This is a genomic window from Corynebacterium sp. LaCa_70, from assembly GCF_058182015.1.
The window spans coordinates 1,324,171-1,381,841 of sequence record NZ_CP190914.1 but is presented as its reverse complement, the minus strand read 5'-3'; the positions used below and the strand labels follow the sequence as shown (position 1 = coordinate 1,381,841).

At 54.1% G+C, this 57,671-nt stretch carries 53 protein-coding genes and 6 tRNA genes (2 of these 59 only partly in view); 35 read left to right on the top strand and 24 right to left on the bottom strand.

Annotated features, from left to right (window positions below; genetic code table 11):
• Nucleotides 1-545: the start of a DUF349 domain-containing protein gene (locus tag ACP8MI_RS06290; protein ID WP_026167732.1), read on the bottom strand. It extends 820 nt beyond the left edge of the window; only the first 545 of its 1,365 coding nucleotides appear in the window; the start codon lies at nt 543-545; the stop codon falls past the left edge of the window.
• A 334-nt stretch (nt 546-879) separates the two neighbouring features.
• Between ACP8MI_RS06290 and ACP8MI_RS06285 the strand changes: the two genes are divergently transcribed.
• The 3 genes from ACP8MI_RS06285 to dapF are packed head-to-tail and all read left to right on the top strand — an operon-like array spanning nt 880 to nt 3,665.
• A complete protein-coding gene (locus tag ACP8MI_RS06285; protein WP_201810693.1) occupies nt 880-1,716 on the top strand; it encodes a hypothetical protein in 837 nt (278 codons plus the stop codon).
• A gap of 44 nt (nt 1,717-1,760) precedes the next feature.
• On the top strand, nt 1,761-2,714 hold the full coding sequence (gene miaA / locus ACP8MI_RS06280) for a tRNA (adenosine(37)-N6)-dimethylallyltransferase MiaA (RefSeq protein WP_144736270.1): 954 nt from the start codon (nt 1,761-1,763) through the stop codon (nt 2,712-2,714).
• A gap of 45 nt (nt 2,715-2,759) precedes the next feature.
• Nucleotides 2,760-3,665 (top strand): diaminopimelate epimerase, encoded by a 906-nt coding sequence (dapF, locus tag ACP8MI_RS06275; RefSeq protein ID WP_249606545.1) that lies wholly within the window; start codon nt 2,760-2,762, stop codon nt 3,663-3,665.
• Nucleotides 3,666-3,774: 109 nt separating this feature from the next.
• On the opposite strand, the gene ACP8MI_RS06270 is transcribed toward dapF, so the two are convergent.
• A complete protein-coding gene (locus ACP8MI_RS06270) occupies nt 3,775-4,314 on the bottom strand; it encodes a hypothetical protein (RefSeq protein WP_236588459.1) in 540 nt (179 codons plus the stop codon).
• 64 nt (nt 4,315-4,378) lie between these two features.
• Nucleotides 4,379-5,203, bottom strand: a complete 825-nt coding sequence (locus tag ACP8MI_RS06265) for a hypothetical protein (RefSeq protein ID WP_018119709.1) — start codon at nt 5,201-5,203, stop codon at nt 4,379-4,381.
• A gap of 79 nt (nt 5,204-5,282) precedes the next feature.
• Here ACP8MI_RS06265 and hflX point away from each other — a divergent pair, with 79 nt between their 5' ends.
• Complete coding sequence (hflX, locus tag ACP8MI_RS06260) at nt 5,283-6,935, top strand: GTPase HflX (RefSeq protein ID WP_284589484.1); 1,653 nt, start codon at nt 5,283-5,285, stop codon at nt 6,933-6,935.
• Complete coding sequence (locus ACP8MI_RS06255; RefSeq protein WP_018119707.1) at nt 6,932-8,218, top strand: uracil-xanthine permease family protein; 1,287 nt, start codon at nt 6,932-6,934, stop codon at nt 8,216-8,218. Before hflX ends, ACP8MI_RS06255 begins: the two co-directional genes overlap by 4 nt.
• Before the next feature lie 73 nt (nt 8,219-8,291).
• Here the strand turns inward: ACP8MI_RS06255 and ACP8MI_RS06250 are convergent, their stop codons facing one another.
• Both ACP8MI_RS06250 and lexA read right to left on the bottom strand, forming a co-directional pair.
• Nucleotides 8,292-9,071 (bottom strand): DeoR/GlpR family DNA-binding transcription regulator, encoded by a 780-nt coding sequence (locus tag ACP8MI_RS06250; protein ID WP_144736277.1) that lies wholly within the window; start codon nt 9,069-9,071, stop codon nt 8,292-8,294.
• 92 nt (nt 9,072-9,163) lie between these two features.
• On the bottom strand, nt 9,164-9,871 hold the full coding sequence (gene lexA, locus ACP8MI_RS06245) for a transcriptional repressor LexA (RefSeq protein WP_018119705.1): 708 nt from the start codon (nt 9,869-9,871) through the stop codon (nt 9,164-9,166).
• A gap of 237 nt (nt 9,872-10,108) precedes the next feature.
• Here lexA and ACP8MI_RS06240 point away from each other — a divergent pair, with 237 nt between their 5' ends.
• Nucleotides 10,109-10,552, top strand: a complete 444-nt coding sequence (locus tag ACP8MI_RS06240; protein ID WP_144736279.1) for a hypothetical protein — start codon at nt 10,109-10,111, stop codon at nt 10,550-10,552.
• 146 nt (nt 10,553-10,698) lie between these two features.
• Nucleotides 10,699-11,154 carry a transcriptional regulator NrdR gene (nrdR, locus tag ACP8MI_RS06235; RefSeq protein ID WP_026167729.1) on the top strand — a complete coding sequence of 152 codons (456 nt, stop codon included), beginning with the start codon at nt 10,699-10,701 and terminating at the stop codon, nt 11,152-11,154.
• 44 nt (nt 11,155-11,198) lie between these two features.
• Here the strand turns inward: nrdR and hrpA are convergent, their stop codons facing one another.
• Nucleotides 11,199-15,263, bottom strand: a complete 4,065-nt coding sequence (gene hrpA, locus ACP8MI_RS06230) for an ATP-dependent RNA helicase HrpA (RefSeq protein ID WP_420703133.1) — start codon at nt 15,261-15,263, stop codon at nt 11,199-11,201.
• Nucleotides 15,264-15,430: 167 nt separating this feature from the next.
• Here hrpA and ACP8MI_RS06225 point away from each other — a divergent pair, with 167 nt between their 5' ends.
• Entirely contained in the window at nt 15,431-16,423 is a 993-nt protein-coding gene (locus ACP8MI_RS06225; protein WP_249605869.1) for a hypothetical protein, read from the top strand.
• Between the two features lie 51 nt (nt 16,424-16,474).
• Here ACP8MI_RS06225 and ACP8MI_RS06220 read toward each other — a convergent pair whose 3' ends face one another.
• Nucleotides 16,475-17,458, bottom strand: coding sequence for a hydrogen peroxide-inducible genes activator (locus tag ACP8MI_RS06220; protein WP_284589485.1), 984 nt, complete (start codon nt 17,456-17,458; stop codon nt 16,475-16,477).
• Nucleotides 17,459-17,559: 101 nt separating this feature from the next.
• On the opposite strand from ACP8MI_RS06220, the gene ACP8MI_RS06215 reads away from it, so the two are divergent.
• Nucleotides 17,560-18,795, top strand: coding sequence for an NAD(P)/FAD-dependent oxidoreductase (locus ACP8MI_RS06215; RefSeq protein WP_239210817.1), 1,236 nt, complete (start codon nt 17,560-17,562; stop codon nt 18,793-18,795).
• Between the two features lie 84 nt (nt 18,796-18,879).
• Here the strand turns inward: ACP8MI_RS06215 and ACP8MI_RS06210 are convergent, their stop codons facing one another.
• Complete coding sequence (locus tag ACP8MI_RS06210; RefSeq protein ID WP_239210819.1) at nt 18,880-21,429, bottom strand: DEAD/DEAH box helicase; 2,550 nt, start codon at nt 21,427-21,429, stop codon at nt 18,880-18,882.
• 31 nt (nt 21,430-21,460) lie between these two features.
• On the bottom strand, nt 21,461-22,411 hold the full coding sequence (locus ACP8MI_RS06205; RefSeq protein WP_049148906.1) for a PAC2 family protein: 951 nt from the start codon (nt 22,409-22,411) through the stop codon (nt 21,461-21,463).
• A gap of 208 nt (nt 22,412-22,619) precedes the next feature.
• Here ACP8MI_RS06205 and ACP8MI_RS06200 point away from each other — a divergent pair, with 208 nt between their 5' ends.
• Nucleotides 22,620-23,786 carry a DUF4192 domain-containing protein gene (locus ACP8MI_RS06200; protein WP_144736286.1) on the top strand — a complete coding sequence of 389 codons (1,167 nt, stop codon included), beginning with the start codon at nt 22,620-22,622 and terminating at the stop codon, nt 23,784-23,786.
• Here the strand turns inward: ACP8MI_RS06200 and galE are convergent.
• The 6 genes from galE to ACP8MI_RS06170 form a co-directional block, all read right to left on the bottom strand.
• Entirely contained in the window at nt 23,774-24,766 is a 993-nt protein-coding gene (gene galE, locus ACP8MI_RS06195; RefSeq protein ID WP_239210821.1) for a UDP-glucose 4-epimerase GalE, read from the bottom strand. The two genes, ACP8MI_RS06200 and galE, sit on opposite strands and share 13 nt — an antisense overlap.
• Nucleotides 24,767-24,852: 86 nt before the next feature.
• Nucleotides 24,853-25,533, bottom strand: a complete 681-nt coding sequence (locus ACP8MI_RS06190; protein WP_018119694.1) for a metal-dependent transcriptional regulator — start codon at nt 25,531-25,533, stop codon at nt 24,853-24,855.
• A gap of 120 nt (nt 25,534-25,653) precedes the next feature.
• Nucleotides 25,654-26,643, bottom strand: coding sequence for a sigma-70 family RNA polymerase sigma factor (locus tag ACP8MI_RS06185; protein WP_275042155.1), 990 nt, complete (start codon nt 26,641-26,643; stop codon nt 25,654-25,656).
• 183 nt (nt 26,644-26,826) lie between these two features.
• Nucleotides 26,827-27,297, bottom strand: coding sequence for a D-aminoacyl-tRNA deacylase (gene dtd / locus ACP8MI_RS06180; protein ID WP_049148918.1), 471 nt, complete (start codon nt 27,295-27,297; stop codon nt 26,827-26,829).
• A gap of 135 nt (nt 27,298-27,432) precedes the next feature.
• On the bottom strand, nt 27,433-29,025 hold the full coding sequence (locus tag ACP8MI_RS06175) for a DUF7782 domain-containing protein (RefSeq protein WP_239210823.1): 1,593 nt from the start codon (nt 29,023-29,025) through the stop codon (nt 27,433-27,435).
• 18 nt (nt 29,026-29,043) lie between these two features.
• The gene (locus ACP8MI_RS06170; protein WP_239210825.1) at nt 29,044-29,565 is read right to left on the bottom strand and encodes a DUF3099 domain-containing protein; all 522 of its coding nucleotides are present in this window, start codon (nt 29,563-29,565) and stop codon (nt 29,044-29,046) included.
• Between the two features lie 59 nt (nt 29,566-29,624).
• On the opposite strand from ACP8MI_RS06170, the gene ACP8MI_RS06165 reads away from it, so the two are divergent.
• From ACP8MI_RS06165 to ACP8MI_RS06155, 3 genes are all read left to right on the top strand, one after another.
• Nucleotides 29,625-29,867 (top strand): DUF3039 domain-containing protein, encoded by a 243-nt coding sequence (locus tag ACP8MI_RS06165; protein ID WP_018119689.1) that lies wholly within the window; start codon nt 29,625-29,627, stop codon nt 29,865-29,867.
• Between the two features lie 109 nt (nt 29,868-29,976).
• Nucleotides 29,977-31,785, top strand: a complete 1,809-nt coding sequence (locus ACP8MI_RS06160; RefSeq protein WP_049148922.1) for a DEAD/DEAH box helicase — start codon at nt 29,977-29,979, stop codon at nt 31,783-31,785.
• 82 nt (nt 31,786-31,867) lie between these two features.
• Nucleotides 31,868-32,431 (top strand): DUF4190 domain-containing protein, encoded by a 564-nt coding sequence (locus ACP8MI_RS06155; protein ID WP_249605865.1) that lies wholly within the window; start codon nt 31,868-31,870, stop codon nt 32,429-32,431.
• 128 nt (nt 32,432-32,559) lie between these two features.
• On the opposite strand, the gene ACP8MI_RS06150 is transcribed toward ACP8MI_RS06155, so the two are convergent.
• Together ACP8MI_RS06150 and ppgK are read right to left on the bottom strand one after the other, a co-directional pair.
• Complete coding sequence (locus ACP8MI_RS06150) at nt 32,560-33,948, bottom strand: RNA polymerase sigma factor (protein ID WP_425654148.1); 1,389 nt, start codon at nt 33,946-33,948, stop codon at nt 32,560-32,562.
• 225 nt (nt 33,949-34,173) lie between these two features.
• Nucleotides 34,174-34,938, bottom strand: a complete 765-nt coding sequence (ppgK, locus tag ACP8MI_RS06145) for a polyphosphate--glucose phosphotransferase (protein WP_455975370.1) — start codon at nt 34,936-34,938, stop codon at nt 34,174-34,176.
• A gap of 44 nt (nt 34,939-34,982) precedes the next feature.
• Between ppgK and ACP8MI_RS06140 the strand changes: the two genes are divergently transcribed.
• Nucleotides 34,983-35,906, top strand: coding sequence for an inositol monophosphatase family protein (locus ACP8MI_RS06140; protein WP_239210835.1), 924 nt, complete (start codon nt 34,983-34,985; stop codon nt 35,904-35,906).
• A gap of 192 nt (nt 35,907-36,098) precedes the next feature.
• On the top strand, nt 36,099-36,389 hold the full coding sequence (locus tag ACP8MI_RS06135; RefSeq protein WP_249605864.1) for a DUF4193 domain-containing protein: 291 nt from the start codon (nt 36,099-36,101) through the stop codon (nt 36,387-36,389).
• A gap of 66 nt (nt 36,390-36,455) precedes the next feature.
• Here the strand turns inward: ACP8MI_RS06135 and ACP8MI_RS06130 are convergent, their stop codons facing one another.
• On the bottom strand, nt 36,456-37,022 hold the full coding sequence (locus ACP8MI_RS06130; RefSeq protein WP_239210836.1) for a DUF3093 domain-containing protein: 567 nt from the start codon (nt 37,020-37,022) through the stop codon (nt 36,456-36,458).
• A 127-nt stretch (nt 37,023-37,149) separates the two neighbouring features.
• Here ACP8MI_RS06130 and dut point away from each other — a divergent pair, with 127 nt between their 5' ends.
• From dut to dxs, 4 genes are all read left to right on the top strand, one after another.
• Nucleotides 37,150-37,602: a dUTP diphosphatase gene (dut, locus tag ACP8MI_RS06125; protein WP_039733498.1), complete on the top strand. Its 453-nt coding sequence runs from the start codon at nt 37,150-37,152 to the stop codon at nt 37,600-37,602.
• Between the two features lie 287 nt (nt 37,603-37,889).
• Nucleotides 37,890-38,810: a DUF3710 domain-containing protein gene (locus tag ACP8MI_RS06120; RefSeq protein ID WP_049167715.1), complete on the top strand. Its 921-nt coding sequence runs from the start codon at nt 37,890-37,892 to the stop codon at nt 38,808-38,810.
• A gap of 2 nt (nt 38,811-38,812) precedes the next feature.
• On the top strand, nt 38,813-40,054 hold the full coding sequence (locus tag ACP8MI_RS06115; RefSeq protein WP_239210838.1) for a class I SAM-dependent RNA methyltransferase: 1,242 nt from the start codon (nt 38,813-38,815) through the stop codon (nt 40,052-40,054).
• Between the two features lie 93 nt (nt 40,055-40,147).
• Nucleotides 40,148-42,037: a 1-deoxy-D-xylulose-5-phosphate synthase gene (dxs, locus tag ACP8MI_RS06110; protein WP_239210844.1), complete on the top strand. Its 1,890-nt coding sequence runs from the start codon at nt 40,148-40,150 to the stop codon at nt 42,035-42,037.
• Nucleotides 42,038-42,116: 79 nt separating this feature from the next.
• Here the strand turns inward: dxs and ACP8MI_RS06105 are convergent, their stop codons facing one another.
• On the bottom strand, nt 42,117-43,343 hold the full coding sequence (locus ACP8MI_RS06105) for an HRDC domain-containing protein (RefSeq protein WP_284589489.1): 1,227 nt from the start codon (nt 43,341-43,343) through the stop codon (nt 42,117-42,119).
• Between the two features lie 18 nt (nt 43,344-43,361).
• Nucleotides 43,362-43,994 (bottom strand): DUF3000 domain-containing protein, encoded by a 633-nt coding sequence (locus ACP8MI_RS06100; protein WP_186310203.1) that lies wholly within the window; start codon nt 43,992-43,994, stop codon nt 43,362-43,364.
• 196 nt (nt 43,995-44,190) lie between these two features.
• Here ACP8MI_RS06100 and hemQ point away from each other — a divergent pair, with 196 nt between their 5' ends.
• On the top strand, nt 44,191-44,925 hold the full coding sequence (hemQ, locus tag ACP8MI_RS06095) for a hydrogen peroxide-dependent heme synthase (RefSeq protein WP_049167711.1): 735 nt from the start codon (nt 44,191-44,193) through the stop codon (nt 44,923-44,925).
• A 118-nt stretch (nt 44,926-45,043) separates the two neighbouring features.
• On the opposite strand, the gene msrB is transcribed toward hemQ, so the two are convergent.
• The 3 genes from msrB to ACP8MI_RS06080 form a co-directional block, all read right to left on the bottom strand.
• On the bottom strand, nt 45,044-45,445 hold the full coding sequence (gene msrB / locus ACP8MI_RS06090) for a peptide-methionine (R)-S-oxide reductase MsrB (RefSeq protein ID WP_018119673.1): 402 nt from the start codon (nt 45,443-45,445) through the stop codon (nt 45,044-45,046).
• Between the two features lie 78 nt (nt 45,446-45,523).
• Nucleotides 45,524-46,771: a glycosyltransferase family 87 protein gene (locus ACP8MI_RS06085; protein ID WP_249605863.1), complete on the bottom strand. Its 1,248-nt coding sequence runs from the start codon at nt 46,769-46,771 to the stop codon at nt 45,524-45,526.
• 10 nt (nt 46,772-46,781) lie between these two features.
• The gene (locus ACP8MI_RS06080; protein ID WP_249605862.1) at nt 46,782-47,489 is read right to left on the bottom strand and encodes a dihydrofolate reductase family protein; all 708 of its coding nucleotides are present in this window, start codon (nt 47,487-47,489) and stop codon (nt 46,782-46,784) included.
• Nucleotides 47,490-47,623: 134 nt separating this feature from the next.
• On the opposite strand from ACP8MI_RS06080, the gene ACP8MI_RS06075 reads away from it, so the two are divergent.
• The 15 genes from ACP8MI_RS06075 to ACP8MI_RS06005 all read left to right on the top strand — a co-directional run bounded on the left by ACP8MI_RS06075 (nt 47,624) and on the right by ACP8MI_RS06005 (nt 57,275).
• Nucleotides 47,624-47,696, top strand: a tRNA-Gly gene (locus ACP8MI_RS06075).
• A gap of 79 nt (nt 47,697-47,775) precedes the next feature.
• Nucleotides 47,776-47,848, top strand: a tRNA-Val gene (locus ACP8MI_RS06070).
• Nucleotides 47,849-47,878: 30 nt separating this feature from the next.
• Nucleotides 47,879-47,951: transfer RNA gene (locus ACP8MI_RS06065), tRNA-Gly, on the top strand.
• A 44-nt stretch (nt 47,952-47,995) separates the two neighbouring features.
• Nucleotides 47,996-48,066: transfer RNA gene (locus ACP8MI_RS06060), tRNA-Cys, on the top strand.
• 31 nt (nt 48,067-48,097) lie between these two features.
• Nucleotides 48,098-48,170 (top strand) — tRNA-Val (locus ACP8MI_RS06055).
• Between the two features lie 62 nt (nt 48,171-48,232).
• Nucleotides 48,233-48,308, top strand: a tRNA-Gly gene (locus tag ACP8MI_RS06050).
• Between the two features lie 300 nt (nt 48,309-48,608).
• Nucleotides 48,609-49,217 carry a copper resistance CopC family protein gene (locus ACP8MI_RS06045; RefSeq protein WP_018119670.1) on the top strand — a complete coding sequence of 203 codons (609 nt, stop codon included), beginning with the start codon at nt 48,609-48,611 and terminating at the stop codon, nt 49,215-49,217.
• 29 nt (nt 49,218-49,246) lie between these two features.
• Nucleotides 49,247-49,876 carry a copper chaperone PCu(A)C gene (locus tag ACP8MI_RS06040; protein WP_018119669.1) on the top strand — a complete coding sequence of 210 codons (630 nt, stop codon included), beginning with the start codon at nt 49,247-49,249 and terminating at the stop codon, nt 49,874-49,876.
• Between the two features lie 107 nt (nt 49,877-49,983).
• Nucleotides 49,984-51,255: a Dyp-type peroxidase gene (locus tag ACP8MI_RS06035; RefSeq protein WP_049167693.1), complete on the top strand. Its 1,272-nt coding sequence runs from the start codon at nt 49,984-49,986 to the stop codon at nt 51,253-51,255.
• Between the two features lie 168 nt (nt 51,256-51,423).
• Nucleotides 51,424-53,481 (top strand): threonine--tRNA ligase, encoded by a 2,058-nt coding sequence (gene thrS / locus ACP8MI_RS06030; protein WP_284606947.1) that lies wholly within the window; start codon nt 51,424-51,426, stop codon nt 53,479-53,481.
• Nucleotides 53,471-54,052 carry an HIT family protein gene (locus ACP8MI_RS06025; protein ID WP_049148345.1) on the top strand — a complete coding sequence of 194 codons (582 nt, stop codon included), beginning with the start codon at nt 53,471-53,473 and terminating at the stop codon, nt 54,050-54,052. The genes thrS and ACP8MI_RS06025 overlap by 11 nt, the downstream gene beginning before the upstream one ends.
• Nucleotides 54,045-54,668: a phosphatidylinositol phosphate synthase gene (pgsA, locus tag ACP8MI_RS06020; RefSeq protein ID WP_049148343.1), complete on the top strand. Its 624-nt coding sequence runs from the start codon at nt 54,045-54,047 to the stop codon at nt 54,666-54,668. Before ACP8MI_RS06025 ends, pgsA begins: the two co-directional genes overlap by 8 nt.
• Entirely contained in the window at nt 54,665-55,642 is a 978-nt protein-coding gene (locus ACP8MI_RS06015) for a phosphatidylinositol mannoside acyltransferase (protein ID WP_144736306.1), read from the top strand. The genes pgsA and ACP8MI_RS06015 overlap by 4 nt, the downstream gene beginning before the upstream one ends.
• Before the next feature lie 11 nt (nt 55,643-55,653).
• Entirely contained in the window at nt 55,654-56,754 is a 1,101-nt protein-coding gene (locus ACP8MI_RS06010) for a glycosyltransferase family 4 protein (RefSeq protein ID WP_249605860.1), read from the top strand.
• Nucleotides 56,751-57,275: a hypothetical protein gene (locus ACP8MI_RS06005; RefSeq protein WP_144736308.1), complete on the top strand. Its 525-nt coding sequence runs from the start codon at nt 56,751-56,753 to the stop codon at nt 57,273-57,275. The genes ACP8MI_RS06010 and ACP8MI_RS06005 overlap by 4 nt, the downstream gene beginning before the upstream one ends.
• 18 nt (nt 57,276-57,293) lie before the next feature.
• On the opposite strand, the gene ACP8MI_RS06000 is transcribed toward ACP8MI_RS06005, so the two are convergent.
• Nucleotides 57,294-57,671, bottom strand: the 3' portion of a protein-coding gene (locus tag ACP8MI_RS06000) for a DUF3817 domain-containing protein (protein ID WP_144736310.1). It continues 99 nt past the right edge of the window; 378 of the gene's 477 nt are visible here — the last part of the coding sequence; its start codon lies off the right edge, out of view — the gene reads right to left on this strand; its stop codon occupies nt 57,294-57,296.

Here is a 57,671-nt window from a genome sequence, read left to right as displayed (position 1 = left end):
ATTGCTTCGGCTTCTTCAGCCAGCGTGGTCTTTGCGGCTTCAGCAGCGGCAGCACGTTGTTGTTGGTCCCGTTGTGCTTGCTGGGCGGCGTCGTCGCAACGGTGGATAATTTCGGCAAGCCGCTGGTCGAGGGCAGGTAGGTCACCGACCACAGCTGCCTCCGCTAGGTTTTCACGTTGTGTCTGTGCTGAGCGTGCGATGTCGGCAGCATCGTGCGGATGAGCCCGCAGTCGAGTTTCGAGTACTTCCGCCTGGGTCGCTAATTCCTCGAACTTGGCGCCAAAATGCGCCAGGCCATCTGCACTGCTGCCAGCCTGCCAGGACCCCACTATGCGTTCGCTGCCGCTGAGCACGCTGGTGAGGTAGACCGTGCCGTCGTCGGTGATGTAGCCGTGCTCACTGGGTTTCGAGGAGATCGGCGCAGAAACAGGCACAGGAGTGGGCGTAGACGCGGACATGCCTGCCGTGCGGATGCCTCCATGTGAGCGTGGACCCGGCTTCGGCATGGATGCTGGGGATGGGCTGGGCGTGTGCTGCTGTGTCATGTCTGAGGGTCCTCGAATTTTCGTGAACTAATACTGTAAAACTCGTTGGGCAGTTGTGGACAGTTGATGGACAGTTTCTGCTCACTCCGCATATGACGAGTGAGCATCACTTGTGTTTTCAAACTTACCTGTCTCGATTTGATGATGTCACCAGAGCCTCCAGCTGTCTATGTGGTTAGGCGACTCATGGCGGAGGTCGTTATTCGCATTATGTGAAAAGCAGCGACGCTCGGTTAGGCTATTGCTTGTGATCTCGCAGCAGCCAAATCCGTCAAAATCGCCAGGGCCTGGCTCAGCGTCAGCCGCCTCGATAGGTCAGATAAACGCGCATGGTATGGAGTATTTCTGTCAGCTGTGCGTGGTGCCAACGAGCCCAGCGCTTGTTGCGGAATTGGCTCCAGCCGATCCTGCAAGTGCTGAGATCCGTGAACACATCCGGGGCCTACTCACTGATCTCATCGAGAAGGACACGGCTGGTGAAAACACGGCTGGTGAAAATGCAGTCAGCGAGATCGTACTTGTTGGATCGCAGGATCCGCAGTGGCGGACAGCGCATCGCGGGAGTTTTCGGGCGTGGGGTGCTCCACAGGTTCAGCTTGCCGACGGCTACTTTCTCGCGGAACTCGTGCTGCGCTATCTGTGCGTGGAATGGGAGCATCTCATCAGTGCAAGCTATCCCAGCCTGGTGGAGCTGCTGACTTCGCATCGTTTAACTCCAGAAACGGTCGTGTTGTTGGGTATTGATGGGAGCGCGGGGTTGGGGCCACGTGCACCTTTGGCCGAGCTGCCAGCCGCACCAGCAGCCGATCGTTGGGCACGGGCCTTGTTGGACAGCGGCAGTGCTAAAACGAGCGCTAGCGCTAGTGTTGTGGATCATGACGCCGACGCATATTACGCACGAGATGGGGAAGCGGAACCTGCCGGGCGGTTGTCGGAAAAGTTTCTTGCGTTTACTGAGCCACCGAGCAGCCAGCAGCTGCAGGGCGCCGGTATCCGGGAACCGGCCTTGTGGCTCGAGTTAGCTTCGCTACATGCTGCTGGAGCATTGACACAGATGAAATTGCGTCATGCGGATATCAGCCATGGGGTAGCTCGCTATATTGCGACTGGGCAGATTATTGGGCGCACCGGTAAGAAAGGGGATGAGGTGTGCACGGACAGCCTGGAGTAGGTAGGGCCAGCAACGGAGGGAACAACGCTGACAAGGACAACCCCATGACATTAGATTCACCGGTGCAGGAGCCGATAAAAAGCAGTAGCTCTGGTCTGTGCCCGATTGCGGTCGTGGGGCCTACTGGTGCTGGAAAATCCGAATTGGGGTTGGCGCTTGCGCGCGAATTTGACGGTGAGGTGGTCAATGTTGATTCCATGCAGCTCTATCAAGGGATGGATATTGGAACTGCAAAACTCGCCCCGGAAGAACGCGGTGGTATTCCGCATCACCAGTTAGATGTTCTTACGGTCAGAGATACTGCCTCAGTGGCGGAGTATCAGCGTGCCGCCGTGGCGGATGTCGACGACATCTTGGCAAGAGGGAAAACCCCGATTATGGTCGGCGGTTCCATGATGTATGCCCAGGCGCTCCTTGATCAATGGGAATTTCCGCCAACGAAGCCATCCGTGCGCGATAAATATTATGAGCGACAACACAGGCTGGGAACGAAAGCGTTGCATGCTGAGCTAGCCGAGATTGATCCCGCTGCCGCACAAATCATTGAGGAAAATGACCCCAGGCGGATCGTGCGCGCATTAGAAGTCATCGAACTCACGGGTAAACCATTTCGCGCTAGTCAACCCGATAAAACTGCTGCTTACCGCTGGAATACTACTGTTTTTGGCTTGCGCGCTGATCCTGCGTGGTATGCCGAGCGTATTACATTACGCACTGCAACCATGTTTGCCTCCGGGCTTGTCGACGAGGTCCGCAATCTCATCGACGAGGGACTTGTGGCGGATTCCACCGCTGGACGTGCAATCGGTTATTCGCAGGTACTCGCGCTGCTTGCTGGCGAGCTGACAGAAGAGGAAGCTGAAGAACAAACGCTAATCGCGACGAGACAATATGCGCGACGGCAACGGTCCTGGTTTCGCCGTGATAAGCGCATCACGTGGTTGGATGCGGCGGCGGACCCTTATACCCAAGCCTTGCGCCAGCTAGACAAACGCTAGCCATTGCTTTAATCATGCGTAAACTGGGTGGTTGTGAACTTCCACATTGATTTTGCTAAGGGCCATGGCACCCACAACGACTTTGTCATCATCGATGATCCGAACAATCAACGGGATTTAACGGAAGACCAGGTGCGGGCGCTTTGTGATCGCACCGGTGGAATCGGTGCTGACGGAGTCTTGCGAGTGGTGCGTACACAGCATCTGATCCCACACGTGCCTGCGGCAGCGGATTCTGCTGCCACGTGGTTTATGGATTACCGCAATGCAGATGGTTCCATCGCCGAAATGTGTGGCAACGGTACCCGCGTATTTGCGCATTGGTTGTACCGCCAAGGCTACGAAACTACCAACCATTTTCTCATCGGTACGCGAGCCGGTGATAAGGCAGTCACCGTTGCCGAGGCAGACGAGCATGGGCGAGGCCCTGATAACCAGCAAGCAGTTGTCAGTGTCGAAATGGGGCACGCTGAGGTTACTGGCTTGTCGACGGCGCAGGTTGGGAAAGAAAAATTCGCTGGCCTCGCTGTAGATGTTGGCAACCCACACTTGGCCGTGGTAGTTCCCGGCTGGGAAGCCAAGGATATTGCGAACCTGGCACTTGAAGCGCCGCGTCTGGATGACGATTTTTTCCCATCCGGGGCAAACCTAGAGATAGCAACTCCGCTCGTCGATGGCACCACACACATGCGGGTGTTTGAACGTGGCGTTGGTGAAACGAAGTCGTGTGGCACCGGTACTGTTGCCACGGCGTGTGCTGCGCTCGCAGAAACAGGAAAGGCAGAAGGGACGGTGCGTGTCGTCGTACCTGGTGGTGAAGTGGAAGTAGAAATCCGTGCCGATGGTGCCACATTGACTGGGCCGTCGCGCATCGTGGCTCGCGGAACATTCACAATCGAACTCAATGCATACAACTCAATGCAGAATCAGTGCAATGAGACAGAGGATTAAAGCTATAGAGAATGAGATAGCCGGGGGATAAGACGGTACTGCTGGGCGAAGTAGTAGTGCCGACCCACGACGAGTTCGGTCATTCGGTCAATATGGCTGATTTAGGTTTTTATGAAGTCCCTGGTTTTCCGGGGCCTTGCCGGTGGGCAGCGCGACGGGCAGCTAGCCAATATTCGCGAAGCTTAGCGACGCGTTCATCAGAGATTCTCAATAAGCGCTCAAGCTGCCCGACACCTAAGTGGTGATTCGCTAGATGCGCATGCATTCGTTTGCGGTAGCGCTGCGCGGTGGAATATTCGTAATGAAAACGCTCGATATCGGGATCTGCACTATCAGTGTTTAACAGTTCTGGGCGATGGATGGTGCGATCTGCCAGATTATCTGGGTCGTGTGAATATGCGAATTCGTCGTATTCGGCGAGCACATCGTCGAGCTCATCGAGCGATAATTTTATTGAGGTGCGCAGCGCCTGCACTTCATTCGACGACGGGCGGGAAGCGAGATAAAACCAGGCGAGAACCGCAATGACTAGCACCAAAATAACGCCAGCGGATTTCAACCACCACCATGTCAGCAGGCTTGCTAACACGGCGGCGCAGATAATGCCGAGGCGCCGACGGGAAAAGCCGCCCGGAGTATTCGCTGCCATCGTCTCGTCCTGATCCTCGCGTTTAAGCGCTGTTATTCTTGGTTAACCATGCTGTACTAGAGAACTAGTGGCCGCCGCAACCACAACCGGAGCCACACCCGCCGGAATTGGCCGCAGAGCTTCCGTGGTCATGGCCGCCGCAGCCACAACCGCCGGAACCGCATCCACAGCCACCAGTCGGCGCCAAAATACTGGCTGTGAGGGTGCCTGCGCCGTGCAGGATTTCTCCCTTTTCCGGCAATTTATCCAAGCTTTCTGCTGGGATGCAGACATCCAAGGGGAACTCGGAATCGAGTACTACGTGATGAAATTCCTGGCCCGTAAGTTGATTGCGCAAGGTGGTTGATTGCATAACGCGACCCGAAAAAGTTGCAGACGCATCTGGGGCTTGGGCACCACTACCGGAGGAGATCACGGCAACGCCATGTGATTCCACAGCACCGAGTGGCGTCTCGGGGTGCTGGTGCTGCCAGTCCTCGGCGTCGACAGAAGTAGATGCTTCGTCGGCAAGGGCGGCTACGGTGAGTTGCTGCCATGGTTGGGCTGGCTCGTCGGCAAGCAACGGGCCTTGTGCCAAGTGAGCGGTGACTGTTTTCAGTGGCGCGCCCGACGGATCAACAATCTCGCACAAGGCGAGCACATCGTTGATCATCTCGACGTGGGCATACGTTTGGCTGAGGGAATTGAACCCGACGAAAGTAGAAAACGGCTCCACGGCCAAAATGTTGAGCTGTGCGCCGGAGGTGTCGTTGAATTGCACCAGTTGGCCGCCGCGGACCTCGCCGGTGACCATGAGCTGGTTGGTAGCAATCGCCGCCTCGACAGCATCCTGCCAATTGTCAAAGTGCATGCCGATTGCGGAAAGATTAGTCTGTTTCGTCGCGGTCATAATGGACTATTTTAGCGAATTAGCTTGTTCTGGGGAAACCTCGAATTATCGGGTATCGGCTGGCATAATGGGATACAAGATGACAAGAAAATCCTGGAATAATACTTCTGCAGGCCGCGAGAGCTCCCAACCTCATGAGGAGCTTCTGCAAGCGGCATTCAAAGATAATGAACCGCAGGATTCGCTGCCTATCAGCGATGCGGATTCTGCCTTCAGCTCAGCGCACGATTCAACTCACGATTCGCCTGATGCTGGAATCGACCAAACCAACTTCCACACGAGCGACAGCAACGTTCCAACTACCGGTGACATGGAATTGGCGGAGCGTAATGCGTTTCGTCGTGTCACGCGTGAGACCACCATCCGGACCGAGGACACTACCGATGGCTATGAGGTGGAATACCGAAAGCTTCGCCTGGAGCAAGTGATCTTGGTTGGGGTCTGGACCGAGGGCACTGTCGCAGAATTGGAAGCGACGCTGGAAGAACTGGCGGCGTTGGCAGAAACTGCAGGCGCCGATGTACTGGAGATCTTGTACCAAAAGCGGGACTCGCCGGATTCAGGCACATTCATCGGCTCGGGTAAGGTTCAGCAGTTGAAATCTCTGGTGCAGGAATACGGCGCCGATACTGTGATTTGTGATGGTGAGCTTAACCCCGGCCAGCTCACGGCTTTGGAACGCGAGCTTGATACCAAGGTCATTGATCGCACGATGCTGATTTTGGATATCTTCGCCCAACACGCAAAATCTAAAGAAGGTAAAGCGCAGGTTTCGCTTGCACAGCTGGAATACCTTTATACGCATACGCGTGGTTGGGGCGGTAGCTTGTCCCGTCAGGCCGGTGGTCGCGCTGGGTCCAATGGTGGTGTGGGTTTGCGTGGCCCGGGTGAAACCAAGATTGAGACTGACCGTCGCCGCATCCGCGCGGAGATGGCACGGCTGCGCAAATCGCTGGCGGGAATGAAAACCGCACGAGAGATAAAGCGGGCGCGTCGGCAAGATTCCTTGGTGCCGCAGATCGCGATCGCTGGTTATACCAACGCCGGCAAGTCGTCGTTGATTAATGCGATGACCGACGCCGGAGTGTTGGTGGAAGACGCGCTATTTGCCACGTTGGACCCGACCACCCGGAAGGCCCAGCTTGGCGACGGTCGCAGCGTCGTTTTCACCGATACTGTCGGATTCGTGCGACACTTGCCGACGCAGCTGGTGGAGGCATTCAAATCGACATTGGAAGAAGTCCTGGCGGCTGATCTCATGTTGCATGTTGTGGATGCGGCAGATCCATTCCCGTTGAAGCAGATCACGGCCGTGAATAAGGTGATTCACGATATCGTGGAAGAAACTGGCACACCCGCTCCGCCGGAGATCATTGTGTTGAACAAAATTGATGCGGCGGACCCGTTGGTGCTGGCTGAAGTTCGCCACGTACTCGATAACGACAATGTGGTTTATGTTTCCGCGAAAACTGGCGAAGGCATCGCCGAGTTAAGCGGCAGGGTAGAGCTATTTTTGAATTCTCTGGATACCCGCGTGGTGCTAGAGATTCCGTTTACGCGTGGTGATCTCGTCTCCCGGGTACATGAGTACGGTACCGTGCACAGTGAAGAATACACCGCAGACGGCACTGTACTTGATGTGCGTTTACCTGCAGTGATGGCCCAAGAACTTGCTGAGTTCGCATCCGATTACCAAGAGACTCAGGCTGCCAGCAATAATGTCTCAATGTGAGTACTTCGATTGGCTGGTCGCTACACGGTGACGGCAAGACAATAAACAAAGGCGCGGTGGTCGCGCCTGATGAGCGGCTTTCATGGCCCCGGACTATTGGCATCGGCATTCAACATGTCTTTGCGATGTTCGGGGCTACTTTATTGGTGCCGACTCTCACCGGGTTTCCGGTTAACACCACGCTGCTATTCTCCGGCGTGGGAACGATGCTGTTTTTGCTCATTACGCGCAACAAATTGCCGTCGTACCTCGGCTCGTCATTTGCTTTTATCGCGCCACTGATCGCTTCGCAGCAGCATGGCATTGCCGCCCAGCTGGGCGGGATTTTTGTTACCGGTATTGTACTGATGTTGGTGGGGTTGCTGGTCAAAATAGCTGGCCGGGGAGTTATCGATGCTGTGTTACCACCCGCAGTCACGGGCGCAATCGTCGCTTTGATCGGGCTTAATTTGGCTCCGACCGCCACCGAGAGTTTCCAAACCCAACCACTGGTGGCTGCGATCACCCTGGGCGTCATTGTTCTGGCTACGGTAGCTGGCCGCGGCATGATCAGCCGGTTGAGCATATTGATTGGGGTAGTCGTCGGATGGATTTTTGCGGCGGTAACCGGAAACGTCGATGCAGAAGCCGCGCAAGCAATCGAAGATGCACCGTGGGTGGGAATCCCGGAATTCCACACCCCGGAGTTTCAGCTTTCAGTGGTGCTGACGACGCTTCCGGTGTTGGTGGTGCTGATTGCCGAAAACGTGGGGCACGTGAAAGCAGTCTCCGCGATGACCGGACGCAACGTCGATCATCTGGCCGGTGATGCGTTGCTTGCCGACGGTTTAGCGACCACGTTGGCCGGTGGAGCTGGTGGCTCTGGTACCACGACGTATGCCGAAAATATTGGTGTTATGGCCGCCACTAAGGTATATTCCACCGCCGCGTATTGGGTTGCTGCAATCGCTGCGGTGGCGTTGGCATTCATTCCGAAGTTTGGTGCGTTGATTTTCAGTATTCCGGTCGGTGTTTTGGGCGGTGCAACATTGTTGCTTTATGGCTTGATCGGCATGTTGGGTGTGCGAATTTGGATGGATAATAAGGTTAATTTCAATAACCCTGTGAACCTGACGGCTGCTGCGATCGCGTTAGTAGCAGGTATCGGGAACCTCACCCTTCCGATTGGTCCAGTGGAGCTCGAAGGCATTGCTTGGGGTTCTGTGGGCATTATGGTGTTCTACCCAATTATGCGGTGGCTCTACGAGCGTGTTGGCGAAGGCCAAGGAACCCAGCACACGTAGCAGTAAGACGCAGAATCCACGCGCAGTAGTCGCGAATTTTCTGCAACGGCTAAACCGCTGGGTAAAACAATAGTTAGCGCTCTACGACGACTACTTCTACGCCGTGTTGTCGTACTGCGGTGACAAGTGAATCTGGTGCGGCAGAATCGGTGATTAAGACGTCGATATCTCGGATGGTGCCGAAGCTGACGAGGTAATCGCGCCCGAGTTTGCTGGAGTCGCACAGCACCACCACTTTATGAGCATTCGTCATGAATGCGGTTTTAATTGCGGCTTCTTGTGTATCTGCAGTCGATAACCCGTGTTCGACGGTAAGCGCGTCGGTGCCGATGAACGCTACATCGGCGCGTTTGAGCGCCAAGGAGCGTAGTGCTGTTGGACCGACGATCGATTGGGTCATGCTCCGGACCGTTCCGCCGAGCAAGTGCATGTTGTCTAAGCCGTAAGCAGCAAGGTTCAATGCGCCAGGCAGACTATTGATCACAATCTCTAGATTGGCTGCGCGCTCGGTTTGACCAAGAAAATCTGCTAAAGAATTATTTGTGGTGCCAGCGCCAATGAATACAGTGCCTTGCGTGGGCACAAATTGGAGTGCGGCGGTTGCGATGGCAAGTTTGGCCTCTGCGGCCGATCGGTTGCGGTCCGCCAGAGGAACTTCGGAGGTCTGGTAGTTATGCGCGGCACGTGCTCCGCCGCGGACCCGGTGCACAGCGCCGATTTCGTCTAGTGCCGCAAGATCTCTACGTATGGTTTCGGAGGTCACGGAGAACCGTTCGGCTAGTTCTCCGACCTTAACCCACCCGTCTACCGCGGCGAGCGAGGCGATATGGCGGCGCCGTTCTTCGGCGTACATTCTGCGTGCAGGGTCCTTTCTGCCGGTTGGGGTAACGTGAAGAGCGGATTAAATGCGCAGCTGCTGGAGCCGTTAGCGCCAGTTAAAGCTAGTTAAAGCTTACGCATAACGGAGACAACTTTGCCCATAATCTCGGCTTCATCGCCTGGAATCGGACTAAAAGCGTCATTGTGCGGCAGCAACCAGACGCCTGATGAATCCCGGTGAAATTCTTTTACTGTGGCTTCTTCGCCATCGAGTAAAGCGGCGACGAATTCCCCGACTTCAGCGACCTTTTGCGAACGCACCACGACCCAGTCGCCATCTAAAATGCCGGCATCTTTCATGGATTCCCCAACGACCCGCAGCATGAATAGATCACCGCCGCCAACAATCTCTTCTGGCATTGGGTAATAAGAATCGATGTTTTCTTCTGCGGTAATAGGTGTACCAGCAGCGATTCGGCCCAATGCCGGGACATAACAATAACCTGAGGCGTCGGTTGGTGCCTCTGGGTTTTCGGAAGTTTTGTTGGTGCTAGGGCGCTTGCCTGGCTTTTTGGTTTCGGGCATGTTGCGCACGATCATCGCACGTGGCTTATTGGGGTCGCGTTGGAGGAAGCCTTTTTCTTCCAGCTGTTTTAATTGGTACGCCACCGATGAGGTGGATTGCAGCCCCGCGGTATCTCCGATTTCGCGAATGCTTGGTGGATATCCGCGTAGCATCACCGCGTCGCGGATGACTTCCAGAATTCGCCGCTGCCGGTGGGAAAGTTGTTCAAAGGTGGGCTTCGGTGCTGAGGACGTGCGTGGACGCGGCATACATAGCTCCTAAGTCGAGTTGTTAGCAATTTTGTGACACATGATCACACTATGGTGCAATTCACATGCTTGGTACCGAACATACGTGAGAAATTACCTCTGCGTGGTAATGACGAGTGTAATGCAAGGATTAATCGAACACAATTACTAGTACTGCTCGTGGGTGTGACAGTCACCGCTTAGAGTGCTTTCAGATCGAGTACATAACTCATTCTGAAAGGAGCGTGAGCTTTAGTCATGCTGCACATTCACCAGCACCATCAACATCGCCATTGCCAACGCCAACCGCTGCGCCAGTCTCAGTATGGTGGTGACTGCCTGCAGAGCCAGCACAGCCTGTCGCGCTATCAACGCGTACGACCAGCGCAGGCCTCCAGCGGATCTGCGGGTATCACCACTCCGGCGGCTGCAGAGTGGGAGCCACAACCAGTCCGGGCGGGCACTGCGCAGGAAGTAATTTATGCTCTCCAACCATTGTCCTGCATCGCTGATTATGCGGACGATGGACAACGGAACTCTGCCACCGTAAACAGTGTGGACAACGATGAATTACCTATAGATGGTGCAGGGGCAGTGTCCCGTACGCCAACGTCCCATACGTCTGCAATTATTGTCTCGTACCTATTAGGTGCGATACTAGGGGTACTGATGGCCGGCGGCGTTCTGCTCGGGGCGAGCTAGCGCTGTCGGCGGGGGATGCGGTGGCGATCATGAGAGCACCCCCTTGCATCGCACTCTTCGCGTTATGATGCCAGAAATTTTACCGAGCATAATCTTTTCTACCGACTACATGCTGTTATATGCAGTGAAGGAGCATTGACGAGGCCGTGTACTGTCCATTCTGTCACCACGAACAGTCCAGAGTCGTCGATTCCCGTTTAGTTGATGGCGGTGTAGCCATTCGGCGTCGCAGAGAATGCACGCAGTGCCAGGGACGGTTTACTACTGTGGAAAAATCTGTGTTGTTGGTGGTCAAGCGCAACGGTCTGACAGAGCCGTTTTCTCGCGACAAGCTGATCCGCGGTGTGCACCGGGCATGCCAGGGCCGTCCGGTAACTGAGGACTCACTGAAGCGATTGGCGCAGCAAGTCGAAGAGACTGTGCGTGGGCACGGGAGCTCCCAGGTTGATGCCAACGCGATTGGCTTAGCCATCCTTGAGCCGCTGCGAGAACTCGATGAGGTTGCCTATTTGCGTTTCGCCTCGGTGTATAAGTCCTTCGACAGTGCACAAGATTTTGAGTCTGAAATCCGGCTGATGCGCCGCCGTGAGCGCGAAGACTAACTGGTGCGTAAGCCCAATCACGTAACCCCAATGATGTAAGCCAGTTAGGAATTTTTCCCCAGGCTGTCCACTGCCTTACGAATCCGACGGGCAGAGACGGGATGTGCCGTGCCCAATCGCTGGGCAAACAAGCTTACTCGTAGCTCTTCAATCATCCAGCGAACTTTTGTCACCTCGGGAGACTTTTCCGCTCCTGCAGGCAGGCGCCGGAGACGATTACGGACATATGCCAGACAATCGTCAATGACGTCTTGCCGTTCACCGTCTTTGTCTGGGTTAGTGGCCATATCGTCTAATCGGATCTCCATAGCTTGCAGATATCGCGGTAGATGGCGCAACTGTGAGATCCCGTGGATACTGATTGCACTTTTCGGCAATAAGAATTCCAACTGGCCGCGCATATCATCAATGGCGGGACCTTCCCAGTTTTCCAACTCGTCGGCAAGCTTGGAATAGCGCACCAAACCCGGAGCCAACGTGACCACTGCTTGCCGCACCTCGCGCGGTAGCTGCTGACCGATGGTGCTTTTCAGCTTCTCGAATTCAGCTGGGCTGCGCACCGGACCACCGTGTGCCACCAGCAAGTCTCGTAACGCAGCAATGCGTGCATCAGAGACCAAACCATCGGCACCACCATGAGGATAATGATCCACGGCCACGCGTTGCTGCAGGGGTAAACCATTGACCATTTTTTGAGTATTCACAGTTAAATTACGCAGCAATAGCGTCAACGTGGCGGTCATCATTGCTGAATCTGCTGCAGCACGCGTGGGGTAGTACTGCACAGACAATCCGCGCTCGCTCATTGTCAAGGCAGGATATGCTGTGACAGTGTGCTGATCAACCTCGTGTTCAATCGTTTCGGGGATTGTCCCCAGGTTTTCTGCCGTCCAGGAAGCTACGTAGGTGCGCGCCGATTGCTGTTGTGGTCTCGCGTGTGATTCGTTTGGAGAGCGCTTGTGCGTATCCCGGACCTTATTTTCGACTTTCTTGGTGATAGAAGCACTAATTTTGCCCGCCTGGCGCTTCTGCAAGGCGCGGAGATCTTTATCATCATCGATGATATTTCCACGCTTATCGATGGCCGCAAATGTCATCTTCAGGTGCGACGGCAGTTTTTCCCACGAAAAATCGGTGGCGTTAATTCCGCGTGCACCTAATTTTTGGAAGGCCCCAGCTACCTGCTGCAACAGATCAGATTCGTAGGGCAACAAGTGCTCCATGGCCCGGGCAGCAAAATCAGGTGCGGGCACCAGGCTGCGGCGCAGTGCTTTGGGTAAGCCACGAATTAACTCGGTAACCAATTCCTCGCGCAGACCAGGAACTAGCCATGCGAATGGTTCTGGATCAATGCTGGCCAACATCGGTACTGGAATGTTGACCGTGACGCCGTCGCGGCGGTGTCCAGGCTCGAACATATAATCCAGCTCCAAGTCCAGGCCGGCATGACGCCAGTGATCCGGAAAATCCTGTTCTGTGACAGATTCAGCCCCGTCAGTGAGCAGATCAGCCGGGTCAAAATCTAATAGATCTGGTTGTGTGCGGCGGGCTTTTTTCCACCAACCATCGAAGGCTTTCGAGTGGGTAACAGAATCAGGCAACCGTTGATCATAAAATTCGAACAGTGTGTCTTCATCCGCGATGATGCCGCGCCGACGAGCCTTTTCTTCGTATTCACCCGCTGCAGACAATTTTTCTAGATTGTCGTGGAAAAATTTGTGGGACGTTTTCCATTCCCCGGCAATCAATGCGTGCTGGATAAACATGATGCGCGCAGCTTCCGGGTCCACGCGGTGATATGAGATGGTCCGGTCAGCTATGATCGGCACTCCGTACAGCGTGGAGCGTTGCGTTGCCATCGCCGCACCGCGTTTATACGACCAGTGCGGATCCGAGTAGTGGTGCTTGAGCAATGAGTGGGCGGCGGTTTCGACCCACGCTGGCTCGATGGCGGCGACCCCGCGTGCGAATAGTCGTGAGGTTTCTACTAATTCAGAGGCCATCACTAATTCTGGTGGCTTTTTCGCTACCCCGGAGCCTGGAAAAATGAGGAACTTCGTACCGCGTGCTCCCTGGAATTCTGCAGAGTCGCTGATGCGTGCACCGATATTAGATAACAACCCGGTGAGCAGCGCACGGTGCACTGCAACAGAATCACCGGCGAACTTTCCATCGGCCATTCTGACACCGCCGCGTTGGCCGTCAGACTCACCAGAGAGAGTCCACCGCATATCACGAGCGATATCTTGCAATTGGCGCACCAAATCAAACCATTCGCGGATACGCATGAAGTGCAAAAATTCTTCTTTCATGCGTTTGCGGAACTGGTTACCTGATAACTCTGCTTTCTGTTCCGTGATGTAGCCCCACAAAGAAAGCAGGCTCAAAAAATCACTCGTGCGCGAACGAAAACGAGCGTGGGCTTGATCCGCCTGTTGTTGGTGCTCCAGCGGGCGTTCGCGCACATCTTGCAGAGTCATTGCTGCAACAAGAACTATCACTGGCTGTAAACATTCGAGTTTTTCTGCTTCCACCAGCATGCGCGCTAAGCGGGGGTCTACCGGTATACGAGCAAGCTGCTTACCAATCGTGGTCAATCGTGGGGCGGTATCAGCGGATCCAGATGATCTGTGAGCTCCATGAGATCCGGCAGGTTCGATCGCATCGAGTTCGTCGAGAAGCACCAGGCCATCGCGGACTGCTTTCGGCTCCGGCGGTTGCACAAACGGAAAGTCTGCCACAGGGCCCAGCTTGAGCGAGGACATCTGCAAAATGACACTGGCCAAGTTGGTCCGCAGAATCTCTGGATCGGTAAATTCCGGGCGGGAAGCGAAATCTTCTTCGGAGTACAGGCGAATCGCGATACCGTCGGCAATACGTCCGCAACGCCCGGCGCGTTGGTTGGCACTAGCTTGTGAGATCGGTTCGATTGGGAGGCGCTGCACTTTGGTGCGCGTGGAGTACCGAGAAATACGCGCTGTACCAGTATCAATTACATAGTGGATCCCCGGCACCGTCAGTGAGGTTTCGGCAATATTCGTCGCCAAGACAATTCGGCGCTTGGAATGCGGTGCAAAAACTCGGTGTTGTTCCTGATTCGATAACCGCCCAAACAGTGGCACGATTTCTACCCCGCGCCACCGCTTTTTCTCTAAGGCATCTTGGGCATCCCGGATGTCTCGTTCACTGGGTAAAAAGCACAAGATATCACCGCTGCCTTCGGCCAGAAGCTCCTCCGCCGCAGTACACAAACCATCTACTGGCTCAATAGCTACCGTTTTGCCATCGACGTCGATTTCCAGCGGCCGGTAGCGCACCTCTACGGGATAGGTGCGGCCGGACACTTCGATGATGGGCGCAGGTTGGTTCGTGTGTGGGTTGCGGAAATGTTCGGCGAAACTTTGCGGATCGATGGTTGCCGAGGTAATTATCACCTTGAGATCCGGGCGCTGCGGCAAGAGGCGTTTGAGGTAGCCCAAAAGGAAATCGATATTCAAGCTACGTTCGTGGGCCTCGTCGATGATGATGGTGTCATAAGCGTAGAGCTTGGGATCGCGCTGCAGTTCCGCTAACAAAATACCGTCCGTCATGAGCTTGACGGCGGTGTTCTTGCCGACGCGATCGTCAAAGCGAATTGCGTAACCGACAGATTCACCGATGCTTTGGTCCAGTTCATCGCTAATGCGTTCGGCGACGGTACGCGCAGCCAAACGACGCGGCTGTGTATGCCCAATTAGGCCCCGGCGGCCGCGGCCTAACTGCAAACAAATTTTGGGAATCTGGGTGGTTTTACCGGATCCTGTCTCGCCAGCAATAACTACCACTTGGTGGTTGTCGATTGCCGTAGAAATCTCGTCGACGCTGCGGCTAACCGGTAATCCCTCGGGAAAGTCAATATCTGGGAGCCCTTGTTCGATCGCCGGGATAATTGCGGCAGCTTTGTCCAAGTCTTTCGCTATTGCGCGCAGTGCTTTGTCCGCTTTTGCCTTGGACAGGCGCCGACGAAAACGGTGTTGATCGGCATAGCGTAATTGGTCGAGCCGTGTGTACAGCTCACGCTTATGTGGAGCGTCAGCGTGGGAATCGGAATTCATGGGTGTGGAATTCATGGATGCGGAATTTATGGATGTGGAAGTCTGCTGAGTGGGGTGATGTGAATTAGTCATGGTGATAGCCCTAGTTTAACCGTCGCCATTCTGGTAAGCCTAACTCTTAGTACCAACCCGGTACCATGATTAACGGTAATCATTTTCGTCAGAAAGACAGGTGCGTCACGATGACAACTCCTCCGCATGGTCGTAGCTCAGATGACGACGACCAGGACAACAACAATCCCTCGCAGCAGCCGTATTATCCGCCGAGCGACCACCCAGAAGATCGGTCAGACTTCGGCTATCAAGGCGCAGAGCAGGCAGCTTATGGTGCCTATGGAGACCCCAGTGAAAATAGTGGCCGTCACGCTGCAGGCGACTATTCGCAGTCTGAAGTGAATCCCGGAGTGGCGAAAGGCACTGGCAAGATCAACATTTTAGCAGCAGTGTCCTGGGGCTTTTCTACCACTTTCCGCAACGCGAAGCTGTGGATCGTGTTGGGACTGATTGGTCTGCTGGCGATTATCGGATCAGCCGCGATTTCCTTCGGGGTACTGGCCGCGACCACCGACTTCGATGCTGCTAACGAACAGGAGCTGCAATCGTTCGGGGGCGCAAATGCTGCAAGCAGCATGGTGGGGTTGGCTATCGCGCTGATCAGCTTGGTATTGACGCCGTATGTTTATCGTTTGGCGTTGTTCCAGGTCGACGACCCTGCAACAGGGTGGGGCCATTTATGGAAAGACACTCCACTGTTGCGAACCTTGGGGGTCCTGATTGTTGCCGCGATCGTGAACGGAATCGTGTATTTGTTGACGATGGTGCCTCTTAATCAGGCCTTGGAAGACTTGGTAGATCCCGATCTCAGCGTTTCTGCATCCGCGGTGCTTTTCACGGTGCTGGGGTTCGTGGTGATGCTCATTTGGTCCGTGTTGAGCATGTTCATGGCATGGGCAGCAGCCAGCGGTCAGTTCGGTTTTGGTGAAAGCCTGAAAACCGGATGGAATATCGGAAAGGGCAATTTTGGAAAGCTCTTGTTATTCGTGATCGCATTCCAACTCATCGCTCCACTTGCTATTCTGCTCACGTTCTTGCTTGGCATTATCGTCATCTTCCCGGCGTATACCTTGATGCTTGCACACATGTTCCGCCAGGCAGTTGGCACCGCGCCTCACTAGGAAGTCACTAGACAGTCACTAGGCAGGCAACCAAGCAAACAACGAGAACAGCTAGCGCAGCGACGCGCGGCGCTCGGCGCGGGAGACTTGCAAATCCTGCGCGCGATCGACCGCCTGGTGATATGCCCGCTGCAAAATTTCACCGAGAGCGGCAAAATCGTCGCCACGAGAACTTGAGGCGCGATAAACCAAACCAATGGTGCGCTCCGCCTGCACGTGATCTGCGAAATTCGCGACCGACAACCCTGGCTTGCGGCACTCGGCATCAAGCGCGGATTCCGGCACTAACGTGGCACCAAACCGCGCGACCACCAATTGCATAATCGTGGTCAGTGACGCAGCTCGAGTGACCCACGAGTTTTGCGATTGTGGCTGCCGATCCACACGCCGACACAATTCCAAAATCTGATCACGCAAACAATGGCCGTCGTCAAGCAACAATAATTCGACCGAGTGCAAAGCATCTAAGCTTAAGTCCGCACACCCAGCTAACTCATGATCCTCGTTGACCACTAAAGCCATATTCTCTGTGTACAAAGGCCGCTCTACGAATGCAGAGACATCAGCCGGCAAAGCGATCATTGCGACATCAATCGCGCCTTCACGCAATTGCTGTAATAAATGAGCGGTTTGCTCCTCTACGATATGGAGCGTCAGCTTTGGATACTCCTCCGCAGTCGCGCGCAAGACATCAGGCAAAATATACGGGGCAACAGTAGGGATGATGCCAAGGGTGAGCGGCCCATCCAACGTGCCTGCAGAACCGCGTGACTCCGTGACGAATAATTCTGCAGCTTGCAATGTCGCCAATGCATAGGGCAGGAGTTGTTCGCCGGCAGCGGTGACAATAACTTTTCGGGTGGAGCGCTCAATGAGCTGAACCCCTAATCCCTGTTCCAACGTCACCAATGCCTGCGACAGTGAAGGCTGCGAGATGCCTAACTTTGTGGCTGCGGTACCGAAGTGTCTGTTCTCGGCAACCGTCGCAAAAGTGCGCAGCTGTGACAGCGTCGGACTAAACTCCTTATTAGACATAACTATTAGTTTATCGAATAACTAAGAATTCAGCTATCAATGGAGCGTCTCGGGATGCACTACCATCTGCACTACAGGGCAATTTAAAGACAGAGGATTATATGACTCATGCAATCGTAGTCGGCGCCGGAATGACCGGGCTGTCGACAGCATGGTATTTGCAAGAACACGGCTTCGACGTCGAAGTCATCGACAAAGTTGGCGTGGCCGGCGGCGCATCGTGGGGCAACGCAGGTTGGCTCGCGCCGGGTAAAACCATCCCGCTGGCAAATTCCGGTTTGTGGAGCTACGGCCCGACCGCGTTGTTGGACAAAGACGCGGCGTTGAGCGTACCCACACGGATTGACCCGAAATTGTGGTCGTTTGTCGCCCAGTTTATGGCGCGCGCAACCCAGCGAGCATGGGATAAAACCATGGCAGCACTGACCCCCATCGATAAAGCTGCGCTAGCTGCCTATGATGAACTGGTCGACGGCGGTGTTGATGCCGTGACTCATAAGGAACCGATCATCGCGGGTTTCGAAAACGACAAAGAAGTTGCCGGCGTGATCGACGAGATTGCGGGCGTGGTACGCCATGGTCAAGACGTTCCCTTCGAACAACTTACGCGCGCTGAAGCTACCCGATATGCATCGATCTTTTCCGAGCGCGTCGAATCCTTTTATAAGATCGGCGGACAGCGATTTATCGAACCGCAGTATTTCTGTCAGGCAATCGCAGAGGCAGTCACTGCCCGCGGCGGGGTGATTACCACCGGCGTGGAGGTCACTGACGTGCAATCCACCAGGCAGCCGATCGTGCAGCTGTCCACCGGTGAGTGGAAAACTGCTGACGCGGTAGTTATCGCTACTGGCGCGTGGTTATCGGGCTTAGCCAAGAGCTTAGGTGTGCGCACCATGGTGCAGGCCGGACGTGGATACTCTTTTACCGTGAAACCAGAAGCAGAAACCAAATATCCGATATATCTGCCGGAAAAGCGCGTGGCTTGTACACCGGCCCCAACCCGCGGTCGTTTCCAAATCGCTGGAACCATGGAATTTCGTGGACCGGATGAGCCGTTTCAGCCCCGGCGCATAGAATCCATCATTGATGTCACCGCCCCGATGTTTACCGGCATCGACTGGGACGACATCGAAGATGCCTGGGTGGGTTCCCGGCCAGTAACCCCAGATGGATTGCCACTCATTGGGCGTACCCAGGTGCCAAATGTATATACGTGTGGCGGCCATGGCATGTGGGGAGTGGTGTTGGGGCCGATCTCCGGTAAATTGCTGGCCACACAGATTGCAACGGGCGAAACTGATCCCATCCTCACACCGTTCGATCCATTGCGCTAGAGGCATTCTTGCCCCTGGGTGGGGCTGTTTTGTCGCCGTAATCGGGTGAGCCCCTAGCAGTGGTGCATCCGTCCCAATGGCGGTTTAACGCTCGATGCGTAGATCCCGAAGCCGAACCTCGCCGGCAGCATCACTGGCATCGAGATCTACCGTTGCCACGAACTGGAAGTCGTTATTTCCTTCCGGGTCTTTGATGATTTGCCGCACCGGCCACAAGCGGGAACGGGCGGAGGCATCCAGGTGGAAAAATTCTGGTCCGCGCGCTTCTGGGCCGGTATCCAGGTCGGTATATTCCTCGAAGTAATCGTCGAGGGCATCGCTGATATCTGGGTAATCTTCCAGATAATCCAAAAGCTGTTCGAGCCGTTCTTCCCGCTCTAGCGCAAACAGCTGCACTAGGCGGAACATGTAATTGCGCACCATGATTTTTAGAGCACGCGGATTTGCGCTCAGGGCAGTCGGGTCTTCTACACCGAATGCTAGTTCGTGATCCACACGTTCCTGGGAGACTGGTGCGTTATCATCAGTCATCGTGGCCCATTCGTCGACGAGCGAAGAATCTACCTGTTGGATCAGCTCGCCGAGCCAGACGATGATGTCGGAAAGCTCCTCGGTCTTAGCCTCTTCTGGTACCGAATGGCTCAAGGTACGCCACGCATCAGTGAGGTAGCGCAGCACTACGCCCTCGGAACGCGCTAGGCCATAAGTAGCGATGAGGTCGGAAAAAGTCATGGAGTTTTCGATCATGTCGCGCACGACGGACTTCGGAGAGATATCGAATTCGCGGGCCCACGGGTGTCCCTGACAATAGGTGTCAAACGCGTCGTCAAGTTCTGCACGTCGTGGCATCGGCCAGGTAATTTCCTCGACGATTTTCATCCGCTCGGTGTAGTCGACGCCTTCGGCCTTCAGCGCGTTAATTTCTTCGCCGCGCGCAAAAGACTGCTGGGCTTGCAACAACTGGCGCGGATCGTCCAAGATCGCTTCGAAGGTAGAAATAATATCCAACGTGTAGGTCGGTGAGTCCGGATCCCATAACCCGACGGCAGCCAGAGCGAATGGGGCAAGCGGCTGGTTGAGTGCAAAATCGCGCTGCAGTTCCTCAGTCAGGTGGTAGCGTCGATCGTGTTCGTCGGTGCCGTTGTTAGTGGTCGGCTTGTCGACGATTCCCGCGTTGCGTAGCCCACGAAACAGGGAAGTGGCCGCCAGAATCGACTGATTTTGCTGGGCCCGGGTGTCGTGGTTCGTGCGAATGAGATGCTTCATGTGTTCGTAGAGATCGCCCGGACGCGCGATGACGTTCAACAACATCGAATTGCTCATCTGGAACTGACTGCTCAGCGGCTCCGGTTCCGCATCGATGAGGCGTTGGTAGGTTTTTTCCGACCACGAAACTTCACCATCCCGCGGGGCTTTTTTCTTGAGCTTCTTCAGCTTTTTCGGATCATCGCCTGCTTTGCGACGCATCTTAGCGTTTTCGATCTCGAATTCAGGTGCCAGCACAACGACGGTGCCTTCGGTGTCATAGCCGGCACGCCCAGCGCGGCCTGCGATCTGGTGGAATTCGCGGGATTTCACGATGCGCTCGCGCCTGCCATCGAACTTTGCCAATCCGGTCATCAGCACGGTACGGATTGGGATATTGATGCCCACCCCGAGAGTGTCGGTGCCGCAAATGACTTTCAGCAAACCAGTTTGTGCAAGTTTTTCCACCAGACGACGGTACTTTGGCAGCATACCCGCGTGATGCAAGCCAATGCCGCGGCGCACCATCTTCGATAGCTGTTTGCCGAAAGTTGTACTGAACCGGAAATTTCCAATTTCGTCGACCATGCGCTGTTTTTCTTCCGCGTTCAAAAACGAGGTTCCGGTTAACGATTGCGCTTGTTCAGTGGCTTTACGCTGGGAAAAATGCACCACATAGATCGGTGCCTTGTTGTCTTCGACCAGACGAGAAATCATCTCCTCGACCGGCACGAATTCGTAGCTAAAGGACAACGGGACTGGCCGGGTAGCGCCAGAAACCACAGTGGTGGTGCGCCCAGTACGCTTGGTGAGATCAGCCCGCAGCCAATCCACATCACCGAGAGTGGCCGACATCAAAATAAACTGTGCTTGCGGTAGTTCTAGGAGAGGAACTTGCCAAGCCCATCCGCGATCTGGTTCGGAGTAGAAATGGAACTCGTCCATCACCACCTGGTCAATCCGGGCATCCTTGCCGTCACGCAACGCAATATTCGCAACAATTTCCGCGGTGGCGGCGATAATCGGGGCATTGCCATTAACCGTGGCATCACCAGTCATCATGCCGACGTTTTCCGGGCCGAATACCCCGCACAAGGCGAAGAATTTCTCGCTTACTAACGCTTTAATCGGGGCAGTATAAAACGACCGCTTGCCCTCCGCCAGGCAGAAAAAATGCGCGGCGGTGGCAACCATGGTCTTGCCGGAGCCCGTAGGCGTCGACAAGATCACGTTATCTCCAGCTAAAGCCGCGAGACTGGCTTCTTCTTGAGCGGGATAAAGCGAGATATTTTTCTCTCGAGTCCACCGCAGGAAGGATTCCCAAATGGATTCTTCCAACAAAGAGGAAGGTACTTCGGAGAGATCTGGGACTACGTCGTTGAGATTCACAGCCTCCACCGTAGTCGATGTGCCACGACGATTAATCCTTGTCAGAATCACCCGCGTCTGGATTGTCTAAGGAATCAAGGAATTGCTCAAATGACGCACCGATTTCATCACCTGTCGGCATATTTTGCTCACCTGGCAAAATCGCTTGGGGGTTTTGCTCACGGTAGCGCTCCAGGCCTTCGTCGAATTGTTCTTCTAAGCCTGCGACCAGCGACTGGACCTCGTCGGCTTGCGCGACTTGTTCCTCTAGTTGATGGCTGATGCGTTGGATATCGTATTCCAAGCTGCCCAGCGGGAAATCCAATTTGCTTACGCTAGCTACCGATCGCAACAAGTTATAGGTTGCAAGTGGGTACGGCGACGAAGCCAGGTAGTGCGGTACATGTGCAGTATAGCCAGCCACATTGCGTCCACGCTTGTGCAATGCGCGTTCCAAATATAAGGCCGCGGAGCCAGGAACCATTAATTTTTGATCCCAGGAAACTAGGCGGTCGATCAGCTGCTGGGAATTTCCGTGGCCAGAAATCGTCATCGGGCGGGTGTGCGGCACAGTCATCGGCGCAGCGTACAGACAGATAGTCTGTTCTACGTCCAATTTTTCGACCAGGTCAGCGACAGCCTCAGTGAAGCCATTCCACCGTAGGTCTGGTTCTGGGCCCGACAGCAATAAAAATGGTTTGCCTTGGTTATCGCGCAAAATCTTCATGTCAATATCGGTGTCATCGATTTCGACGGGCTGATTGTTCGCGATAGTCACCGCCGGGCGCCGCGAGCGGTAATCAATCAATTCATCAGAATCAAAGGTGGCTACTGGTCGATGATCCAATGCCGAAACGAGGTGGTCAGCCGCAGCCTCCACTGCCATGCCCGCATCCGCATATCCATTCAACGCCACCACCAATGTGGGGCGGTCGCCAGATTTACTTCCCATATCTGGTGCTGGGTATTCAAGCTCGTACATGTCGCGTGCATCGTCGTACATTGGCGCACCTCCTCATTGCATTCTATCGCCGATGACATACCAATGGCACGTCAGTGGGCCTCTTGTGTATCAACAGCCGTCGATGCCAGCTTATTCCCTGTGCATTCGAACGGATTCGTGATCCTAATCTGGATATAGACGCAACCGCCGATAACTTGATCCTGTGGAGAACCGAAATTATCCACAAGTTGCGGGCTCGCGTTGATTCGTGGTCTGGAAACCAGTGGTGGTCAGTTCGATACTGGTCATCATGAGTCGGCAAAGAAGAAAACACCGCACCGCTAGAAACGACCTGAGGCAGCAGGGAATTCCTGAGCAATCGTCGAATTCTCCCGCTCTGCTTGATGTGCACCCTGGTGAATTGATCGCGAACATCCCAGGTCTATTAGGTTTTTACCCTGAAGAATCCCTGGTTGTGCAGGGATTCTATGCGAAACCGGATGGAAGTGTGGAAATCGGCCCTACCGTTCGTGTGGATTTGTCTGCCGAGCTACCGTGTACAGAAATTGACAGATATCTCGAGAATGCGCAATGTTCATTCCACGTCGGATTTGTCATTACGGCAGAGGCCACCGATAATCCAGGCCCAGAAGGAATCTCCGGGCGGCAACATCGAGAGTGGTATCGATCGCTCAATGAAGCGATGGTTGCAGACACCCCAGCCCTACAGGCTTGTTGGATCGTCGACGAGACCAGACAAGGTGCGAACTATCATCTATTATTTGACGGCAGCGCTGAACAGGAGAGTACTGGCTCAGGATGCTGGCAGAGAGGGAAAGTAGCATCAGTTACTGCTTCTCCTGCTATGCGGCCGTGGAGACAGCGTAATGAATTGCCAAGTCTGACACGTAGTGAAGCATTTGCGTATTTATTGGGTGATGATCCGGATCGGAGCAAAGCAGAAAGAGCCGAACGCACACGCCGAGTGCAATGGATCGCCGATGCGCCAGGCGGGGTATTAGGATACGCTGCAAGTGATGCCGAGAATTTGTTGGCGGGAATTTCCCACAATGAAGTAACAGCCGCGGAGCTGCAAAAAGAAGAAGACATCCTAGAAAAGGTAGGAACGTGGATGTCACGTACCAGCTTACGAGATGAAGTCATGGAGCCGATGGTGTCCAATCCGCTTCCGGCACAAGAACTTCTCATTGCTACGGCGCGGAGCTTAACCGGCGAACCGCGCGCCAACGCACTCGCGATTCTGGCTGTGATATTTCTGGAGCTTGGGAAAAACTTGAATGCGAGTCAGGCGTTGACTGAGGCACTGGACGAAGACCCTGGCCACAACTTAAGTCAGTTATTATTTGCCGCGATGAGCGCACGTGCAGAAGATGCTGCTTTAGCAGCTATCAAGCAGGGTATTCAGGGCCGGTAATTGGGATGCGAATGGGCGGCAGGGCCCAAGTTACGCGTGAATTCCCAGGCATCGTGGACTATCGTCGGCAAATCAGTGCGCTGAGGTGTCCACCCCAGCTCGTGAGAGATTTTGCTGGACGACGCGATAAGCGTAGCTGGGTCACCTTCGCGGCGCGGAGCTAATTCTGCAGGAATTGGGTGCCCTGTGGTTTCACGTACCTGTGAGATGACTTGCTGCACCGAATAGCCGTCACCAGATCCCAAATTATAGATCCTGTGGGATCCAACCTTATTAGATTCAAGTGCCAGAATATGGGCCTCAGCCAAGTCCCGGACATGAATATAGTCGCGTACCGCTGTCCCGTCGGCAGTAGCGTAATCGTCGCCGAAGATCATGATCTTTTCACGATGCCTGAGTGCTACCTGCAAAATCAACGGAATAAGGTGAGTTTCCACTGCGCGGTTTTCACCAATCGTGCCGTAGGCTCCGGCGACATTAAAATAACGCAGGGACGTTGCTGCTAATCCGTGTGCACTCGCATAAGAACTAATCATATGGTCGATGGCAAGCTTGCTTGCACCATAGGGGTTAGTAGGCGCAGTTGCTGCAGATTCGAGGATCGGGACTGCGTCAGGCTCACCGTAGGTCGCGGCGGTGGACGAAAAAACGAGATTGCGTACGTCGTGCGCGCGCATGGCATCGAGCAGGTGCAGCGAGGTGACGACGTTGGCGTGCCAGTATAACTCTGGATGTGAGACAGATTCACCAACGAGACTACGTGCTGCGCAGTGAACCACAGCATCGATGTTGTGGGTGCTGAGTGTTTCCTCGATTACTTGTGAAAGCTCACCTTCCACTAAGTGTGCTGCCGACGGGACCGCGTCGCGGTTTCCCGTAGAGAAATCGTCAATGATGGTGACATTATGACCGGCTTCGATAAGAACGGCGCTGCATACGCTTCCGACGTATCCAGCGCCGCCAGTGACCAACACGTGCATGCCTAATTCGGTTCCTTTTGCTTAGTCTCAGTCGTGGCGATGATCGGACAAGTACACAAACCAGCTATTAATTAGGCTGTAGTGCTTTAGTTAGTAGCAATACGGACGGCGTGACCCAGGGTTTCGTTCAAGACCACTTTCGCTCCATTATCAGCGGTCAGAATGACAGAATGGCCATAGTTAATGACGTTGACTTTGGCCCCCACGACGATGCCGGCGTCGGTGAGTTCGCGAAGACGATCGCCCTCGACCTGGAGAATCTCGTTAATTTGCGCTACGGTGCCTTCGATTTCCTCTTCTTCTGGGAGATCAATGGCACGAGCAACTTTAGGCAGCGATGGAGCATCGACACCGAGCTCTTCTAATGCCGGCACCGGATTACCGAATGGGGAGCGAGAACAATCCTGCAAAATCGAGGTCACACGACGCTCGACGTTGTCGCTCATCACATGCTCCCAACGGCAGGCTTCTTCGTGTACGTCGTGAATATCGACGCCGAGTACCTCGGTAAGAAGCAATTCCGCTAAACGGTGCTTACGCATAACCTTGGTGGCTAATTCACGACCACGAGCGGTTAAATCTAGGCTGCGGTCTGGACGCACGTGCAGCAAACCGTCGCGTTCCATGCGTGCGACTGTCTGCGAAACCGTAGGGCCAGACTGCTCTAAGCGCTCTGCGATACGAGCGCGAAGTGGGGTAATTCCCTCTTCTTCCAGCTCATAGATTGTACGCAGGTACATCTCGGTTGTATCGACTAAGTCCCTCACTATGGGAAACCTTCCTGTTAATTCGTCTAATGCCTGTGAGTCATTCTAGCGCAAAACGAAGGTCTGGTATAGAACTACCAGACCTCCAATGCTGCCGTGGTGAACAGCAATAACAGTTACCTATTGTGCATATTCGCGTAGCCGATCAGCACGATGGCCGTCGCGCAGCTTGGCCATCACTTCGCGTTCGATCTGGCGGACACGCTCACGAGAAAGTTCGAATCGGCGGCCAATCTGATCCAGGGTTCGTGGGACGCCGTCATCTAGGCCGTAGCGCAAGCGAATGACATCCTGCTCCCGCTGCTCCAGCGTGCCAATTACATCGCGAATATCGGAGTGGCGTAGGGAGGCGACAACTGCCGATTCTGCATCCGTTGCCTCGGCATCCTCAATGAAATCACCCAATGGTGCTTCTTCGTCAGCGCCGACCGGCATATCCAACGAAACCGGATCCCTGGATTGATGCAAAAGCATTTCGATCTTGTCTTCCGGGATGCCGGATTCTTCTGAAAGCTCTTCGTTGGTAGCTTCGCGGCCTAATGACTGGTACATCTCTCGCTTGATGCGGGAAAGCTTGTTGACCTGCTCGACGAGGTGGACTGGAAGCCGGATGGTGCGTGATTGATCAGCCATACCGCGGGTGATCGCTTGCCGGATCCACCATGTGGCATAAGTGGAGAACTTAAATCCCTTGTCGTAATCAAATTTCTCCATGGCGCGAATCAGCCCGAGGTTGCCTTCTTGGATGAGATCCAAAAGTGGCATTCCGCGACCGGTGTACCGCTTCGCTAAGGAAACAACTAGACGCAAGTTGGCTTCCAATAGATGGGAGCGTGCCTTTTTGCCTTGTTTTGCAAGAACCTTAAGGTCGCGCTTTTTGGCGCGGGTTAAGTGCAGTTCTGGATCGTTCAATAAATGCTGCGCATATAGGCCGACCTCAATTTGTTGAGCGAGTTCAATTTCGTCATCTGCAGTGAGCAGATCGGTTTTGCCGATTCCATTGAGATAAACGCGAACCAAGTCCGCGGACGGATTGTCGTTGGTATGGCCACGACGGGAGCCGCGATCCTGCTCTTCTTCGTCAAATTCTTGCACGGGAGCGGTTGTCACTGTGATGGCCTCCTCAAATTGCCGTTTACATAGCTAATAACGGCTCACCGAGTGAAGTTGTTCCCAGTACCATTGTAGGGGTAATAATCGGGGGTAACTTCCTGTGAGTATCCAGGGTTTTCCGGTATATCATCGAGTTGTCCTCGGCTAGCTAGCCTTGAGTTCCGCGGTTATGGAACCTCATTATGTTTCCACGAGGACGGTAAAAGGTCCTTGATTCACCGAGGATACTTCCATCATCGCGCCGAAACTGCCGGTGGCGACATCTAATCCCCGTTCGCGTAGCTCTGCGACGATTTTGTCGATGACAGGCTTTGCCAATTCCGATGGTGCTGCCTGGGCCCAGGAAGGGCGCCGTCCTTTGGCAGTTTCGCCGTACAAGGTGAATTGGCTGACGACTAAAATGGGCGCACCAAGATCTAATGCAGATTTCTCGCCTGCCAAGATGCGTAATTCGGAGATCTTTTTCGCCATCTTTTTCCAGGAAGCGTTATTGGCAATGCCTTTGTCATTCGGTTCGCCATCGGATACGTCATCGGCACCGACACCGACAAGGGCTAAAATACCGCCTGTATCTTCCGCTGTAATGCTGCCGACAACCTCGCCATCTACGGTGACTTTGGCTTTTGAGACACGGGTTAATACTGCCTTCATGCTGTCCTCATCTCGTTTATCCAGTAAAAGCGGCCGATTTTGTTATGCGCCAACCATGTGTGATTGCTTCCACTGACCCAATTCCGACAATGTCAGCACCGCAAGCCCAGCGCTGCTGTGCTGATCGCAGGGAGGTTAATCGTCGACAAGATCGGCGGGAATAACCAGGCCGTGCCGCACCAAATCAGCGATAACGCCCACTGCTTGTCGTAATAACTCATCGTCGTTGTTATTGAAGTCCTCAGTGCGCATCGCGTCGACGTTGCTGATGTTGTGTGCAGCAGCGTACATGCTGACAACTTCGCGCAGTGGCAGTCCCTCCGGATTCAGGCCTGCGACAATAGCGGCAACATGCTCATCCACTTCGTGGGACCACCGGGGGCCGTCCATGCGCGTCAAACGATAAACCTGTGGCTGAAAACCCATTCCAGCTGCCGTATCGGGTACTTCGATAATCTCCCGTGCTACTTGCGGGCGTAATTGATACCGCGCGTTCGCGATATCCTCACTCGATTGTTCCCGGAGCCAAGCGGCACGCACGAAATATTCGGAAACTTCGTCGGCTAGCCGGTCGTCAAATGCTTGCGGGATGTCCTCTGCGATAATTTCTGAAGGCTGATCGCCAATATCCTGTATCGCGATATACCCAAACCCAATTGCGTGCACGTCATGGTCAGCAAAGTGTTGTAGCCATTCTGCGCTGCGTTCGCTAGCCTCATGCGAGCGCGGGTCAATCGCCTCATCGCGCAACCACGTGCTGACATACAGCGCAGGATCCGCAAAATCACGTTGCAACACCCAGGCCGCAACACCATGGCTCGGCAACCAACTGGCGACTCGATGTTGCCATGGTATTTCCCCGCTGTGGGCCCACGATGCCAATAAATATGCGGATCCCCCTGGCGCTAGATAGTCGGCCACTTCGGAGACCACCAGCTCACTGGCGCCGTCTAAGTCCAAGCCGGAATCGCGGTAGGTGTGCGTAATCTCGGTGGAGCCGACAACAAAAGGTGGGTTCGCGACAATCCGGTCGAATCGCTTGCCGACGACGGGCTCAAACCACGATCCGGCGCGTAGCTCCACTTTGTCAGCGATGTTTGCACCGCGAATGGTGGCATCGGCTAAAGCGAGTGCCCGCGTAGATACATCGGTGGCAGTCACTTTTTGCGCCGAATCAGCTTGCCCTAAAATCTGCACCCCCGAACCTGTTCCTAGGTCAAGTACCGATGCGACGGGCTCCGTGGGACAAAACTGTAACAGCGATAACGATGCAGCACCGACACCCGGTACATGATCTTCCGCAGCATCTTGGCGCACCATAGCTGCGTCTGGATCGGAGAAAACCCAGCGTGGTTTACCGTTAATAACGTGCGGCCGGACATCGATAACCACCCGTACGATAGCTGGTCCGTTGCAGACGGCAATATTTGCGTCGATCACCTTATCGGCGAGATCTGCGCCTAGCAATTGTGAGAAGTGTTCTTTTTCTACCGGATCACGCAGGATGAATGCCTGAATTAGTTGATCGAATTCCGTGGCCTGTTGGGTGCGAAACCGCAGTGCGCCGGGATCACCACGGTGCAGCGCCGAAAGATAATCCGGGCCCAAGTGGGCGGCCAAGCCTTCCGAATCAAACCCGATAGCGGCGAAATATTCGATGAGTTCCTTGGCAGCCTCGCCAAATCTTTCAGCTGGATGAGGAGTAGTGGAATTAGCGTGCGTAGTCATTGCTATTCAGTGTAATGATCATTCGCCGTCATGATCATCATGGTCATAGGCATTATTGTTTCTCATGTTCGTGTTGTGCGAATTAGCCGCATCCGCGTCGATAATTCTGGGTGACAGCGCGTTGCTGGGATTCGGCTGCTGTTCGGCAGCTTCGATATCACGAAACACACTCCGCTCGGCTTGCCGGGCGACTGCTGGTTTGTATACCCGCGGTTGGCGCTTGTCCGTGGGAGTACCTTCCATATTCGCGATCATTACCGCGATCCACGGTAAGGGGAACGTAATTGCCGCAAGTACTACCGGCACCAGCACCCAGTCCCAAGCTAGATACATTCCGACGCATGCAAGGGTTAATGGGACTCGTAAAAACTGTAAGAACCCGTACCACCATTCACGCTTTTTGCGATCTTGCGCCCGGGTGGTGCGTGCAGTGGTGATTAAAACAGGTTTGTCGCGGTGTAAGCGGTGGTGGAAGCGTTGCCACAGAGAACGGCGCGGGAAATCCTCTCCACTGGTGCCACGAGTGCTTCCGGTAGTCATAAACCCCAGCCTAGAGGCTGGCTACCCAAAATCCTATGAATACGGCAAAATAGAAGGCCATGACGAGCACAGCAACCCAGACCATCGAACGCCCAGAAACTCGCGAGCGTACCGGCTCTGACGACGATACGCCAAAGTTTTTCCACTACGTTAAGAAAAACCAGATCGTTGATTCCGCTGTCAGCGGAAAAATGATCATCGCATTGTGTGGTGAAAAATTCCCGGTGCGTAAACAAGCTAAACCAGGTTCGCCGGTGTGTCCGAAATGCCAAGAAATTTATTCTGGGCTGCGAAAGAAGTAACTCCACGAGTAGATAGTTCCAAGCGACTGTGGCAGGCGAGACAGCCAGAATAACTGGCTCTAACTTTCTGCCGCAGTCTTCAGCATTTCTTCAGCATCGGTGGTGTTTTGTGGCAAAACCACGCAACTTTAACAATAACTCCAGCTTGCGTGCGTGGCAGCAGGCGGCTTTGCAGAAGTTTTTGGCGGAACGCCCGCGTGATTTCATGGCGGTGGCTACCCCTGGAGCTGGTAAAACGACATTTGCTATTCGGGTGGCAACCGAGCTGTTAGAAGACCGATCCGTAGACCGGATTATCGTTGTGGTTCCCACTGAGCATTTGAAGCGACAGTGGGCTGCGGCCGCCGGGCGCGTGGGTGTGTCTTTAGACGATCGGTTTACTAACTCCGCCGCGATTAACTATGCCTATGACGGAGTTGTGGTTACCTATGCCCAAGTGGGAATGCATCCGCCGAAGCATCACGCTTTGGCAACGTCGAAACGTACGCTGGTGATCCTCGACGAAATCCACCATGCTGGTGATGCGAAAAGCTGGGGCGATGGTGTTCGTGAGGCCTATGAGCAAGCCGAATACCGACTGGCCCTTACCGGTACGCCTTTTCGCTCCGATAATTCGTATATCCCGTTTGTACGCTATGAAGAAGACGGTGAAGGTCATGAGATTTCGAAGGCTGACCACACCTACGACTACGGCGATGCGCTTGCCGACGGTGTGGTTCGGCCTGTCGTTTTTCTTGCCTATTCTGGTGAGGCTACCTGGCGTACCAGTGCAGGGGAAGAGATTTCTGCGCGTTTGGGAACCCCGCTGAGCGCTGAGGAAACCGCACGTGCTTGGCGTACCGCTTTGGATCCGAAAGGCGAGTGGATACCGGCAGTGCTACAGGCCGCGCATACGCGCCTGCAACAGATCCGGACCAATATGCCCGATGCTGGTGGTTTGGTCATTGCGACGGATACGACAACTGCCCGGGCCTATGCCAAAATATTGGAGAAAATCTCGTCGACACCCGTTTCGGTGATTTTGTCTGATGAGCCAGGGTCATCAGAACGCATCAATTCCTTCTCTGATTCCACGGACGAATGGATGGTGGCGGTACGTATGGTCTCTGAAGGAGTGGACGTGCCGCGTTTGGCTGTAGGCGTATATGCCACGTCGGCATCCACCCCACTGTTTTTTGCGCAGGCGATCGGTCGTTTTGTGCGTTCACGGATGCCGGGGGAGACCGCAAGTGTATTTTTGCCTTCCGTACCGACGTTGTTGGATCTTGCAGAAAAACTCGAGACGTCTCGTGATCATGTGATCGGAAAGCCACATCGTGAGGAGGCCTGGGACGAAGAGGCGGTCGCAGAAGCCAATAAAGAAAAAAATGAGAGGACGGAAGACTCGTCCTACGAGTCAATTGGTGCCTCGGCAGAGCTAGATTCGCTGATCTATGATGGTTCGACGTTCGGAACGGGTGCCTTCAGTGGTTCCGATGAAGAAGCTGATTTTCTGGGGCTACCCGGATTGCTTGATCAGGAACAAGTCAGAGCGTTGTTGCGCAAGCGTCAGGAAGAACAGCTCGATGCCCGCGAGGCAGAAGAGAAGGCGCGTCGGCAAGCCGAGGCAGAGTATCAGCATAAACTCAAAAACGGGTTGCTCGATGATAATCCATCGAATTCGACGGGCTCCCGGGCGGATTCTCGTCACTCGGGCTCAGCGCAGACCGGTACCCACGGGGATGATGAGATCGCCGCGGTGGAAATTCCGAAGCTACGAAAAGAACTGAATACCCTGGTGGCCGTCCGTGCAGAGAACACCGGGCGTCCACATGGTGCGATCCATAATGAAGTCCGGAAAGCATGTGGTGGCCCACCCACTGCATTGTGTAATGCAGAGCAGCTGAAAGAACGGATTCAGCATTTGCGTGCTTGGTAATACGAAAGCCCCACACTTAGCACTAACCAGGGTAAGGTAAGGATAGTTAAGTGTGTCTATACATGAAGGGATAGCGAAAGGCATGTCTACCCCCAATAATCCAGACCGTTTCGATGATAATTCGCAACAATCGGGTGATGATACAGGCCAATACTCCCAGTACGGTCAGTATGGTCAAAGTGACGGCTATGATTTTTCCGTAGGCGGCCAAGAAGCTGGACAAAACCAGGCAGGCGATGCCTATTACGCGGGCGGCTACGGGGCCGAGCAGTCTGGCGGCTTCGAGGCACTGAATGAACCCAAAAACCCGGTGGCTCCGTGGGGGTTGGGCATCGGTATCCTGTCGCTGATTGGCTCGATAGTCTTGCTGGGTTCGCTGCTCGGAATCATCGGCATCGTGCTTTCCATTGTCAGCTTGGTGGTGGGGCGCAAGCGGCGTACCGAAAATCGTAGAACCGTAATGTCAGTAGTTGGCCTAGTGACGTCTATCTTGTCCATTGTCGTGGGTATAGCAATCATGATCTTCGGGTTCAGGCTACTCGACGACATGGGCTTTATTGACTGCTACGAACAACACGGAGACAACGAAGCTGCGTTGGAACAGTGCGTCGATGATGCTATGCAAGAACAAAACATCGAGGGATAAGCTCTTTCACTGAGCTTCTACTTGCAACACACAGAAATCCTCACCCACAAAGCCGTTGGGTGAGGATTTCTGTTTTTCTGCGATGTGGCCGAAGGCGGCTAGATCGCGGTTTGTTCCCGAATTGGGGCTTAATCTAAGTAGTCGCGGAGGACCTGCGAGCGCGAAGGGTGGCGCAATTTCGACATCGTCTTCGATTCGATTTGCCGGATGCGTTCGCGGGTGACTCCGTAAACTTGGCCGATTTCATCCAATGTACGCGGCATACCGTCGGTCAAACCAAAACGAAGGCGGACGACGCCGGCCTCACGTTCCGACAACGTCGTCAGAACGTCTTGCAGCTGATCTTGCAACAGCGTGAACGAGACCGCGTCAACGGCAATGACAGCTTCGGAATCCTCAATGAAGTCTCCGAGCTGGCTATCACCTTCATCACCGATGGTCTGGTCCAACGAAATTGGCTCGCGAGCGTACTGCTGGATTTCCATCACCTTTTCCTCGGTGATGTCCATTTCCTTTGCCAACTCTTGCGGCGTAGGTTCGCGCCCCAGGTCTTGTAGCAATTCGCGCTGAATCCGGCCTAATTTGTTGATGACCTCAACCATGTGCACCGGAATACGAATGGTGCGGGCCTGGTCTGCCATCGCTCGAGTGATGGCTTGGCGAATCCACCACGTGGCGTAGGTAGAAAACTTGTAGCCTTTCGTGTAGTCGAATTTCTCGACAGCGCGGATTAAGCCCAAGTTTCCTTCCTGGATCAAATCCAAAAAGGCCATACCGCGACCGGTATAACGCTTTGCTAGTGAGACCACCAATCGAAGGTTTGCTTCCAGCAAGTGGTTCTTGGCCTTACGCCCGTCGCGGGCGATCGAGCGCAGATCGCGTTTCAGGGCAGGAGAGAGCTTCGCCTGCTTGTCTCCAGCTTCGAGTGCTTTCGACATTTCTTCGATACGGAACTGCGCGTAAAGGCCGGCTTCGATTCGTTCTGCGAGTGAAACCTCCTGCTCCGCATTAAGCAGAGCGACCTTACCGATTTGCTTTAAATATGCTCGTACAGAGTCTGCTGATGCAGTAAGTTCAGCATCTTTGCGCGCTTGGCGCAGCGCCGCGGATTCGTCCTCGTCCCAAACGGAATTGCCAGCGTCTTCCTCGTCTTCTTCGCCAAGCTCTGGTTCAGCAGCTTCTTGTTCGTCAAGAGGCTCGTCGTCGAAGGCGTCGGCGTCGTCGAGGTCTGGCTCAACATCGGGATCATCATCGGTCCCGTCAATGGGTTCATCCAGCACCGGATCAGTGACAGGTGCTGTGGCCGCAGGAATTTCTTCGGGCTCGATGGAGACACTGGTTTGCGAAGCTTTGCCGGTCTTGGCCTGAGCAGACTTCGACGCCGACTTGCTGGTTGACTTCCTAGAAGCTGTCTTCGCGCCACGTGCACGCGCAGAGCTTAGTGTGCTCTCATCGAGAGGCTGATCGGAAGATTCAGTGGCTGACACGTACGCCCTTTCGCCGAATTGTACTGACATCAATGAACAAGCCTACCTATGTGCGCACTGGGTTGTGGCTGCTGAATTGACTGCCTTGTCACACCTGCAAGAATCTTGTGCTCGCGGTGACATGCCACAATCATTTCAGCATCACGGTGTTGAGCGCGCATCATGAAGTTGGTTAATTGTCGGGAATGAGCGCCCAGTATAACGGACGATCAATGTTTTGTGTTCGTTCAGGCCTGTCTAGGGCCAAACCTTGGGTTAACCGGCAATATACTCGGGTGAGTGAGCAGCAAGCGCTGCGCCTACGATCCCCGCACGATTTAACAGTGTTGCCGGGAAGATCGGGGTGGAAAGTTGAAGTAGCGGTAGCCAGCGAGCGGATTTGCGCGAAATTCCTCCGCCGATCACAAAAGCGGCAGGGTTGAATAGTCGCTCATATTCGCCGAGAACCTTTTCTAATCTCGGTGCCCAGTCATCAAAACTTAAACCAAGCGATTTCTTTACCCCGGAGGAAGCGATTTTTTCGGCTTCTTCATTGCCAATCAGAAGGTGACCAAGTTCCGTGTTTGGAAATAGTTTGCCCTCGACTAAGAATGCAGAGCCGATACCTGTGCCAATCGTCAAAAAGATGACTGAACCCGATTGCGCTTGTGGGTTGCCATATGCGACTTCTGCCAGTCCTGCGGCGTCGGCGTCATTGAGAAATGTGATTGCGCGCTCGCCCAGTACCGCACTGAAAACGTCGTGAATGTTTGCATGCAGCCAGGATGGGTCGATATTAGCGGCAGTAAGCATCGACGATCCGCGAACGACACCGGGCAAAGCGATCCCCACGGGACCATCCCAGTCTGCCTGGTCAATGATCTTTGCTACGGTCGCAGCGACGGCTTCAGGGGTCGCTGGCTTGGGAGTCTCGTACTTAATTCGCTCACCGATAAATTCGCCAGTATGCAAATTAACCAAGGCACCTTTTGTTCCAGAGCCTCCGATATCGATGCCAAAACCGAGTTGCTGTTCGCACATGGGTGACAGATTAGCGCACGATAAATAACGAGTACGGTGAGGGTATGAATACCGGTGCGACTCAACGTAATTCAGTGCTTGCTTCCTTTGCAGAATTCTGTCAGCAACACCGAGAGAAAAACGCAGACCAGCTACGAGAGATCGCTATCGAGTTAGCGAGGCTCGGCGGAGCAGTAATTACGCGCCGTAGTGAAGAAATTGGAAGTTCTACTGCGATTGCACGGACCGTAGAAACAAAAAGTAGCGCGGTTGATCCTGTCACCGCAGTCGACAAAGCCACCGAGGCCACACTCGTCGGCAAGCTGCAGCAACTTCGACCTGCCGATGGCATTGTTGGTGAAGAAGGGGCGGGCCATGCTGGTACCAGTGGGATCGAGTGGATTATTGATCCCATCGACGGCACCGTGAATTTCTTGTACGGTATTCCAGAATATTCGGTTTCCGTAGCGGCGGTATGGAATGGCATGCCTGTAGCCGGTGCGGTGTATAACGTCGAGCGTCAACAAATGTATTCCGCACACCTTGAAGGTGGAGCGACTAGGCAGGATGCAACTGGGGAAGTTGAACCTTTACAGGCCAATACTGTGACGGATCCCTCACTCGCGCTGGTAGCAACGGGGTTTTCCTACGAAAGCAGTAGGCGTGTGCGCCAAGCCGAAGTTTTAACCAAGCTGTTGGGGCGTGTGCGGGATATCCGACGTATGGGTTCGGCAGCCCTGGACCTGTGTCGGGTGGCCTGTGGGCAGGTCGATGTCTTCTATGAAGCAGCGTTAAACAAGTGGGATTATGCGGCAGGCATGTTGATTGCCGCAGAAGCAGGGGCTGTCGTACATGCCCCCGAGTTTGCTACTGAGGGCAGTCAGGGGGAAGTTCTTGTTGCCTATGCGCCCGGGTTGGCAGAACGCATGCAGGATGAGTTGCGCGCAGCAGGGGCATTAGAGGCGCTTCCGTCTACAACTGATGATTAAATTGAGTGGCAAAAAGCGCTGATGAGCTGGAAATATGACAATATAATTATTTTAGCTTAGTATCCGACGCACATACACTGAGAAAAACCATCGAGTAATCGATCACAAGGCTTCAAGCACTTCAAGCACCAAGGCCTGATTGTTCGGATGCTCGGTTTCGACATTAATCAATCACTCAATAGGACGTGGATAATGGCTACAGACTACGATGCGGCCCGCACTCGCCCAGAAGGCGAATTGGAAGCAGATTCGTTGGAAGGGCTCAAGGCTGCGGAGAGCGATTCCGACCCCATGGATGAAGACGGGGAGATCGTTGAGCCTTTCGAGCCGCCAACAGTTGACGTTTCAGGTGAAGAACTCAACGTCAACGTTGTGCCACGCCAGGCCGACGAATTTACCTGTGATAGCTGCTTTTTAGTGCAACGCAAAAACCGTTTTTCGCATGAAGAAGACGGGCTAAAAATTTGCCTCGACTGCGCGTAATTCTTCGGCGCGTACAAATCCAGGTTGCGCCCAATTGCAGCCTGGCAAAACTGCAGCAGAATGCTGCTAACCACCTATCGGATTTGTGGCCTGTGCAGCTTGGTCCGGAACGAAGGCTTCTAAAATAGCGCGTGGGTTTTTCGCGCTGACCAACCAATATGGCGTGGGGTCATCGTCGTCGTCAAGCACCAACATCACGAGATCCGGAACCCAACTGTGTGTCACCAAAAAGGCGGCAGGATCAAGTTGTGGACCCATGGCATTCCGTTTTGCACTCTTTGGGACAGCCAAGCTACGGCTGACGACGTCCGAGGGCAATTGTGCCGAACCGGCTACCAGCCACCGCGTGCCGTCGGAATCACGTTCGACGCGGATAACGGTGGACGATAGGTGGATCAACACCCAGGTTGCCAATGCAGCGACAACCAAAAAAGGTATTGCGAACCACCAAAGATTTCGGTTTAGCGCTAGTTGGCCGGTGCCGATCGCAACTGCAACTAGGGCAATCAGCCACCAGTGCCAAGGGACCCATTGACGCTCTTGATACAGCACTTCGGGGGCTGGAGCAGACTTGGTAGCAGGGTGTGGATCTTGTGAATTAGCAGCGTCAGCTGAATTGGCAGATGAGCTCATAACGGCCATGGTAGTTGCCGGGAAGAAGCCACGACCACTCCAGGTCACTGCTAACTACCCCAGAACAATCCAGGCCAACCAAGACCAACTGCGACATGGAGACCTGCGACGGGTAACCTTGCAGTACATGAGCGTATCTCAATTTAGCCAGGTCCAAGTTCGACGATTGGACCCCGAAATACCGCTGCCCGTTCGGGCACACCCTGGGGATGCCGGGGCAGATTTGTGCGCTACGGAAGATATCAGTCTGGCCCCCGGTCAACGAGCTCTCGTCGGGACGGGCATTGCTATCGCTTTGCCGGAAGGTACCGTAGGGCTAGTTCACCCCCGTTCAGGGCTTGCTGCACGGCATGGCCTTAGCGTTGTGAATACTCCGGGCACTATCGATGCGCAATATCGCGGAGAAATCAAAGTTTGTTTGATTAACCATGATCCCGAAAACTCCATTGACATCACCCGGGGAATGCGCATTGCGCAATTGGTGATCCAACGAGTGGAATTAGTTGACTTTGTCGAAACCGCCGAACTTTCTGAGACAGAACGCGGAACCGGTGGTTATGGCTCGACTGGAACGCACTAGAACCCAAGCGCATCTAGGTCTAAACATTGAGACCGCGTTGCAGCGGTGTAGAAAGACTGGAGAGGTGTGGAAGGACTGTAGAAGCGTCTTCGCGATCCAAGTATCGTTGTGAATCAAAGACGTACTAGTGAAGTCAACAAAAATACACGAAGGTCATTGTGCATTGTCTTAATTCGTGACTCTGGCGGTTGTACTCACTGTGGCGGTCGTACCATCAGGCATGATGATAGAGACGATGCCAATGATAAGTAGCGGGGAGTCCGCTGCGGGAAAGGACGATACTCAGCATGGCATTGTGGGGTTTTTCTAAGAAGAAAAAGGCAGCGAAGGCTGATGAGGTAGCAAACGTCGGAACTAACGACGAAGCGGTCGACGCAACCGGTGTAACCGATGTGGCAGATACTGCTGAGAACAACATTTCTGATGATTCGTCAACCGAGACCAATGAGGTGCAGGAAGGATCACCAATTCCATCTGTGCCTGGTGATACCAGTGTGCCCGGAGAAACCGGACCGTTCGATGGGGATACTGTCGATATCAACGAATTTGATTTCGGAGATTTTTCTTCGGGGCTGCTTGACCTAGGATCAGTCAAACTTGCCGTGCCAAAAGACTCCCAAGTGCAAGTTGAAATGGGGGAAAAGGGGCCCAAGATGCTGCATTTGGTGACCCACTATGGCAGGTTGACCCCGATTGCGTTCGCAGCACCGTCGTCTGCAGGTCAATGGGAAGAAGCCGCTGGCGAGATTGCTGAAAGCATGGCGCAAAGTGGCGCCGAGGTGCGCTTTGAGCAAGGCCCTTGGGGAAAGGAAGTTGTTGGTGAGAATAAACAAGCCGTCACCCGGGTCATCGGTGCAGAAAAGCCCCGCTGGATGCTGCGCGTTACCCTGGCAGGCCCAGCGCAACGGGCTGAGCAATTAGCGGAACTTGCGCGTGAGGTGATTGCGCGGACTTTCGTTTATCGCGGCGACAAACCAATTCTGGCAGGAAATTCTTTGCCAGTGACGATGCCTGCCAGTTTGATGCAGCAGATCCAACAAGCGATGCAGCAACGCCAAGCACAAAGCCAACAGCAATCTCCACGAGTGGATGAAGCGAAACAAGCGCTCCGGGATGCAGCCGGGGAGCCTGCAGATAATGAGCGCGGGGCTGCAAGTACGGATAGTACGAGCGCAATGAAACCAGAAAATACGAAGGAACAGCGATAGTAGTGGCTGCAGCTAGTCTTGAATTAACCATCGAGCGGATGGGTCACGGCGGTGTCGGAATCGGAACTGCCGACGACGGCCGCGTGGTGTTCGTTGGTTCCACTTATCCCGGTGACCGGGTGCAGGTGCAAGTCACGAAAGAAAAGAAATCTTTTATTGCTGGCGAAATTGCGGAAATAATTGCGCCTAGTGATTATCGCACGTCACCACGTTGCCCTGCGGCAGCTGCCGGGGCCGGTTGTTGCGATTTTTCCACGCTTGACTATGCGCAGGAAGCAGAGCTTAAGCGATCGGTTCTGCTAGATCAGCTCCAGCGGATTGGGAAACTGGACACCACCCAACTGCCGGAAGTTGCCACCGTTGATCTTGCTCCCCAGAAAGGGTGGCGTACCCGCGTTCGCTTTGGCGTCGACGACAACGGCCGGGCCGGGCTACGCAAGAAAAACAGCCATGAATTGGTAACCGACCATGCATGCATCCAGCTTGTCGACGGTCTAGCCGACAATATTGTCGGCACCGATGCTCGGCGTTTCCGTCCTGGGTCCGAAGTGATCGTGGCCATGGATTCAACTGGCACAAGGCACGTCGTAGAATCCCGCAAATCCGGCAGGGGTAAACGCATGGAAAAAATCGAAAAGGTAGTAGAAGGCAGCGGGACCGTCACGGAAACCGTCGACGGAAAGACCTTCCATTTTCCCGTCACCGCGTTTTGGCAAGCACACATCGGGGCCCCACAACAGTATTCCAGGATGATCACTGATTGGTTGTCCGGCACTCAACGCACAGACGGCGGAACCGGGTGGGACCTGTATGGCGGGGTAGGACTGTTTATCCCGGCAATTGCGCGCGCATTGCAGCCACAGGATCCGTCGGCAAACGTGATACATAGTGTGGATACCTCTGCCGCTGCGATGGAACAAACCCAACCTGCACTCACAGGTTTGGGGGTTGAGATGCACAAGATGCAGGTGGAAAAAGCAGTAGCGCAGCTGGATTCACCCGATGCGGTGGTCCTTGATCCGCCACGAAAAGGTGCTGGCGCGCGCGTCATCGAACAAGTAGCACAGGCGAACCCACAGCGGATTGTGCACATCGGTTGTGATCCTGCTACGTGTGCACGCGATCTGCGAAGCTGGGTAGACAACGGCTATCGCGTCGAGAAGCTTACTTTGGTCAATGCATTTCCAGGCACCCATCATTTCGAAGTCTTGGCGCTGTTGGAAAAACCTATAAGCTCTGAGTAATTCACCAGTTCCAGATTCTGTAGGGGTACCGAGTAAGATAGAAACGTTAGCTACTGACGATTACAGATGAGACGAGGAGTTGAGGTAGAGACAATGGGCCTTCTTCGCGGAATACGCACTCCCGCCGACCTCAAGGCTCTGTCCCCGGAACAGCTCCCCACCTTGGCGGAGGAAATTCGCGATTTTCTCATCGAACACGTCTCAGTAACTGGTGGTCATTTGGGGCCGAACCTGGGTGTGGTGGAATTGACGCTCGCGCTGCACCGCGTTTTCGATTCCCCGGAAGAGCCATTCATCTTCGATACTTCCCATCAGTCGTATGTGCACAAAATTGTGACTGGCCGGGCTGATCGGTTTACGACTTTGCGGCAAAAAGACGGTTTGTCTGGTTATACCGCGCGTGCAGAGTCAGAACATGACTGGACCGAATCTTCCCATGCCTCCGCGTCTTTGGCTTATGCCGATGGATTGTCAAAAGGCTTCGCGCTGGATGGGCGCGGCAAGCATAATGTCGTGGCCGTGGTGGGCGATGGTGCACTGACTGGTGGAATGTGCTGGGAAGCGCTCAACAATATCGCAGCGGGTAAAGACCGCAATGTGGTCATCGTCGTCAACGATAATGGGCGCAGTTATTCGCCCACCATTGGCGGGTTCGCAGAGAACCTCGCGCACCTGCGTATTTCTGGGCCTTACGACGGTCTGATGGAACACGGCAAAAAGACGTTGAAGTCCATGGGCTGGGTAGGAAACCGTGCTTTCGAGGCGCTGCATGCCTTCAAAGAAGGCGTCAAGCACACCGTTTTGCCTACGGAGATGTTTCCAGAACTCGGCATGAAATACGTGGGTCCTGTTGATGGGCATGATTTCGATGCGCTTGACCAGGCCTTTAGCTATGCGAAAAATTACCAAGGGCCGATTATCGTGCACGTGGTTACCGAGAAGGGCCATGGCTATGAGCATGCGGTTAATGATGAAGCTGACCAGATGCACTCCACTGGAGCGATTGATCCGGTGACCGGTCTGCCGAAATCGAAATCGAAACCTGGTTGGACCCAGGTGTTTACGAAAGAATTACTTGCGGCAGCCGAAAAGCGATCCGATATTGTCGCGATTACCGCCGCCATGGCTGGCCCAACGGGCCTGGCACCGTTTGCCGAGCGTTTTCCGGACCGCTTTTTTGATGTCGGCATCGCCGAACAGCATGCAGTAGCGTCCGCATCCGGTCTCGCATTGGCTGGTTTCCATCCGGTAGTGGCAGTGTATTCCACTTTTTTGAACCGGGCTTTTGACCAGTTGTTGTTCGATGTCGCCTTGTTGGATCAGCCGGTGACTCTGGTTTTGGATCGAGCTGGTGTGACAGGTTCTGATGGGGCCAGCCACAACGGTGTGTGGGACCTTTCGGTTGCGAGCGTTGTTCCAGGCATCCGTATTGCCGCACCGCGCGACGGGGTGCAGTTGGCAGCGCTGTTCCGTGAAGCCTTGCTTGTCGACGACGGCCCGACGATTGTTCGCTTCCCGAAAGGAAGCTTACCGCCGGAACTCCCAGTTTGGGCATCGCTGGCCGACGGAGTCGATATCATGCATTACAGTGATGCTGAAAAGGGCTCGGACAATGTTGAACTGGACAAGTCGGTCCTTGTTATAGCAGTCGGCTCGATGGTGGAGACAGCTGTTATTGCAGCGCAAGCTCACGAAAACGTCACTGTGGTTGATCCAGGATGGGTTTCTCCAGTCGCGGAATCATTATATAGCTTGGCTTCGGACCACGACGCCGTGTTGACTGTGGAAGATGGCATCGTACGCGGTGGCATAGGATCACTGGTCGCTGAAGAATTCTCCGCGGCTGGCATCACGACGCCGGTGCGTCACCTTGGTTTTCCTGCGGTATTCCCATTACATGCCTCCCGAAATGAGCTGTTAGCTGAAGTGGGGTTGGATGTCGCAGGCATTTCTGCCGCAATTAGTGAGCTCCGGCGCGGGTAGGCCGGTGTACGCTGTCCCAGGTTGCCCTAGGTGCAGTCTGGTCCGATAAGAACCTAGTTTTAAGGTCAAGCGCTATCCGTTATCCTTCAGGCAAAAGCTCCGCGAAAACCGGCCAAATAATATCTTTTTGCCATTCTCGTAGACCTTCTGCCGCCAGCGCATCCTCCAAATCATCCTCGGTGCGGATGCTATGAGTCACGGTGATATCCCATGTAATTTTTTTCACGCTGGTTGCGTTTATGAGGTTCTCATGTGGGACGGCGATCTCATACGAAAGCTCCCGAATATCTTCGCGAACTAATTCCCAGGTATTCCACGAATCCGGATCGCGCTTTTTCCACAGCCTGGTATTGATCCCCTGAGTATTTCTCCAGTGAGCCAATTCTCCTTCTCCAGGAACCGGAAGCTCGGAGACTGGGAGGTTTTCTGCTCGGCGAATAGCATCCAACCAGGTGCCCGGTGCTAGACGGGAATTCTTCGCACCGGGAACTCGCTTGAGTTGCGCAAGGTCTGCGGGTCTTCGGCTAGCAATCGCGAGGATCACCTTATTCGGTAGGATTTTGCCAGGTGAAATATCATCGTGGGCGGCAAGATCTTCGCGCACAGTCCAAATTTCCCGGGCGATAGCGAGGTCTCGCGGATGCTCTAAGCCGCGCATTCCTTTCACTTCGTGCCATTCCCGCACATCTGGTGCCACGATATCTTGATGTTGTGTGCGCACGTATTCGAACTCTTCTAATGCCCATTCCCATTTTTCTTGGGAACGCAGGAGATACTCAACTTCGTCGGCAAGCTCCAGCAATTCTTCGACGTCTAATGCTGCATAAGCAAGCCAGGACTTTGGTAATGGGGTGGACGACCAATTCTGCGTACTGTGTTCTTTGGCCACGCGTACACCGAGCAAATCTTCGTACATGGCGCCTAACCCCACCCGCGTTAGGCCAGCAAGTCGGCCACCCAACTCAGTATCGACGACACGCGCGGGATACAACCCAAGCCAAGCAAGGCACGGCAAATCAGAAACAGCAGCGTGCACGACCCAGGTGAGTTTGTTGATTACTGGGGCCAGTGCGGCGCGAAGCTCGGAACGCCGGCCTTCTGGTGCGAACAAAAATATGCCAGCACCAGCGCGTTTAATCTGAACTAGGAAAGCTCGGTCGTCGTAACGAAACGCCGATGCTCGCTCAGTATCAATGGCAATAGGGCCATGGCCGCCTGCAATGCGATCTGCGGCGGCGAGGAATTCTGCCGCAGACGACAGTACCGGCGGAATGCCCGAGGCCGGACGGCGCAGAAACTCAGTCATGTTTTGTGGTGTTGCAGACTAGCGGCGGAGCTCACTTACGCCCTCGGGCGGTAAACCAGCGACGTGTGCGAGAACTTCGGCGAAGGATTCAACGTGGCTAGCAAGCTGATTGTTGTCTGCCGTCCAGGAAGCTCGCATCTCCAGTTGATATGCACGAGGCGGCCCGCCGACTTCGCCAAAGCGGACCGAAGTCGTTGAGGTCACGGTGCCGCCTAAGTTGGTGTAACCGGCAGCGTGCGCTTCGAGGCCTTCGCTGAGCCATTGCCAGGCAACATCGGGTAACAGAGGGTCGGTAGCGACGGCTGATTCCATGTCCGCCTGGATATAAGCGACCAAGCGCATATCGCCTTCCCAGGACTCCTGCGCGCCTGGGTCGTGCAAAAGGATGAGTCGACCGAAAGCATCGCCTTCCGAGTCTGTTGGGGTTTGTTCAGTGGAGCGGTGTTCAACCTCAAGGCCAATGGCATGGCTAAAAGGTGCCAAACGCTGTGGCGGGCGAATCGTCCCGAGTGAGATACCCTGACGCAGGTTTGCTTGGTGCATTGATTCCACCGCTTCGCTAAATGCCTGCGGCGTTACGCCACGTTCCGGCTTCGAAGCTGTGGTGCCCTGCGAGTTCGTCGACGCATCTGTGTCATTCACAACGTTCAACCTAATGTTGAGACTTGGCGTAGTGGTGAAGGCGCGCCGTGGGGTAAGGTTGACGGTAGAATCACCATTTGCGTGGTTAATCGCCGACGAGCACAAATTTTGAGTTTAGCTGTGCGTCTAACGCGCACATTGGTGCACAACCAATGCTTGTCACGAACAACTTGCACATTACACCTGTACACCCCAGGAGGTTTCCATGGCGGCGTCCCATTCAGAGTCCCCACAAGAATTGAATTATGACGAGTTGAACAAGGTGCAGCGTTATAGCCAGCACGCGGTGTTTAAGCTCAACGATGGATTTACGGCTGGTGATAAAGCTTCACGGGAGCGGATGGCTGTTGAGGCGCAAGAATTCTTCGACCGGCTTGCCGACGAAGGCCGCATCACTGTTCGTGGAATCTATGATCTCGCTGGCATGAAGGCGAATGCGGATTTCATGATCTGGTGGCACGCAGAAACCTTCGAGGAGGTGCAGTCGGCTTTCGCTGCGTTCCGTCGTGAGACTTCGCTCGGTAAGGCAAGCTCGTTAGTATGGGCAGGAAATGGCGTGCACCGCCCGTCGGAATTTAATAAGCGTCACCTCCCTGCGTTCATTATGGGGGAGGCCCCCGAAAAATGGTGTTGCGTGTACCCATTCATTCGTTCGTATGACTGGTACGTCATGGAAGAAGAAAAGCGTGCGCGTATTCTGCGTGAACACGGCATGAAAGCGCGCGATTTTGCTGACGTGCGTGCGAATACCATCGCTGCATTCGTCGTCAGTGACTACGAATGGATGCTGTCGTTTGAAGCAGAAGATTTAGGTCGCATTGTAGACCTGATGCACACCATGCGTTACACAGAAGCTCGTTTGCATGTACGCGAAGAGCTACCGTTTTACACCGGCCGCATGGTAGAAGATTTGAATGAGCTGGTGCAGACCTTGCCTTAGCGGTGCGCGCAGAAAGAGCATCCGAAAAATACCCCGATAATGTCCACTGAAACGTGCTAACTTTGCGAGCTCGTTTCAGTGGACATCGCCGTTACCGGATACCTGAGTTGTTAGGTGGCTAGGCCTCGTGAAGCGTCATTGCGACCGAATTAATGCAATAGCGCAGATCCGTCGGAGTATCGTAGCCTTCTCCGGCGAAAACATGGCCGAGGTGGGAATTGCAGCTTGCGCATAGCACTTCGGTACGTACCATTCCGTGCGAGCGATCTTCTCGTTCAATAACGGAGTCTCCGGCAAGTGGAGAGAAAAAAGATGGCCATCCACAGTGAGAGGCAAATTTTTGGTTGGAACGAAATAATTCTGCGCCGCACGCCCGGCAAGAATAGATGCCCTCAGTGGTGGTGTTGTTGTATTCACCAGTGTGTGGAGCCTCGGTTCCGCCTTGACGAAGCACTCGGTACTCTTCCGCGCTGAGGCGCTCGCGCCATTGGTCATCAGCAATCAGGGAAAAATCTGTCATGGGCGATATTCTACGCTTACGCACGACATGTTAATTGCGGCGGTTTAATCAATCTCCCCGGGAGCCTATTCCACGGCGCTATGTCGGTCTGTTAGCGATTGCTGTGTCCGGGTTGGGATCTTGCGCGTTGGGCGTTGGGACGTCGTGTTTTTTGTCATGCAGAAACCACGCCACCGAACAGGTAGCCGTCGTCAAGAGCAAAAGCCCCCAGCCGACGGTAGCAGAAAAATAATTCATCCATGTTCCGATTGGTGCGCTCCGGTCTCCAGTCCAGGTCATAGTCCAGCTGAGTGGAAACAAGAACATAATTGCCGCAAGCCATGATGGCCAGAGGTGGAAAACGCTACGTCCGCGAGTGCAGCTAAAAATCATCGGGAACAGCAACATTGAGTAATACATTTGTCCCAGCGAGGACAAAAAGAAAACACCGCAGAAGAGTACCCCGGCGGTGGTGGCTATCCAGAGTAAGTGATCAGTTTTTCGTAGTGACAAAAGTGCGAGCACCGCAATTCCAGCCAGCCCTGCGAAAAACAGCCACACGGGATAATAAAGCCAATTAGGCATATCGAAATATTCAGCAAGACCCGGCAAAGAAGAGTTCGCGAAATCACGCGTTTGGCGTAAATGAGGAACCAGTTCCGACCGGTATTCTTGGGCGCCGGGAATGAGGGGCCAGGCAACGAGATTGAGTCCGACAGGTACCCCAATGCCGATGATGATCGTGGGCCACCATCTCATCACTAGCGGCAAAAACAACAGTGGGGCGAACTGCGGTTTGATGAGAATTGCGAGACCGATGATGACTCCGCCCACCCAGCGTGCCCAAGGTTGCTTTTGCGTCAGACACCAGAGATACGCTGTGAGCGCGAGAAGAAGTATGCCGTTGATATTGGAAAAAATGAGTGTATTGCGGACTGCTTCGGTCATCGTGGCCACCGCGATGCACAACGGGAAAACCGGGCCTCGTAGTGAGTAACCAAAAATACGCGTGAGAATTGCCAGCGATGCGACGATGGCGGTGGCATTAGCGACGATGAACAGTGCGCGAGCGAATCCCGCGGGTTCAATGAATCCCAGCGGAGCTAGCAGCAGAGTAGCGCCGGGGTTGTATAAATACAGCGGATCAGTGTGGTGGTAGACCTGAGCATAAACGTTCTCACCGTGAATGAATCGCTGCAGCGCGGAATAGACCGTTGTGAAATCGTCGGTTACGGCTCCGTTCAAGCTCTCGACGATAACCAGCTGTATTCCCAGCATAATTGCTAGCGGCCACAAAAAAGCCTGTGCGCGGCGGGCAGTGACCTGCGAGGTTCCCACTATATTCATCGCATCGAGTCTATCGTGGGTGACGCCCATAACGCAGGAAAAGCGTGCTATCGGGACAGCGCTCTACGGATTCTAATTGCATTTGCTGTGTGCTTACCGTTCCGGTAGTGCCGCGAGTGATGGGAGTTTCCACCGTAGAGGTCAACGTTGGATCGAGTGTGAGATAAAATTGGTCGACGGCATTTGCTGTGATCAACCCGCTGAAAATCGACGGGCCACCCTCGCACAAAATGCGCTTAAAGCCTCGAGTTACCAAGGTTTTAATGCATTCTTCCACCGAACCCGCACCAACTGCGATGACCTCGCCAAATGAGGTTAGTTTCTCCGCTCTTTCCTTTTTACGAGGATCTTTGAGTGACGATTCCGGTACTAAAAATAGATGTGGTACGTGGTAGTCGTGGAGGAAACGAGAATTATCGTCGAAGTGCATTGAGGCAGTCATGACAGCAATGTGTGCTGGTGTTGGCTTCTTGGTAGTCGGTTGGACACCACCATAATTTTCTGCCCGCACGGTTTCTGAACCGACCAAGACCACATCTGACCACTCGCGAGCTGCGAGTAATAATTCAGTATCGAGCTCGTTGCCCAGATCGTTCGAGCGCCCATCGACAGTCGCAGAACCAGTGATCGTGCTTGCAAAGATTGCGCGGACACAATAACCGGCGGAATTTCGTCGTTCGGGGCCGAGAAGTTGCGCAAGGCTGGGTCGGTTTTCCATAGCGACCAGAATAGCAGTAGTAATCTCTCAAGCAGGTGTAGTCACGTGCGGACTAATATAGCTTTTACCTTGGGATTTGGTGTTTAGGTAAGTATGCCGCTAGAGTCTCTTAAGCAGTGCACAAGGCACTGGGTGCGGATGTAGCGCAGCTGGTAGCGCATCACCTTGCCAAGGTGAGGGTCGCGAGTTCGAGTCTCGTCATCCGCTCAGCGTACGCCGCTGGTTGGTCCTCACATTGTTGAGGGCGACCCGGTGTGGCGGACGCCGAGTGAAAACTCAATATCTAGCGCGATTAGCTCAGTTGGTAGAGCACTACCTCGACACGGTAGGGGTCACTGGTTCAAGTCCAGTATCGCGCACAGAGGGCACATCTCACGGTGTCCTCGCCCGCGGATGTAGCGCAGCTGGTAGCGCATCACCTTGCCAAGGTGAGGGTCGCGAGTTCGAGTCTCGTCATCCGCTCTGGTTCCCCCTTTGCGGGTATCCTTGTGAGGCGGTATCGCCGCGGTGGAATGGCCGAGTGGTGAGGCAACGGTCTGCAAAACCGTGCACACGGGTTCGATTCCCGTTTCCACCTCTAGTAACAATGATGACTTTCGTCATTGTCAGCGCGATTAGCTCAGTTGGTAGAGCACTACCTCGACACGGTAGGGGTCACTGGTTCAAGTCCAGTATCGCGCACACGGGAATAACCGAATTCTATTCGGAATTCCCCAAGGAAACCGGGCCTGTGGTTTTCTTTTGCGGATGTAGCGCAGCTGGTAGCGCATCACCTTGCCAAGGTGAGGGTCGCGAGTTCGAGTCTCGTCATCCGCTCCAATTCTTATTTGGGAAACGCCGTCTCTCCGTTGGGAGGGGCGGCGTTCGCGCACGCGAAGCATATTCTCAGCGCAGTGGGGAATACGGGTTAAACCCTTAACTGGGTTTAGCCCTGAAAAGTAGAATTTGTGGCAATGACGGGCACTTGTGATCTGTGGGTGGTATTACACCGTTAAACTTGAGATTCGTCGGAACTATTTCTATGAACCTAGCGACTACTAAGGTGGACTCATCAAAAACCCGATTAGTCCTGTAGAACAGTGCATGACTACGCAGTTCACAACATGGAGGCTGAATTTTATGAGCTCTTCTGCTCAACGAACACCCATACGCCGCATTGGTGCTGGTTTGGCGACAGCTACTTTGAGTGCTGCTGCCTTGTGGTCATTTGCGCCACAGGCGTCGGCGCATGACGTAGTCGTCGACAGTAACCCTGCAGACGGTTCGGTTGTAGAAGAATTCCCAGACTCCATCGTGCTCGAATTCTCAGGGGAACCGAGGGAAGGTTTCAATACCGTTGCGGTGAGCAATGCGAGCGGCGAGACCATTTTTGATGCTGAACCGGACTTGGATGGCAGGGTACTAACCGTCGACGTTCCCGATAATCTCGATACACCGGACGGAACTTATTCTGTCGGCTATCAAATTACTTCATCTGACGGTCATGCTACCCGCGGTGGTCTGGAGTTCAGCGTCGGAAACGGCGGCGGAACCGCTTCCTCCGCGTCGGCAGATTCACAACCAGATAATAATGACTCTGCGGAAGCAGATACCTCAGATGCGGTAGAAAACGCGGAAGACAGTCAAGGCGCCGGCGCTGCCAGCATCGTTATCGCAATCGGTGCTATCGCCGCTGCCATCGGGGTTATCGTACTGCTAGTACAAAAGCGTAAACGGTTCGACAACTAGCACATGACAATTAACATCAGGAGAAAATCATGAAAAATAAAGCTCTGTCATTGTCCGCACTCGTTCTTGCTACCGGTCTGACTTTGGCCGCATGTTCCAGTGACGATGCAGACACAGACGCCGCAGCAACGACTACCGAAAGCTCTGCTTCTGATTCCACGACCGCATCCAAAGAATCTGCCGCTACGGAAGTAACCCTGGAAGACGGCGTCGTCAAGGCAAAAGCAGCTGATGAGCCAATGACTGCTATTTTTGGGGAACTGACAAATGCTTCCGATAAAGATATCGTGATCGAGAGTTTCACGACGAGCCTGGGTGAAGCGCGCTACGAAATCCACGAGGTCGTGAATGGAGCGATGCGTGAGCGCGAAGAGGAATTGCGCATCCCCGCTGGAGAATCTCATGAACTCAAGCCAGGCGGCGATCACCTCATGATCATGGAATACGATGGGGAAATCGCAGCCGGCGATGAAATCACCGTTACCCTGAAATTGGCTGACGGTAGTGAAATCGAACTTGCACCAGTTCCGGTTCGTACCATTGGCGCCGGCGATGAAGAGTACGGCGACCTCGAGAGCCATGGAGGTCACGCGGGCCACGATCATAACGGCCATGATCACGGCGAGCATGGTGGTCATGATCACGGCGAACACAACTAATGCACAACTAATACCGATAGCTTGTCGTTAGACCGCCATAGACGCGATCGCGGCGCTGGACACGCAATGTCCAACGGTAACGGGCAAATTTTTAAGGAGCTAGTTTCGTGGCTGGTTTTTCACGCCGACACTTTCTCGCTGGGCTTGGTACCGGCGCGTCTGCGATCGCATTACAAGGATGTTCCTCCCAGGCTCAACTCGCAAACAACACGGCGTGGGCGGGTTCAGAAAGTCCTTCCGATGCTGTGGCAATGGCTGATGTCAGGCTGCAAAATGCGGTGGTGGCATTCGACGGCACTCACCAGGCGGGGATCAAGGAGCCGCAACAGGCACGTGCCAATCTCGTCGCGTTTGCTCTCAAAGCAGGGGTAGACCGCGAAGGGGTTCGGAGACTGCTCAAATTGTGGACCGAAGACGCCCGACGCTTAACCGCGGGCATCGCACCGCGTGGTACCTTAGAACCCGAATTGCTGAACGTTCCTGGAAATTTAACCATCACGGTTGGATTTGGGCCCGGTTTGTTTACCACGATCGGTGCCGAAGACCAGCGCCCTGAATGGTTGCAGCCGATCCCAGAATTTAGCCGCGATCAACTTGATCCGCACTGGGGCGAAGCTGACCTTTTATTACAGATCGCCTCCGACGAACCACTCACCGCCACATACGCTCTGCGACATATGATTCGTTCCGGCGTGGATTACGTCGACGTTGCGTGGTTGCAGCAAGGCTTCAGCCACGCGGATGGAGCCCGTTCTCGGAGCACCACGCCCAGAAATTTATTTGGGCAATTCGACGGCACCGTAAACCCGAGGTCCGAAGAAGAATTCGCCAACCAGGTATTTATTCCGCGTGACTCGTCTGACCCTGATTGGATTCATGGAGGCAGTGCGATGGTGATTCGACGTATCCGTATGAATTTGGATACGTGGGAAAAGCTTGACCGCGGATCACGCGAAAATGCGATGGGCCGCAAACTGGATTCTGGGGCGCCGCTAACCGGAACCGATGAACACGATGATCCCGATTTCACAGCTCGCGATAAATTCGGGCTCCCCGTTATTGATCCGACGAGCCACATGGCGCGCGCACGTAACCCAGATAATAAGCCGGAACAAAAACTTTTGCGTCGTCCATTTAGTTATGACTTGCCGCCTGAACCCGGAGATGAGCAGTTATCGAATTCTGGTCTGATTTTCATCTGCTACCAGCAGGACCCGCGTGAACAATTTATTCCCATTCAACGGCGGCTTGATGATGTCGACCGCCTTAACGAATGGATTACGCATATTGGATCGTCGGTGTGGGCTATTCCGCCTGGAACTGATGCAGAAGGTCAGGAACGTGATGAATATTGGGGACAATCGCTGTTAGAAGCGTGAAAGCCTGGTTAAAGGTGTGACTTAGGGCAGTCGAAAATGCGTTTTTTGAGTTATCGGGCCTGGCTGTAACGAAGAATGACCGAGGCGCTAAAATGGCGAAGTAATTAGTTTCCTCAGGGTGCGGCCAGGTATGCCGCAGTCGATAAGCGCAAAGGAGCGCAAACTTTCATGGTCCATTCACTTGAGCCTTTGTCGAATCCTTCGGAATCTTTCAGCGTCGGTGCAGGAACCCCAGTAGGTGCTGCGATGAAAGAACTGGGGTTTCCCAATAAAGGGCCGGAGGCTGTTGTCTGCGTAAAAGACGCCGAAGGAGTTCTCAAAGACTTAAGTCATGTTCCAGAGACTGCTGGCGAATTTTGGCCAGTCATTGCGGGTTCTGAGGAAGGGCGAGGAGTGATTCGTCACTCGTGCGCCCATGTACTGGCACAAGCGGTGCAAAAGGAATTCCCAGGGACGAAGTTGGGAATTGGTCCTGCCATTGACAATGGCTTTTACTATGACTTCCAAGTTGCAGAACCATTCACTCCGGAAGATCTCAAAAAGATCGAAAAGCGGATGAAGAAGATCATCAAGACCGGACAGCGCTTTGCACGTGGCGTATTTGCTGATTCCGCTGAAGCGGAGACAGCGCTTGCCGACGAGCCATTCAAGTTGGAATTGGTGGCCGACAAAGGAAACGTGGACCCAGACTCCGATGAAGCTACGGAAGTAGGTTCCGGTGAACTGACCTACTATGACAATCTCAACCCTCGGACTGGAGAGGTCGAATGGTCGGATTTGTGTCGCGGTCCACACATTCCCACGACTAAGTACATTCCGGCCTTTAGCCTGACGCGTGCGTCGGCAGCATACTGGCGCGGTGATCAATCCCAGGCTGATTTGCAGCGTGTTTATGGCACTGCTTGGGAATCATCCGAGGCTCTCGAGGCCTACCAGACGATGTTGGAAGAAGCAGAAAAACGTGACCACCGCCGTCTGGGGGCTGAGCTCGACTTGTTTTCTTTCCCGGAAGAGATTGGCTCTGGCTTCCCAGTGTTCCATCCCAATGGTGCTACCGTGCGCATGGAGATGGAAGAATTTTCTCGGCGGCGCCACATCGAGGCGGGATATTCTTTTGTCAACACTCCACACTTGACAAAGGGGGATTTGTTCCGGAAATCCGGCCACCTGGATTTTTACTCTGAGGGTATGTTCCCGCCGATGCAGCTCGATGGCGAATATGATGCGGACGGCAATGTAACTAAGCCGGCACAGGATTACTATGCCAAGCCAATGAACTGCCCCATGCATAATTTGATCTTTGCCTCACGGGGCCGGTCCTACCGGGAATTGCCTCTGCGTCTATTCGAATTTGGCACGGTCTATCGATACGAAAAATCAGGAGTCGTGCATGGCTTAACCCGGGCCCGTGGTTTCACCCAGGATGACGCGCATATTTACTGCACGGAAGACCAGCTTGAAGATGAGCTGCGCAAGGTCATCGATTTTATTATTTCGTTGCTGCGCGATTATGGTCTGGATGATTTCTATCTGGAGCTATCCACCAAAGATCCAAAGAAATTCGTGGGTTCAGACGAGATTTGGGAGCGCTCTACCGCTATTTTGCAGCGGGTAGCTGATTCTTCAGGCCTTAATTTGGTTCCGGATCCGGAAGGTGCCGCCTTCTACGGTCCGAAAATTTCGGTGCAGGCTCGTGATGCCATCGGCCGTACCTGGCAAATGTCGACCGTACAGTTGGATTTCAACCTGCCGGAACGTTTCGAATTGGAATACACGGCGCCTGATGGCAGCAAGAAACGTCCCATCATGGTGCATCGCGCCCTGTTTGGTTCAATTGAGCGCTTCTTCGGCGTGCTCCTTGAGCACTACGCTGGTGTATTCCCAGCGTGGTTAGCGCCACAGCAAGTAATGGGCATCCCGGTAGCCGACGAATTTGTCCCGCACTTGGAAGAAATCACCGCGCAACTGCGGGCACGAGGTATCCGCGCGGACGTTGACACCTCAGACGATCGTATGCAAAAGAAGATCCGTAACCACACCACGGGCAAGATTCCGTTCATGCTATTGGCTGGTGGACGTGACGTAGAAGCCGGGGCTGTGTCATTCCGTTTTCTCGACGGCACGCAACTGAATGGTGTAGCCGTCGATGATGCGGTGAATTTGATCAGCGACTGGATCAGTCTGCGTCGTAACGAGGCACCGTCTAAGGAGACCTTTGGAAACTGAGACTAATGATCAGCGGTGTGGTGACCACGGTGTTGGAGATCCGGACCGCTTGCAGCGATTGTGGGCACCTTATCGGAAGGCCTACATCAAAGAAAAGAGCTCAGAACCTTTTGTGGAGGCGCCGCGGAAATCGGATGAGGACGGCCTGATTATTGCGCGCGGGAACAAGGTATACGCATTATTGAACCTTTACCCGTATAACGCAGGGCACATGCTGGTCGTCCCGTACCGGAAAGTAGCGAATCTCGAAGAGTTGGATTCCGAGGAATCAACGGAGTTGCTCGAGTTCACGCAGATGTCTATTCGGGTATTGAAACGAGTCTCGCGTCCACACGCGGTCAACGTCGGCATGAATCTTGGTGGAGCCAGTGGCGGTAGTGTGCGCGACCATCTGCACATGCATATCGTCCCACGCTGGCAAGGTGACGCCAATTTTCTGACAATAATTGACGGAATTAAGGTGTTACCGGAGCTTTTGGCGGATACGCGCACTATCCTGGCAGAAAGTTGGGCGGAAATTGCCGCGGAAGATTCTGATAACGAGGGAGTGAATAACGCCACCGATGCTTAGCGTTCATGGTCGGAAACCCGCGGCAGTGGTTGTAGAACCGCTCGCCAAATTAGCGATTGCTGCTGGCTTAACCCCAAATATGGTCACGGTCATCGGTGCTGTGGTGACTACCGCGATTGCCGTCGTGTTAATTCCCGCAGGATTTCTGTTTTGGGCTGCGATTTTATCGGGGCTGTTCGCAGCGTTCGACATGATTGATGGCACAATGGCACGTCTTAAAGGCGGGGCCTCCGCGTTTGGCGCGACACTCGATGCCACGTGTGACCGCATTACTGATGGTGCACTGTTCGCGGCTATTATTTGGTGGCTGATTTATTCCTATGACGCCCCGAAATCTCTGGTCGTAGCGTCTCTAGTGGTCTTAGTATCGTCACAAGTAATTAGCTACGTCAAAGCTCGCGGTGAAGCCTCTGGCCTGAAGCTCGTTGGTGGTCTTATTGAACGGCCCGAACGGTTGATTATTTCTTTGGTTGGAATTGGCCTGCAAGGGCTCGGTGTTCCGTACGCAATTGATGTCGCGTTATGGATTTTGGCGGTTGGCTCGTTGTTTACGGTTTACCAGCGTATGGCTATGGCACGTAAACTCGATTCGGTTGCACGAAAGGCTACCACATGAGCATAACTTCCAGACTTGGCACGCGGCTTCCGCAGCGCGAAGATATCGTGGCATACGGGTATTTTGCTGGCTGGTCGCTGGTTCGACGGCTACCGTTGTCGCTTACCCGCAAGGCGTTTGATAAGCTTGCCGACGCTGTCAGCAAGAAAGGAACGGGGCCGGAACAATTGCGTAAAAATCTGGCGCGCGTCGTCGGTCCGGAGAATGTGACTAAACAACTGGTCCGAGATTCCATGCGCAGCTATTTCCGCTATTGGTTAGAAGCGTTTCGCTTACCCACGATGCAACACGAAGATAACCTTCCACAACGGCTTGCCGACGGTGTATCTGGCCGTGACGCCTTCGATGCCGCATTAGAACGCGGCAAGGGGGTAGTTCTTGCACTGCCACATACCGGGAACTGGGATATGGCTGGCGCGTTTGTCGTGGCGCATTACGGACAGTTTGCCACTGTCGCCGAACGGGTCAAGCCTGAATCCTTGTTCGATGCGTTTGTGAAGTATCGGAACTCGATGGGCTTTGACGTGATCCCTTTGACTGGAGGGGATCAACCACCGTTTTCTTACCTGAAACAGGTACTGCAGGACGGAGGCGTCGTCGCGCTATTGTGCGAACGCGATTTGAAAAACTCTGGCGTCATTGTCGACTTTTTTGGTGAACCGGCTTCTATGGCGGCCGGGCCAGCTGTGTTAGCGAAAGAAACCGGGGCGACATTATTCGCTGTGCACTCCTGGTTCCAGGGTGCTGACGATGGAGTATCGCCGAACTGGGGCCTTGCTGCGACTCATGAGATTGCGGTTAGTGACGTGCAATCGACGACCCAACGGTTGGCTGATGCTTTAGCAGAAAACATCGCTAGTACCCCGCAAGACTGGCATATGCTGCAACCGATTTGGTTGCGTGACCTTGATCCGGCTCGGATGAGCGAGCAACAACGCGAGGCCTTGCGTGCTCACGAGCAGGTCGAAAACTAGGGCGATTCGCGATGCGCATTGGAATAGTTTGTCCTTATTCTTTCGATGAGCCTGGTGGCGTCCAAGCACATATTTATGATCTGGCGACGATCCTGATCACCCGTGGTCATACGGTCCGAGTACTTGGGCCTGTTTCCGACCAGACTGATGTCCCTGATTTTGTGGTCAAGGGGGGTGGCTCAGTTCCGATTCGATACAACGGATCGGTAGCACGTTTGTCCCTTGGACCACACGTTCGTCGAACGGTAAAGAAGTTTCTTCGGGAAGGCGAATTTGATGTCGTGCACATCCACGAGCCAAACTCGCCGAGCTATTCCATGGCAGTTTTACGCATGGCACAAGGCCCTATTGTTGCCACATATCATGCCTCGGCAGACTCGTCGCTGCTGTTGAGAATTTTTAAGCCGGTGCTGCGCCCGTTATTGGACAAAATACGGGCGGGCATTGCAGTTTCGGAGATGGCACGGCGCTGGCAAGTTGAGCAGCTCGGTGGCGATCCCGTGCTGATTCCCAACGGCGTCGATACCTCGGTGTATGCCGCACAACGTGTTCCATTCCAAGAAAACAGCGGGAAACCGGTGGAGATCGTATTCCTCGGCCGTTTGGATGAATCCCGGAAGGGTCTGGACGTGTTGTTGGAGGCTCTGCACGAACTTGACCGTGATGTTCGAATAACCATTATGGGTGGTGGGCGAAAACGCGAGGCCCCCGGCGTGGACTTCGTGGGACGTGTCAGCGATGCTGAGAAAGCTACTATTTTAGGCCGCGCTGATATTTACGTCGCGCCCAATTTAGGCGGTGAGAGTTTCGGCATCGTATTAGTCGAAGCTATGGCCGCTGGCTGTGCCGTAGTTGCCAGCGATCTCGAGGCTTTTGACGTCGTGTGTGATGCAGCGAGCGATACGCCCGCGGGCGCTTTATTCCGAACCGGTGATAGTTCGGATCTTGCTCGGGTATTGCGGATGCTGGTCGACGATTTCGAGCACCGGAAACGTTTAGTAGAAGCCGGCATCAAGCGTGCCCAAAACTTCGATTGGGACTCTGTTGCCACACAAGTAGAAACTGTATATGAAACCGTCGTCAATGGTTCGAAGGTGCGCAGCGTTCAATGATTATTGACCTAATACTGGCAATCTTGTTGGTTTGCGTCGTGAGCGCCGTACTGTGGACCTATTTCACAGCTCAACGACTTCATCGCTTGCATATTCGTCTTGATGCGGCACTGCAATCACTGCAAGCCGCGCTTGATCGTCGTGTAGCTGTGGTTGCCGCTGTGAGTCCGCAGTTGGCACCTCAAGCACGAGAAGTGGAATCGATTCGTCTTCTCCATGGACAATTGGCGCCACGGGAGGCTGCCGAGCGAGAATTGTCGGCTGCGATTAACAGAAAATTTGCTGCTGAATGTTCTGCTGAGGATTCGCATATGAACGGTGTTGCTGAATATGGGTTAAGCAACCACCAGCCGGAATTAATCGATGCCGATGTACGGGTGGAATTGGCACACCGGTTTTATAACGAGGCAGTGGCGAGTACCCGCGGGCTGCGCCTGCGCCCGTTAGTGAAAACTTTCCGCTTAGGCGGCAGGGCGCCGCTACCGGATTTTTTCCAATACACCTCATATTTGAGTGTTTAACAAGCAGTTGAGCGGTAATTATTCGTTGACGATATCTTCTAGTGCGACTGGTGGGCCAAGAAATAGCAAAACGCTGAAAACAACAGCGACCGCAACCACTATTACGATAATGCTGCGGGCAGGGTAGCGCACGGCTTGGTACAAAGCCCAGTCGAATGGTCCTTTCGGGGCAGTAGTGGTGTCTGTATCGCGGAAGCGCCAACCACCGTCGAGTACTCCTTTGCTGTCTGCCCAGGCAGCAAACGGCCACGCCGCAAATGGGATGACTGAAACCACGAGACCGACGAAACCTAGAACTGGACTCCATCGGTTATTGATCCAGATGAGTACCGTCATTACCACGAAGCATAAGAAGCCGAAGCCATGGATGCTACCGGTAATAGGTACTACAGCATC

Bases quoted from the DNA above. Each gene is read 5' to 3' on its own strand.
- ACP8MI_RS06285 (WP_201810693.1), top strand. From the start codon at position 880: ATGGAGTATTTCTGTCAGCTGTGCGTGGTGCCAACGAGCCCAGCGCTT.
- miaA (WP_144736270.1), top strand. From the start codon at position 1,761: ATGACATTAGATTCACCGGTGCAGGAGCCGATAAAAAGCAGTAGCTCT.
- ACP8MI_RS06270 (WP_236588459.1), bottom strand. From the start codon at position 4,314: ATGGCAGCGAATACTCCGGGCGGCTTTTCCCGTCGGCGCCTCGGCATT.
- ACP8MI_RS06265 (WP_018119709.1), bottom strand. From the start codon at position 5,203: ATGACCGCGACGAAACAGACTAATCTTTCCGCAATCGGCATGCACTTT.
- hflX (WP_284589484.1), top strand. From the start codon at position 5,283: ATGACAAGAAAATCCTGGAATAATACTTCTGCAGGCCGCGAGAGCTCC.
- ACP8MI_RS06250 (WP_144736277.1), bottom strand. From the start codon at position 9,071: ATGTACGCCGAAGAACGGCGCCGCCATATCGCCTCGCTCGCCGCGGTA.
- lexA (WP_018119705.1), bottom strand. From the start codon at position 9,871: ATGCCGCGTCCACGCACGTCCTCAGCACCGAAGCCCACCTTTGAACAA.
- ACP8MI_RS06240 (WP_144736279.1), top strand. From the start codon at position 10,109: ATGCTGCACATTCACCAGCACCATCAACATCGCCATTGCCAACGCCAA.
- hrpA (WP_420703133.1), bottom strand. From the start codon at position 15,263: ATGAATTCCACACCCATGAATTCCGATTCCCACGCTGACGCTCCACAT.
- ACP8MI_RS06225 (WP_249605869.1), top strand. From the start codon at position 15,431: ATGACAACTCCTCCGCATGGTCGTAGCTCAGATGACGACGACCAGGAC.
- ACP8MI_RS06220 (WP_284589485.1), bottom strand. From the start codon at position 17,458: ATGTCTAATAAGGAGTTTAGTCCGACGCTGTCACAGCTGCGCACTTTT.
- ACP8MI_RS06215 (WP_239210817.1), top strand. From the start codon at position 17,560: ATGACTCATGCAATCGTAGTCGGCGCCGGAATGACCGGGCTGTCGACA.
- ACP8MI_RS06205 (WP_049148906.1), bottom strand. From the start codon at position 22,411: ATGTACGACGATGCACGCGACATGTACGAGCTTGAATACCCAGCACCA.
- galE (WP_239210821.1), bottom strand. From the start codon at position 24,766: ATGCACGTGTTGGTCACTGGCGGCGCTGGATACGTCGGAAGCGTATGC.
- dtd (WP_049148918.1), bottom strand. From the start codon at position 27,297: ATGAAGGCAGTATTAACCCGTGTCTCAAAAGCCAAAGTCACCGTAGAT.
- ACP8MI_RS06175 (WP_239210823.1), bottom strand. From the start codon at position 29,025: ATGACTACGCACGCTAATTCCACTACTCCTCATCCAGCTGAAAGATTT.
- ACP8MI_RS06170 (WP_239210825.1), bottom strand. From the start codon at position 29,565: ATGACTACCGGAAGCACTCGTGGCACCAGTGGAGAGGATTTCCCGCGC.
- ACP8MI_RS06165 (WP_018119689.1), top strand. From the start codon at position 29,625: ATGACGAGCACAGCAACCCAGACCATCGAACGCCCAGAAACTCGCGAG.
- ACP8MI_RS06155 (WP_249605865.1), top strand. From the start codon at position 31,868: ATGTCTACCCCCAATAATCCAGACCGTTTCGATGATAATTCGCAACAA.
- ACP8MI_RS06150 (WP_425654148.1), bottom strand. From the start codon at position 33,948: ATGTCAGTACAATTCGGCGAAAGGGCGTACGTGTCAGCCACTGAATCT.
- ppgK (WP_455975370.1), bottom strand. From the start codon at position 34,938: ATGTGCGAACAGCAACTCGGTTTTGGCATCGATATCGGAGGCTCTGGA.
- ACP8MI_RS06140 (WP_239210835.1), top strand. From the start codon at position 34,983: ATGAATACCGGTGCGACTCAACGTAATTCAGTGCTTGCTTCCTTTGCA.
- ACP8MI_RS06135 (WP_249605864.1), top strand. From the start codon at position 36,099: ATGGCTACAGACTACGATGCGGCCCGCACTCGCCCAGAAGGCGAATTG.
- ACP8MI_RS06130 (WP_239210836.1), bottom strand. From the start codon at position 37,022: ATGAGCTCATCTGCCAATTCAGCTGACGCTGCTAATTCACAAGATCCA.
- dut (WP_039733498.1), top strand. From the start codon at position 37,150: ATGAGCGTATCTCAATTTAGCCAGGTCCAAGTTCGACGATTGGACCCC.
- ACP8MI_RS06120 (WP_049167715.1), top strand. From the start codon at position 37,890: ATGGCATTGTGGGGTTTTTCTAAGAAGAAAAAGGCAGCGAAGGCTGAT.
- dxs (WP_239210844.1), top strand. From the start codon at position 40,148: ATGGGCCTTCTTCGCGGAATACGCACTCCCGCCGACCTCAAGGCTCTG.
- ACP8MI_RS06105 (WP_284589489.1), bottom strand. From the start codon at position 43,343: ATGACTGAGTTTCTGCGCCGTCCGGCCTCGGGCATTCCGCCGGTACTG.
- hemQ (WP_049167711.1), top strand. From the start codon at position 44,191: ATGGCGGCGTCCCATTCAGAGTCCCCACAAGAATTGAATTATGACGAG.
- msrB (WP_018119673.1), bottom strand. From the start codon at position 45,445: ATGACAGATTTTTCCCTGATTGCTGATGACCAATGGCGCGAGCGCCTC.
- ACP8MI_RS06085 (WP_249605863.1), bottom strand. From the start codon at position 46,771: ATGAATATAGTGGGAACCTCGCAGGTCACTGCCCGCCGCGCACAGGCT.
- ACP8MI_RS06080 (WP_249605862.1), bottom strand. From the start codon at position 47,489: ATGGAAAACCGACCCAGCCTTGCGCAACTTCTCGGCCCCGAACGACGA.
- ACP8MI_RS06045 (WP_018119670.1), top strand. From the start codon at position 48,609: ATGAGCTCTTCTGCTCAACGAACACCCATACGCCGCATTGGTGCTGGT.
- ACP8MI_RS06040 (WP_018119669.1), top strand. From the start codon at position 49,247: ATGAAAAATAAAGCTCTGTCATTGTCCGCACTCGTTCTTGCTACCGGT.
- thrS (WP_284606947.1), top strand. From the start codon at position 51,424: ATGGTCCATTCACTTGAGCCTTTGTCGAATCCTTCGGAATCTTTCAGC.
- pgsA (WP_049148343.1), top strand. From the start codon at position 54,045: ATGCTTAGCGTTCATGGTCGGAAACCCGCGGCAGTGGTTGTAGAACCG.
- ACP8MI_RS06015 (WP_144736306.1), top strand. From the start codon at position 54,665: ATGAGCATAACTTCCAGACTTGGCACGCGGCTTCCGCAGCGCGAAGAT.
- ACP8MI_RS06010 (WP_249605860.1), top strand. From the start codon at position 55,654: ATGCGCATTGGAATAGTTTGTCCTTATTCTTTCGATGAGCCTGGTGGC.
- ACP8MI_RS06005 (WP_144736308.1), top strand. From the start codon at position 56,751: ATGATTATTGACCTAATACTGGCAATCTTGTTGGTTTGCGTCGTGAGC.